At 43.5% G+C, this 57,671-nt stretch carries 52 protein-coding genes (1 of these 52 running past the window's edge); 27 read left to right on the top strand and 25 right to left on the bottom strand.

All coding sequences use genetic code 11. From position 1 onward, the window contains the following. Positions 1-214: 214 nt before the first annotated feature. Positions 215-934, bottom strand: coding sequence for a glutathione S-transferase family protein (locus F6K53_RS05480; protein ID WP_293071012.1), 720 nt, complete (start codon positions 932-934; stop codon positions 215-217). A 39-nt stretch (positions 935-973) separates the two neighbouring features. Next, entirely contained in the window at positions 974-1,591 is a 618-nt protein-coding gene (locus F6K53_RS05485; protein ID WP_293080056.1) for an NAD(P)H-dependent oxidoreductase, read from the bottom strand. A 116-nt stretch (positions 1,592-1,707) separates the two neighbouring features. Between F6K53_RS05485 and F6K53_RS05490 the strand changes: the two genes are divergently transcribed. Beyond that, positions 1,708-2,148 carry a helix-turn-helix domain-containing protein gene (locus tag F6K53_RS05490; protein ID WP_293071008.1) on the top strand — a complete coding sequence of 147 codons (441 nt, stop codon included), beginning with the start codon at positions 1,708-1,710 and terminating at the stop codon, positions 2,146-2,148. A gap of 465 nt (positions 2,149-2,613) precedes the next feature. Here the strand turns inward: F6K53_RS05490 and F6K53_RS05495 are convergent, their stop codons facing one another. After that, entirely contained in the window at positions 2,614-3,198 is a 585-nt protein-coding gene (locus tag F6K53_RS05495) for a thioredoxin family protein (RefSeq protein ID WP_293071006.1), read from the bottom strand. A 47-nt stretch (positions 3,199-3,245) separates the two neighbouring features. Between F6K53_RS05495 and F6K53_RS05500 the strand changes: the two genes are divergently transcribed. From F6K53_RS05500 to F6K53_RS05510, 3 genes are all read left to right on the top strand, one after another. Further along, positions 3,246-3,446: a hypothetical protein gene (locus F6K53_RS05500; RefSeq protein WP_293071004.1), complete on the top strand. Its 201-nt coding sequence runs from the start codon at positions 3,246-3,248 to the stop codon at positions 3,444-3,446. Between the two features lie 107 nt (positions 3,447-3,553). Next, positions 3,554-3,700, top strand: a complete 147-nt coding sequence (locus tag F6K53_RS05505) for a hypothetical protein (protein WP_293071002.1) — start codon at positions 3,554-3,556, stop codon at positions 3,698-3,700. Between the two features lie 36 nt (positions 3,701-3,736). Next, on the top strand, positions 3,737-8,734 hold the full coding sequence (locus F6K53_RS05510) for a tetratricopeptide repeat protein (protein WP_293071000.1): 4,998 nt from the start codon (positions 3,737-3,739) through the stop codon (positions 8,732-8,734). Here F6K53_RS05510 and F6K53_RS05515 read toward each other — a convergent pair. Together F6K53_RS05515 and thrS are read right to left on the bottom strand one after the other, a co-directional pair. Continuing rightward, positions 8,643-8,831 carry a hypothetical protein gene (locus tag F6K53_RS05515; RefSeq protein WP_293070998.1) on the bottom strand — a complete coding sequence of 63 codons (189 nt, stop codon included), beginning with the start codon at positions 8,829-8,831 and terminating at the stop codon, positions 8,643-8,645. The genes F6K53_RS05510 and F6K53_RS05515 overlap by 92 nt on opposite strands. Before the next feature lie 174 nt (positions 8,832-9,005). Beyond that, on the bottom strand, positions 9,006-10,823 hold the full coding sequence (thrS, locus tag F6K53_RS05520) for a threonine--tRNA ligase (RefSeq protein WP_293080059.1): 1,818 nt from the start codon (positions 10,821-10,823) through the stop codon (positions 9,006-9,008). A 968-nt stretch (positions 10,824-11,791) separates the two neighbouring features. Here thrS and F6K53_RS05525 point away from each other — a divergent pair. Both F6K53_RS05525 and F6K53_RS05530 read left to right on the top strand, forming a co-directional pair. After that, positions 11,792-12,139 (top strand): DUF2605 domain-containing protein, encoded by a 348-nt coding sequence (locus F6K53_RS05525; RefSeq protein ID WP_293019781.1) that lies wholly within the window; start codon positions 11,792-11,794, stop codon positions 12,137-12,139. A gap of 147 nt (positions 12,140-12,286) precedes the next feature. Then, a complete protein-coding gene (locus tag F6K53_RS05530; RefSeq protein ID WP_293044052.1) occupies positions 12,287-12,625 on the top strand; it encodes a DUF2973 domain-containing protein in 339 nt (112 codons plus the stop codon). 268 nt (positions 12,626-12,893) lie between these two features. On the opposite strand, the gene F6K53_RS05535 is transcribed toward F6K53_RS05530, so the two are convergent. Beyond that, entirely contained in the window at positions 12,894-13,802 is a 909-nt protein-coding gene (locus F6K53_RS05535) for an H-type lectin domain-containing protein (protein WP_293019785.1), read from the bottom strand. A gap of 178 nt (positions 13,803-13,980) precedes the next feature. Between F6K53_RS05535 and F6K53_RS05540 the strand changes: the two genes are divergently transcribed. Continuing rightward, positions 13,981-14,136: a hypothetical protein gene (locus F6K53_RS05540; protein ID WP_293080062.1), complete on the top strand. Its 156-nt coding sequence runs from the start codon at positions 13,981-13,983 to the stop codon at positions 14,134-14,136. 104 nt (positions 14,137-14,240) lie between these two features. Here the strand turns inward: F6K53_RS05540 and F6K53_RS05545 are convergent, their stop codons facing one another. Further along, the gene (locus F6K53_RS05545) at positions 14,241-14,822 is read right to left on the bottom strand and encodes a hypothetical protein (RefSeq protein WP_293019789.1); all 582 of its coding nucleotides are present in this window, start codon (positions 14,820-14,822) and stop codon (positions 14,241-14,243) included. 558 nt (positions 14,823-15,380) lie between these two features. Next, the gene (locus F6K53_RS05550) at positions 15,381-16,037 is read right to left on the bottom strand and encodes a GNAT family N-acetyltransferase (protein ID WP_293019791.1); all 657 of its coding nucleotides are present in this window, start codon (positions 16,035-16,037) and stop codon (positions 15,381-15,383) included. 351 nt (positions 16,038-16,388) lie between these two features. Between F6K53_RS05550 and glcD the strand changes: the two genes are divergently transcribed. Beyond that, a complete protein-coding gene (gene glcD / locus F6K53_RS05555; protein WP_293019793.1) occupies positions 16,389-17,852 on the top strand; it encodes a glycolate oxidase subunit GlcD in 1,464 nt (487 codons plus the stop codon). 85 nt (positions 17,853-17,937) lie between these two features. Here the strand turns inward: glcD and F6K53_RS05560 are convergent, their stop codons facing one another. From F6K53_RS05560 to F6K53_RS05570, 3 genes are all read right to left on the bottom strand, one after another. After that, positions 17,938-18,180, bottom strand: a complete 243-nt coding sequence (locus F6K53_RS05560) for a hypothetical protein (RefSeq protein WP_293019794.1) — start codon at positions 18,178-18,180, stop codon at positions 17,938-17,940. Between the two features lie 65 nt (positions 18,181-18,245). Beyond that, positions 18,246-18,491 (bottom strand): hypothetical protein, encoded by a 246-nt coding sequence (locus tag F6K53_RS05565; protein ID WP_293019795.1) that lies wholly within the window; start codon positions 18,489-18,491, stop codon positions 18,246-18,248. Positions 18,492-18,516: 25 nt separating this feature from the next. Further along, a complete protein-coding gene (locus F6K53_RS05570; RefSeq protein WP_293080065.1) occupies positions 18,517-18,702 on the bottom strand; it encodes a hypothetical protein in 186 nt (61 codons plus the stop codon). A gap of 165 nt (positions 18,703-18,867) precedes the next feature. On the opposite strand from F6K53_RS05570, the gene F6K53_RS05575 reads away from it, so the two are divergent. Next, on the top strand, positions 18,868-19,314 hold the full coding sequence (locus tag F6K53_RS05575; RefSeq protein WP_293019798.1) for a DUF4332 domain-containing protein: 447 nt from the start codon (positions 18,868-18,870) through the stop codon (positions 19,312-19,314). 59 nt (positions 19,315-19,373) lie between these two features. On the opposite strand, the gene F6K53_RS05580 is transcribed toward F6K53_RS05575, so the two are convergent. Beyond that, positions 19,374-19,988: a TetR/AcrR family transcriptional regulator gene (locus tag F6K53_RS05580; RefSeq protein ID WP_293036647.1), complete on the bottom strand. Its 615-nt coding sequence runs from the start codon at positions 19,986-19,988 to the stop codon at positions 19,374-19,376. Between the two features lie 845 nt (positions 19,989-20,833). Here F6K53_RS05580 and F6K53_RS05585 point away from each other — a divergent pair. Together F6K53_RS05585 and F6K53_RS05590 are read left to right on the top strand one after the other, a co-directional pair. Further along, complete coding sequence (locus F6K53_RS05585; RefSeq protein WP_293066383.1) at positions 20,834-22,456, top strand: pitrilysin family protein; 1,623 nt, start codon at positions 20,834-20,836, stop codon at positions 22,454-22,456. A gap of 389 nt (positions 22,457-22,845) precedes the next feature. Next, on the top strand, positions 22,846-24,333 hold the full coding sequence (locus tag F6K53_RS05590) for a pitrilysin family protein (RefSeq protein WP_293080068.1): 1,488 nt from the start codon (positions 22,846-22,848) through the stop codon (positions 24,331-24,333). 14 nt (positions 24,334-24,347) lie between these two features. Here F6K53_RS05590 and F6K53_RS05595 read toward each other — a convergent pair whose 3' ends face one another. Continuing rightward, a complete protein-coding gene (locus F6K53_RS05595) occupies positions 24,348-24,488 on the bottom strand; it encodes a hypothetical protein (protein ID WP_293071447.1) in 141 nt (46 codons plus the stop codon). Between the two features lie 183 nt (positions 24,489-24,671). On the opposite strand from F6K53_RS05595, the gene F6K53_RS05600 reads away from it, so the two are divergent. Then, entirely contained in the window at positions 24,672-24,806 is a 135-nt protein-coding gene (locus tag F6K53_RS05600) for a hypothetical protein (protein ID WP_293080071.1), read from the top strand. 66 nt (positions 24,807-24,872) lie between these two features. Next, positions 24,873-26,096, top strand: a complete 1,224-nt coding sequence (locus F6K53_RS05605; protein ID WP_293080074.1) for a glycosyltransferase family 4 protein — start codon at positions 24,873-24,875, stop codon at positions 26,094-26,096. Here F6K53_RS05605 and F6K53_RS05610 read toward each other — a convergent pair. Together F6K53_RS05610 and murJ are read right to left on the bottom strand one after the other, a co-directional pair. Beyond that, a complete protein-coding gene (locus tag F6K53_RS05610; RefSeq protein ID WP_293071448.1) occupies positions 26,043-26,300 on the bottom strand; it encodes a hypothetical protein in 258 nt (85 codons plus the stop codon). The two genes, F6K53_RS05605 and F6K53_RS05610, sit on opposite strands and share 54 nt — an antisense overlap. Then, positions 26,275-27,897 carry a murein biosynthesis integral membrane protein MurJ gene (gene murJ, locus F6K53_RS05615; RefSeq protein WP_293071449.1) on the bottom strand — a complete coding sequence of 541 codons (1,623 nt, stop codon included), beginning with the start codon at positions 27,895-27,897 and terminating at the stop codon, positions 26,275-26,277. Before murJ ends, F6K53_RS05610 begins: the two co-directional genes overlap by 26 nt. 170 nt (positions 27,898-28,067) lie before the next feature. On the opposite strand from murJ, the gene F6K53_RS05620 reads away from it, so the two are divergent. Continuing rightward, positions 28,068-29,291 carry a DUF3095 domain-containing protein gene (locus F6K53_RS05620; protein WP_293071450.1) on the top strand — a complete coding sequence of 408 codons (1,224 nt, stop codon included), beginning with the start codon at positions 28,068-28,070 and terminating at the stop codon, positions 29,289-29,291. A 156-nt stretch (positions 29,292-29,447) separates the two neighbouring features. Here F6K53_RS05620 and F6K53_RS05625 read toward each other — a convergent pair whose 3' ends face one another. Then, positions 29,448-29,756: a hypothetical protein gene (locus F6K53_RS05625; protein WP_293018725.1), complete on the bottom strand. Its 309-nt coding sequence runs from the start codon at positions 29,754-29,756 to the stop codon at positions 29,448-29,450. Between the two features lie 322 nt (positions 29,757-30,078). Here F6K53_RS05625 and F6K53_RS05630 point away from each other — a divergent pair, with 322 nt between their 5' ends. Next, the gene (locus F6K53_RS05630) at positions 30,079-30,786 is read left to right on the top strand and encodes a hypothetical protein (protein ID WP_293018723.1); all 708 of its coding nucleotides are present in this window, start codon (positions 30,079-30,081) and stop codon (positions 30,784-30,786) included. Between the two features lie 805 nt (positions 30,787-31,591). Here the strand turns inward: F6K53_RS05630 and F6K53_RS05635 are convergent. Beyond that, complete coding sequence (locus F6K53_RS05635) at positions 31,592-32,422, bottom strand: DUF4351 domain-containing protein (RefSeq protein WP_293018721.1); 831 nt, start codon at positions 32,420-32,422, stop codon at positions 31,592-31,594. A gap of 518 nt (positions 32,423-32,940) precedes the next feature. Next, positions 32,941-34,344 carry an aminopeptidase P family protein gene (locus F6K53_RS05640; RefSeq protein ID WP_293080078.1) on the bottom strand — a complete coding sequence of 468 codons (1,404 nt, stop codon included), beginning with the start codon at positions 34,342-34,344 and terminating at the stop codon, positions 32,941-32,943. Between the two features lie 522 nt (positions 34,345-34,866). On the opposite strand from F6K53_RS05640, the gene F6K53_RS05645 reads away from it, so the two are divergent. The 4 genes from F6K53_RS05645 to F6K53_RS05660 all read left to right on the top strand — a co-directional run bounded on the left by F6K53_RS05645 (position 34,867) and on the right by F6K53_RS05660 (position 41,659). Then, positions 34,867-35,331, top strand: a complete 465-nt coding sequence (locus F6K53_RS05645) for an ABA4-like family protein (protein ID WP_293080081.1) — start codon at positions 34,867-34,869, stop codon at positions 35,329-35,331. Positions 35,332-35,561: 230 nt separating this feature from the next. Next, positions 35,562-38,306, top strand: coding sequence for a dynamin family protein (locus tag F6K53_RS05650; protein ID WP_293080084.1), 2,745 nt, complete (start codon positions 35,562-35,564; stop codon positions 38,304-38,306). A 32-nt stretch (positions 38,307-38,338) separates the two neighbouring features. Then, a complete protein-coding gene (locus F6K53_RS05655; RefSeq protein WP_293080087.1) occupies positions 38,339-39,229 on the top strand; it encodes a hypothetical protein in 891 nt (296 codons plus the stop codon). A gap of 129 nt (positions 39,230-39,358) precedes the next feature. Further along, positions 39,359-41,659 carry a dynamin family protein gene (locus F6K53_RS05660; protein ID WP_293080090.1) on the top strand — a complete coding sequence of 767 codons (2,301 nt, stop codon included), beginning with the start codon at positions 39,359-39,361 and terminating at the stop codon, positions 41,657-41,659. 124 nt (positions 41,660-41,783) lie between these two features. On the opposite strand, the gene F6K53_RS05665 is transcribed toward F6K53_RS05660, so the two are convergent. Both F6K53_RS05665 and F6K53_RS05670 read right to left on the bottom strand, forming a co-directional pair. Beyond that, positions 41,784-43,103, bottom strand: a complete 1,320-nt coding sequence (locus F6K53_RS05665) for a 5-(carboxyamino)imidazole ribonucleotide synthase (RefSeq protein ID WP_293080093.1) — start codon at positions 43,101-43,103, stop codon at positions 41,784-41,786. Positions 43,104-43,328: 225 nt separating this feature from the next. Continuing rightward, positions 43,329-43,709: a pentapeptide repeat-containing protein gene (locus F6K53_RS05670; protein WP_293071454.1), complete on the bottom strand. Its 381-nt coding sequence runs from the start codon at positions 43,707-43,709 to the stop codon at positions 43,329-43,331. A gap of 496 nt (positions 43,710-44,205) precedes the next feature. Between F6K53_RS05670 and F6K53_RS05675 the strand changes: the two genes are divergently transcribed. Together F6K53_RS05675 and F6K53_RS05680 are read left to right on the top strand one after the other, a co-directional pair. Beyond that, positions 44,206-44,556, top strand: coding sequence for a phage holin family protein (locus F6K53_RS05675; RefSeq protein ID WP_293018709.1), 351 nt, complete (start codon positions 44,206-44,208; stop codon positions 44,554-44,556). Positions 44,557-45,246: 690 nt separating this feature from the next. Then, on the top strand, positions 45,247-48,195 hold the full coding sequence (locus F6K53_RS05680) for a zinc-dependent metalloprotease (RefSeq protein ID WP_293080096.1): 2,949 nt from the start codon (positions 45,247-45,249) through the stop codon (positions 48,193-48,195). A gap of 51 nt (positions 48,196-48,246) precedes the next feature. Here F6K53_RS05680 and F6K53_RS05685 read toward each other — a convergent pair whose 3' ends face one another. Further along, entirely contained in the window at positions 48,247-48,561 is a 315-nt protein-coding gene (locus tag F6K53_RS05685; RefSeq protein WP_293080099.1) for a hypothetical protein, read from the bottom strand. 131 nt (positions 48,562-48,692) lie between these two features. Here F6K53_RS05685 and F6K53_RS05690 point away from each other — a divergent pair, with 131 nt between their 5' ends. From F6K53_RS05690 to F6K53_RS05700, 3 genes are all read left to right on the top strand, one after another. Next, complete coding sequence (locus tag F6K53_RS05690; RefSeq protein ID WP_293018706.1) at positions 48,693-49,109, top strand: hypothetical protein; 417 nt, start codon at positions 48,693-48,695, stop codon at positions 49,107-49,109. A gap of 333 nt (positions 49,110-49,442) precedes the next feature. Then, complete coding sequence (locus tag F6K53_RS05695) at positions 49,443-50,201, top strand: thioredoxin domain-containing protein (protein WP_293080102.1); 759 nt, start codon at positions 49,443-49,445, stop codon at positions 50,199-50,201. A 110-nt stretch (positions 50,202-50,311) separates the two neighbouring features. Next, positions 50,312-50,446 (top strand): hypothetical protein, encoded by a 135-nt coding sequence (locus F6K53_RS05700; RefSeq protein ID WP_293018703.1) that lies wholly within the window; start codon positions 50,312-50,314, stop codon positions 50,444-50,446. Here the strand turns inward: F6K53_RS05700 and F6K53_RS05705 are convergent. Continuing rightward, entirely contained in the window at positions 50,436-51,485 is a 1,050-nt protein-coding gene (locus tag F6K53_RS05705; protein ID WP_293018701.1) for a glycosyltransferase family 1 protein, read from the bottom strand. The two genes, F6K53_RS05700 and F6K53_RS05705, sit on opposite strands and share 11 nt — an antisense overlap. Before the next feature lie 35 nt (positions 51,486-51,520). Continuing rightward, on the bottom strand, positions 51,521-51,658 hold the full coding sequence (locus F6K53_RS05710) for a hypothetical protein (protein WP_293018699.1): 138 nt from the start codon (positions 51,656-51,658) through the stop codon (positions 51,521-51,523). Between the two features lie 293 nt (positions 51,659-51,951). Between F6K53_RS05710 and F6K53_RS05715 the strand changes: the two genes are divergently transcribed. The 3 genes from F6K53_RS05715 (at position 51,952) to F6K53_RS05725 (ending at position 53,023) form a co-directional block, all read left to right on the top strand. Beyond that, positions 51,952-52,254, top strand: coding sequence for a hypothetical protein (locus F6K53_RS05715; RefSeq protein WP_293080107.1), 303 nt, complete (start codon positions 51,952-51,954; stop codon positions 52,252-52,254). 144 nt (positions 52,255-52,398) lie between these two features. Next, complete coding sequence (locus F6K53_RS05720) at positions 52,399-52,635, top strand: hypothetical protein (RefSeq protein WP_293073992.1); 237 nt, start codon at positions 52,399-52,401, stop codon at positions 52,633-52,635. A gap of 133 nt (positions 52,636-52,768) precedes the next feature. Then, complete coding sequence (locus F6K53_RS05725; RefSeq protein ID WP_293074004.1) at positions 52,769-53,023, top strand: PIN domain-containing protein; 255 nt, start codon at positions 52,769-52,771, stop codon at positions 53,021-53,023. A gap of 77 nt (positions 53,024-53,100) precedes the next feature. Here F6K53_RS05725 and F6K53_RS05730 read toward each other — a convergent pair whose 3' ends face one another. Both F6K53_RS05730 and F6K53_RS05735 read right to left on the bottom strand, forming a co-directional pair. After that, on the bottom strand, positions 53,101-57,630 hold the full coding sequence (locus tag F6K53_RS05730; protein WP_293080110.1) for an NB-ARC domain-containing protein: 4,530 nt from the start codon (positions 57,628-57,630) through the stop codon (positions 53,101-53,103). Next, positions 57,621-57,671: the 3' end of a hypothetical protein gene (locus tag F6K53_RS05735; protein ID WP_293018690.1), read on the bottom strand. 153 nt of this gene lie beyond the right edge of the window; only the last 51 of its 204 coding nucleotides appear in the window; its start codon lies beyond the right edge, outside the window; it ends in the stop codon at positions 57,621-57,623. The genes F6K53_RS05730 and F6K53_RS05735 overlap by 10 nt, the downstream gene beginning before the upstream one ends.

Here is a 57,671-nt window from a genome sequence, read left to right on the forward strand (position 1 = left end):
TAACGGTTAACAGTTAACTGTAAACAGTCAAAAAGGTATAGATAGCCTTTTATTGGATCAAATCAAGGGATGTGCTTATTTTTGACCAACATTTTTGGCAAACAAACACCTTGGACAAAAATTTTGCTTTGCCCAATCTTCCCTGATCAACGACTAGGATTTTATCACATTTTTATTTCCCCGAGTGTTAATTTTTGTTTCCATCATCCATGGCTTATGGTTTAATATCACTTTGAAAACGTGCGGAATTAGCAGCTTCTGCCGCAGCCACATCCCCTTTTCCAAAAAAGGCAGGAAAGGGTTTAGGGAGCTCTAGTGCCCGTTGAGTTGCAGGTCGGGCATCAATACGGTCAAACCAGCCTTGAAGGTTTTTCAGCCCATCCACCGATACTTTCGCCCAGTAATAAGCTCGTGCCCAAGGATAAGTGGCCATATCTACAATAGTGAACTCATTGCCAAGGATGTAAGTTTTCCCCTCAAGCTGCTGATCCAAGACTTCCAGTAGCCTTCGTGATTCTGACCCATAGCGCTTGATGGCAAATTCATCACGATGCCCTTGAGGTTCTGCAATCCGCTGAAAGTACATCGCCTGACCCATCATCGGTCCAATGCCACTCATCTGAAACATCAGCCACTGAAGCGCTTGGGATCGAGCTTTTTCCCCCTCGGGAAGGAACTTTTGATATTTCTCAGCTAGATACCAAAGAATCGCACCCGACTCAAAAACCACAAAATCGTCATTACCACGATCCACGATGGTCGGGATGCGCCCATTGGGATTAAGAGATCTGTACCAGTCTGATTTCTGTTCTTTTTTGGAAAAGTCAATATAGGTCATCTCATAGTCCACCTCTGCTTCTTCAAGAAAGATCAGCGGCTTCCATCCGTTCATAGTCGATGCAGTGTAAAGATGAATCTCAGCTTGTTTCGTCATGATTTTTCTTTGGATGAGATATTGACGCTTGAGTTAGTTTTAATGAGCTTTGGAGCACGGAGCAGACAGAGGCTTCGCCACTTCAACACCTAAATCATGGTCGGGGTCAAGAAACACCATCTTTAGGTGACTGATGTACCGTTCTCGGTCAGCGTCAAATTGTGGATTTTTGATGACGTTGTAGCACGCGAAATGGGGCAATTCCTCGAAGCCACAAAACTCATGGCTCTTACGCATGGGCAGCAGCACCTCTTGTAGTGAGAGTCCTTCAAAAAAACTATTGGGATTATTAAAGACGTCGGCGGGCGCATTCCATGTAGTAGACAGCATGAATTTCTTGCCATTCATCAGGCCACCCGATCCGTATGAGCCATTACTGTGCCCGAAAAACTCACCATAGGCGTAGACATCGTCTATGTAACGCTTCAAAGTTGACGGCATCATGAACCAGTACACGGGATACTGAAAAATCACCGTATCAGCTTGCTTGAATTTCGCAATCTCCTCTGGAATGTTGTAGCCGTCTTCCACAACAGTGGTCAGTAGCTCGTATTGATCTTTCAATATCTCCACCGCTATCTCGAAAAGACCTTGATTGTAGCGGCCTTTAGCGAACTCCTTAGTCTCTTTGCCCAAAATCAAAAGCAGGGTTTTCATCAGACTACTTCCTCCCATCAGATAATGTGTACAGTTATTGCTTCATGTATTGCTTCATGGTAAAAATTTAAGTTACGATAGTCAACTAGTCTACGTTTAGTAACCAGGTATAAAATATGAGTTCCTTCATGGACATGGAAATAGATAGCGATGGGCATAGGCCCACGCTACGCGAACACAGCATTGACATCGAAACTGATAGTGACATCGACATCAAAACCGATAGTGATGCCATCAAGAAGGCCATTGACCCCTGTCTCAGCCCCTGTCCAATCGAGCGTGGAATGCGGATTTTGGGTGGCAAATGGAAAGGATCGATTCTTTGGCATCTCAAGGATGGCCCGATGCGATTCAACGATCTAGCGCGCCAGATCGGCGGAGCTAGCAAAAAAATGGTGACCCAGCGACTTAGAGAAATGGAGGATACGGGCCTAGTCAACCGTAACGTAATCAGTACCAAGCCCATTGCTGTGGCCTATGAGATCACAGATTTTGGTCGCACAGCCCTGAGATTTCTGGAGGAGCTAAAGAAATGGGCAGAGGAGTATAATATCTAATCTTTTAACAGTTCTCAGTTCGGTGAGGATTATAATTAAGAATTGAGAATTAAGAATTAAGAATTGAGAATTGAGAATTGAGAATTGAGAATTGAGAATTGAGAATTAAGAATTAAGAATTAAGAATTGATAATTGATAATTGATAATTGATAATTGATAATTCGGCGTTGCTTAATAATGGAATGATTTTAAGAGTTTTGTGGAATGGGCATCTTGGTGGAACTGGCATCTTGCCAGTTTCATGCTTATTTTCGGGCGGGCAGTAGCCCACTCTACTTCTATTCATTCCTTGATTCAGCAACACCCTGCATTCTGCATTCTAAATTATTAATTCTACATTCTTCTACATTCTTCTACATTCTTAATTCTACATTCTTCTACATTCTTCATTCTACATTCTTAATTCTTCATTCTGCATTCTTCATTCTTCATTCTACATTCTTCATTCTCAATTCAACAACATATCAAACACCAAAATAAGCTGGTTCATTCCCCGGCTTCCACTTAATATTGCAACCAATACTAGGCTTTTGCTCAGAATTCACCGGTTGCGACCCTAGCACCGCATCAATAGCTGCTCGTAAATCCTTACCGGTAACTGGTATCCCATTACTAGGACGACTATCATCCAATTGACCTCGGTAAACTAGCTCTTGGTTAGCATCGAATAGAAAAAAATCTGGGGTACAAGCAGCTGTATAAGCCTGAGCCGTTTGCTGACTCTGATCATGACAGAAGGGAAAGGTAAATCCCAGCGCCTGAGCCATTTCCTTAAGTTGATCGGGAGCATCATCCGGGTAATTATCCGCATCATTAGCGCTAATTGCCACCATACCGAGATTAGCATCGGCATAGTCTTTCCCTAGCTTGGCCAATTCTCCCTGTACATGTTTAACAAAAGGACAATGACGGCAGATAAACATTACCAGTAACCCCTGCTTACCGGCAAAGGTCTCTAAGGAAATCGTCTCGCCAGACACTGCATCCGGTAACTGAAACTCTGGTGCTTTGGTACCTAAGGACAACATTGTCGAATTAACTAGTGCCATCGTTTTACTCCTAAACTATTGCGCTGAAAACTTATATTCTTATAACCTTGACTACGATATCAGATCCCAACAACCTTGACCTTTCGGCCACGCTATGGGAACAACCAACCTTCAACCAACCAACCTTCAACCAACCAACCTTCAACCAACCAACCTTCAACCAACCAACCTTCAACCAACCAACCTTCAACCAACCAATCTTGGCCAAAAGGCCACGCTACGCGAACAACAAAAAAAATGTGGTATAATAGATCAACTTCCTAGAGGTCGTTGCTTGGAAAAGGTAATCAGAAAGCAACGGAAGATTCAGGTGCCAGCGGTTACTGGTAAATAATGGGAATTACTGTTTCAGGTGTTGCAGCAAAGGCGAGTAAAGGGTGAAGATCCCTATCAAACCCTTGTCTGGCCTTTTGGCCTTTCGGCCACGCTACGCGAACGGCCACGCTACGCGAACGCACTACCCTTGGAAACCAAAACCGTTGCCCAACGGTGGAAACCCTAAGGGTTTGCAGTAGTCAATAATGGTAGAAACCCCCCCATGAACGCGCTCCATGGCTACCAAGATCAGCAGAGGGGATGGTCAGGGCGTAAATCAGATTCTGGCAGAAGCACAACCGTTGGAATAAATATGACGCTCCAACCCAAAGATTTCAATGGCAATAACAATGAATCATTAAGAATGCTAGCACGGGCGATCGCATTTTCTCAGGGACAATTTTCTCTGATTTTAGCCCGTTGTAATTATCAATCATTGCGGCAGCGCTTAACACAACAACTGACAGAACGCTACCAGATTAAGTTTCACTCCAGGGCTTTGGCCTCATCGGCTCTTAACCTCTATAGCAATGTTCAAGCGGAACTGACATCAATACTACCCGATGCCCTTATTGTTCACAATTTGGAATTAGTTAGGGATATTGATAGGTTATTGGTTTCTACCAATAATGCACGGGATGAATTTCGCAAAACCTTCCCCTTCCCCCTGGTGTTATGGGTAACCGATCAGGTCCAACACAAGCTGAGGCGAGTAGCACCAGATTTCACCAGTTGGGCTGCTACTCCCATAGGCTTTGAGATGGCAACGGATGAGTTAATTGATTTTATTGAGCAAACGGTCAATCAGGTCTATGGCAAAGTATTAAACTCTGGTGCTGGCAGATTTCTAGACAATGATGACCTGAATTTGGGCATTGGTTCGACTCGCCGCACGGAGTTAAAGTCAGCCCAGAATGAGCTAAACCATCGTAAGGTCAGATTAGACCCACGGTTAGAAGCCAGCTTAGAATTTGTTTTGGGTCGTGCCGCTGATGGGTCATCACAAGAGTCTCTAGAACATTATCAGCGTAGTTTAGCCCAATGGCAGCAGATTGAGCCAGAGGCCAGGGCAACCCAGGAAAAACCCCAAACATTCACTTCCTCATCAGAGCGGGTTGGATGCTTACTGTACTATTTAGGATTATGGTGGCGTACCTATGCTGAGAGACATCGGGCTGAGCATCAAGTCGCTTGTGGTCATGCCGCAGAGTATTATCAGCAATGTATTAAGGTCTTTGAACAGGCTGAGCGACCAGACTTAGTTGCCAAGTTTATTAATCCTTGGGCAGAGGTACTACAACGACTAGGGCAGTGGGATGAGTTGGAGGCGGTTGCTAACAAAGCCTTGACTCTCCATCAAACCTATGGTAATCCGTTTAGACTAGCGCGAGCCTATGGCTTTTTAGCAGAAGTCGCCTTATGGAAATCTGATTGGACTAAAGCGCAACAGTTAGCCCAACAGGCTCTGTTAATCTTAGAACAGGCATTGTCTGAATTGTGTACACCAACCTCATGCTCACTCGATACCGATTGTGATTGGGAGCGCTCATTTCACCAAGGTTGGTATTTATTGTCTCTAGCGCGATCGCATCGTGGGGCTGCGCGATCGCAACAGCAACAGCAGCAAGCTAAAATCCAAGACAGTCTGACAACTCTGGAAACGGCCAAAGCCAGAACCAAAGCCCAGTATGATCCAGAGCTTTACATTCGGATTTTAGAAGAATTGCGCCAGTGCTACTGCCAACAAGGTAACTATTTGACTGCTTTTCGGGTTAAACAAGAACGACGCTCCATTGAGCAGCAGTACAATTTTCGAGCCTTTATTGGTGCTGGTCGATTGCAGCCTAAACAACAGGTAACTAACCCAGCATTACCGAATCTAGACTACCACAATTCTGTGACCCCAGCCATTGCGGCCTCTGGTAGACAAGGGGATGTCAATCGCTTAATGCAACGTATGGGCCGTAGTGACCATAAACTAACGGTAATTTATGGTCAATCAGGAGTAGGTAAAAGTTCCCTTGTCCAAGCTGGGTTAATTCCCACCTTGAAACAAAAAACCATTGGCTCCCGTGAGGTATTAACGGTTTTCCAGCAAGTTTATACCGATTGGATTCCCGAATTTGGAAAAGCCTTAGCCAAGTCTCTGGCAGAAAAAAAACTGATTAAGTATCATGGTAATACTCTAGAAACAACAGCCGCAATTCTCAAGACATTCTGGGAAATAACAGAATACAATATCCTAGTGGTTTTAGTCTTTGACCAATTTGAAGAATTTTTCTTTGCGGCTAAAGACAGAAAGCAACGAATGGTTTTATATGAATTTATGAAGATCTGTTTGAATATTCCCTATGTTAAAATTATTTTATCCCTTAGAGAAGATGACCTTCATTACTTGTTAGAGTGTAACCGTCTAATTCAATTAGATGTCATTAACAACAATATTTTAGATAAAACGATTCTTTACTATCTCGGTAACTTTTCCCCAAAGCAAACTAAATCAGTTATTAAAAGCTTAACGGAACACACGGCATTTTCTCTAGAGCCAACCCTAACCGATGCTCTAGTCAAGGATTTAGCAGGAGATACCAATGAGGTGCTCCCCATTGAGTTGCAAGTGGTAGGAGCTCAGCTCCAAGCCGAAAAAATTACCACCTTAGCAGATTATCTAGCCAAAGGTCCGAAGGAAAAACTGGTTGAACGATACCTAGAAACAGCTATTAAAGACTGTGGTGAAGAGAACGAACGAATCACTAAACTTGTTTTATATTTACTGACCGATGAAAACGGGATGCGACCGCTAAAAACTCAGGCTGAATTAGCTGAAGATTTGGACTTAGAAGAGGAGCAACTGGATTTAGTAATGGAGGTGTTAGTGGGTTCTGGTTTAGTATTTGAAGTGCCAGAATATCCTGCTGATCGTTATCAGTTAGTTCATGATTATTTAGTATCATTTATTCGCCAAGGACAAGAGCCTCAAATCCTAGCGGAGTTAAAACTGACCAAAGAAGAACTAAAGCAAGCACTTCATCAAGAACAAAAGGAACGAAGACGAGCAGAAATTGCAGAAATTAAAGCCCTGAGTTCTCTATCTCAAGCTCTACTATCTTCCCACGACCAGTTAGGAGCATTGATCGCTAGTGTAAAAGCTGGTAAACGATTACTCACCACAGAGGTTGCTCCTGATATCAAACAGCAACAAGTGAATCAGCTTCAGGAAATTATCAATAACTTGCAAGAGTGCAATCGTTTGGAAGGACATGATGCGGGAGTATTTGGTGTTTGTTTAAGTCCTGATGGTAAACTAATTACCTCTGCTAGTGAAGATGGCACCATCAAGATTTGGGGAATTGATGGGAAAGCTTTGGCAAGCTGTCGGGGTCACAAGGAGCAAGTGTTTAGCATTAGCTTTAGTCCCAATGGTGAAATGTTTGCCTCTGCTAGTGCTGATAGCACCATCAAACTCTGGCAACGGGATGGCAAGTTACTGAAAACTCTCAGAGGTCATAAAAACCAAGTTTTCAACATTAGTTTTAGTCCCGATGGTAACACCATTGCTGCTGCTAGTAAAGATGGCACGATCCAGCTGTGGCATCCTAATGGTACTCGGATTAAAACCCTGACCAGGTTTGGTCCTGCTAACTTTGGGATTAGTTTTAGTCCTGATGGTAAATCCCTTGCGATCGCTAGTGAAGATGGCACTATCAAACTCTGGAATTTAGACAGTAGTTGGCCCAAAATTTTCAATCGTCATGCAAGGGGTGTCTGGAGTGTCTGCTTTAGTCCAGATGGTCGGATGCTGGCTTCCGGGAGTTCGGACGGTACCGTTAAACTCTGGAATATAGATGGCAAAGAACTCAACTCCATCGATAATTATGGCTTGCCAGTGTATCGGGTTAGATTTAGTCCCGATGGTCAAATGTTAGCACTAGCCAGTAAAGATAATCGAATTCGACTTTATAACCTTGATGGCATTAAGCTCAAGACCTTACGAGGACACAAAGGGTCTGTGTGTGGGGTAAGTTTCAGCCCCGATGGACGGCTACTGGCTTCTGCTAGTGTAGATAAAACTATCAGACTTTGGAGTCTCAAGGGCATTGGACTCAATACTCAGCAAAGCCATACTGGTAAACTTATCGGCTTTTGTTTTAATTCTACCGGTCAGCAGTATGCTTCAGCTAGTGAAGATAAAACAGTAAAACTATGGAGTCTAGACGGCACATTACTCAGAACATTTTCAGGACATGAAGCTAGTGTCAGGAGTGTCAGTTTTAGTCCTAAAGCAAAACTATTAGCCACTGCTAGTGTGGATGGTATTATTAAAATTTGGCATCTTAATGGAGCCTTACTGCAAACCTTTCCAGCCCATGGTCTGAGTATCAGGAGTCTAAGTTTTAGTCCTGATGGTAAAATCCTGGCTTCTGCGGGTAATGACAGAATCATCAAGTTGTGGGGGATTGATGATAAGTATGGACAGGATAACGGAGTACTGCTAAATACTCTCAACGGTCATCTTGCTAAAATCCTTACCATTAGATTCAGTCAGGATGGTCAGATGCTGGCTTCCGCAGGAGAAGATAAAACCATTAAACGTTGGCATCTCGATGGTAGCTTAATCGATACGATTCCAGCCCATAGTCTAAAAATTGTCTGTTTGAGATTCAGTGGGGATGGTGAAATTATGGCTTCCGCTAGTGCTGATAAAACGGTGAAACTGTGGAGTTTGGATGGTAAACTGATCACTACCTTACAAGGACATCAAGCAGGAGTTAGAGGTGTTGTTTTTAGTCCAGACAGTCAAATGATTGCTTCCGTTAGTTCTGATAGGACGGTAAAGCTTTGGACTCGTGATGGTAAGGAATTCAAAACCCTAAAAGGACATCTTGCTCCTGTGTGCAATGCCTGTTTCCTGGCTGACGGTCAAACTTTGGTATCGGTCAGTGAAGATGGTACTGCTAAAATCTGGAATATCGATGGTACAGAAATCAAAACCGTTGGCGGACCGATTAATGGCAGTACACTCCTAGGTGTAAAACCTGGACAGGGGATAGTTACCAGGGGGAGTCATACCACTAGCTGTGATTTAACCTCTGATTTAAAGAATTTATTGGTGAAGGGGTGCTATTGGATCAGGGACTATTTGAAGCATAATCCGACCTTGAGTGAAAGCGATCGCAAATTGTGTGATGGGATTTTGCCAGAACTGTTGAATGGGGAGTAGGGAGTAGGGAGTAGGGAGTAGGGAGTAGGGAGTAGGGAGTAGGGAGTAGGGAATCGGGAATTGGGAATCGGGAATTGGGAATTGGGAATTTGGTCACCTGGGTCCGCACCTTGTCAGCCCCGTGGAAACCAAGCCAGTTGCTGATCTAACTCCCCATCTCCCCATCTCCCTATCTCCCCATCTCCCCATCTTCCCATCTCCCCATCTCCCTATCTCCCCACACCTCCCACACCTCCGACACTCCCCTCTCTTTCCCTACTCCCTTTAGAGTCTAAAAATTCTCCCGATTCCGATTTGCCTGCTCCATCTTTTCTACAACCAGGTCTATGGGCATCATTCCCAATTCCCCAGCGGCACGGGTACGAATATTTAAACTGTTTGCTTCGACTTCCTTGGCACCAATCACACTCATCACCGGGATTTTAGCCTTTTCGGCATTACGAATTGCTTTACCAAGCCTTTCCCCACTGGTATCGACTTCTGCCCGTATCCCATGCGATCGCATTTTTGTTGCCATTTCCTGAGCAAAAGGCAATTGTGCGTCCCCGACTGGTAACAATCGTGCTTGTACTGGTGCTAACCAGAAGGGGAAGTCTCCCCCATACTGTTCAATCAATATCCCAGTTAGGCGCTCGATAGACCCAAAGGGGGCACGGTGAATCATAATCGGGCGTTGGCGAGTGCCATCTTCTGCCACATACTCCAAATCAAATCGTTCTGGCAAGTTGTAATCCACCTGTACCGTTCCTAACTGCCATTCCCTGTCCAGGAGATCCTGGAAGATAAAGTCCAGTTTCGGGCCATAAAATGCCGCTTCCCCTAGTGCTTCAGAGGATTCCATGCCCAAGGTATCCACAGCACGGCGAATTGCTCCTTGGGCTTTTTCCCAAGCCTGATCGGAACCAATATACTTATCCGAGGCCGGGTCACGGAAACTCAACCGTGCTTTAAAGTTCTTCATTTGCAGAGTTTTGAACACTGATAGGATTAAATCCACCACATTGATGAATTCCTGATCCAACTGATCTGGCATCACAAATAGGTGAGAATCATCCACCGTGAAACCACGCACCCTGGTCAACCCCCCCAGTTCCCCAGATTGCTCATAGCGATACACTGTACCAAATTCTGCCAAGCGCATGGGCAATTCCCGGTAGGAGCGCAATTCACTCTTATAAATTTGGATATGGAAGGGGCAATTCATCGGCTTTAGGACAAATCCTTGTTCTGCGGCTGCTGCTTCCTCATCCTCAGCCATCATCGGGAACATATCCTCTTTATAGTTCTGCCAGTGACCGGATACCTTAAACAAGTCCACTCGACCAATATGGGGTGTCTCCACTGGTAGATAACCTCGTTTAAGCTGTTCTTGCGTGAGGAAATCTTTCAAAAGGGTACGCAAAACCGTTCCTTTCGGGGTCCACAGGGGTAATCCTGGTCCCACCGGGTCAGAAAAAATAAACAGTCCCAGTTCCTTACCCAGCTTACGGTGATCCCGTTTCAGGGCTTCTTGCTTACGGCGCTTATATTCCTGTAGTTGCTCTGGGTTTTCCCAAGCTGTACCATAAATGCGCTGGAGTTGAGTATTACTCGCATCCCCTCGCCAGTAAGCCCCAGCCACACTTTCCAATTCAATAGCCTTCGGGTTGATTTCACTGGTATTTTCCAAATGGGGACCAGCACACAAATCCCACCACTCATCCCCCAGGTGGTAAATCGAGATCGGGTCTTCTAAATCTGCCAAAATTTCCAGTTTATAGGATTCACCCAGTTCCTTGATCCGCCGTTGAGCTTCTTCCCGTGGCACCTCTTCCCGAATTACCGGAAGCTTCCGCTTAATGATTTTGACCATTTCCTTTTGGATTTTCTTCAGGTCTTGCTCAGTAAACGGTTCTGGCTGATCAAAATCATAATAAAAACCATTTTCAATCCAAGGACCGATAGTCACCTGAGCCTTCGGAAATAGCTTCTGGACGGCCATCGCCATCACATGGGAGGTCGTATGACGGAGCCTTTTTAGGGTATCGGATTCGCTAGTACGGGGCAAATGAATTTTTTCAGGCTGTTCGGAGGGTTCTGAGTTAACCATCGGTGAATGTTCTATGGAATTGAGTAACGCGCTATGACCGTAACACCAATTTTGTGCTATCCCTCTATGATACAAAGCTTAGTTTTTCGCAAAGTACATGTTTCTGGTGTAGTACTCTCTCAATTTAGTTTTGAGGGTGAGGGCAAGGGGTTAGGGGTTACGGGTTGGCTTAATGGTTTTGGTACTTAATTGATAGCACAAATGCATAGTACAAGCGTGCCTAATTGGCCAAGGTCTATTTTAGATCATGTCAGGATAATTACCCTTAATCAAAATCTGCCCCATTTAACCATCTGGCCATCAATCGTCTTTATGATGGGTATTCAACCGGACTTGAGCTTACCCCTCAATGTAAGCATTCAGCTATCAGCTTTCAGGGATCAGCTATCAGCTATCAGCTAATGGGTCCGATGCGTCGAAGCCTGTGCCACGCTACAGATGGTGCTTTTGAATAAGCGATGCCTCAGGTGCGACCCGTGGCGAATTTAATTACGGGTCAAACGCACCATTACGGTCTTGGGGAGGCAGCCCGGTCTTGGGGAGGCAGCCCGGTCTTGGGGGTCTCCCCGGAGACGAAACCTTAGATAGTGGAGCCTTTATAGTTAGCAGGTTATGCAGAAAAGGGTTAAATATTTGTTAATAAGGCTCCACTATCTTACGGTAACTTCAAACCATGACCGCGCTGCCGTGGTTCCCCCCACTCGCTATTGCCGTGGTTTCCCCCATGAGCGCTTTGCATCAAGAAAACAGGTAACCATTCCAATAATGCTGAGTTACGTCTGCTAACGGCTGACCGCTGACGGCTGACCGCACCTCAAGTAGCATCTCAAGTAGCGCATATGCTTACCCCTCAATTGAATTTTGAGGGAGTAGTAGTGTTCTAAAAGTGTTAAGGGTTATGTCACAAATTGTAAAAAAATGTAAATATAATTAAGGTAGACTATGAAAAAATAAACCCTTTTAATATCATGGATCAACCCCAGCCATCAACACCGGAGTTACTGAAAACCATATTGGAACCGCTACTAGTAGATTTTGACTACTGGTTTGAGCGATCGCTTTCGTTGTTAGAAACTGAAGATATCACCTTTTTGACCACGGAGGAACAATCTGAGCTACTCAAGCGGGTAAAGCAAGCCCAGAAGGAGGTAAATACAGCTAAAATGCTTTTTGACGCCACTAATGGTCAAGTAGGAGTTGAACTTTCTACCATGATGCCATGGCACCAATTAGTGAGAGAATGTTGGGGAGTGGCAATCCGGTTGCGATCATTGGCATCCGGTGCATCCGAGTCAGCGGCCTCAGGGAATGACTAATCTTGACGCACCTAGATTCAGGAAATGATTGAGGAAATAGTGGACTACGTTTTGTTAAGGTTAACTAACCACCTATAAAAAGCCGTTTTTTATCCCTGAGCAAGACAAGGAGTTAAAGACCAACTATTTGGTCGGGAGGACAATACGATGTTACACCTAATTTATCTAATTGCCTTTACTGTTATAGCATTTTTAGCGATTGGGAATTTAATTCGTAACCTATTAAGTTTGAGTTTTGATTCCCAGCGTTCTTTCTCAGCATCGGGAAAATCACCCGCCCAATGGGGTCGGAATCAAGTGAATGCCAATCCATCTCCTGCTAAGTCAGTACCGCACCCGGAACTGCTTGATGATAGTGGCAACCCTATCAATGAACCGCTGTTAGTGATGCGGTCAATGACCGTTGAAGACGCTCGCCAACAGTTAGACGCTATATACAATTCTTCTCCCGGTAACAGCAAGGGGAAGACAGAAGAAAACCAGTAGACATCTCCAAAAATTAACCTCAAACCCTTGTAATGCCTGGGTCAAAACCGATTTTATGGAGATGTCTAGTAGTCTATTGATTTCACGTTAGGGCTAGACAAAGGGAAAGGGGATAACCAAAACTATTTCCCCTGACCGAATTCGTGGGTGGAAAAACTATAGCGCTGCGCCCAGGCAATAGGGAATAGGGAATAGCGATGCAGCGCTGAATCCATTTTCCTTGACGAACACCATTCAATGATAAGTATTAAACCGGACTAGATCTGATTTATTTGCCATAGGCAAACCAACTTGCATTAGCACTGTAAACCCGCGTGTCTCCCCAGGTTTCCAATACATACTGAAACCCCTCTCGGTTGACATCAGTGACATCAACTTTTAATCGGAGATTTTCATCATTATCACTATCGATGTCGTTTAAAGCAATATAAACCACAGGCTCGGAAGAAAAGTTGGTATTAAACTTTTGCTCACCTGATATTCTTCGTCTGCCATCACCCTTTGATAAATTCCCTTCCCTAACAGAAATCTCTCCACTCTCCAGTTTAATCTGTGAATTAGCCACTTCTTCGATACTGCGAGAGATAGTAATCAGCTGATTACTATCTTGAGTTAAGTTATTTATCCGTTCAACTATATCTCCCAAGGCTACTGGGTCTGATTCTAGAAGAGCATTAAGTTTTTTCTCTATAGTAGAAGCGTTGATATCTAAGCTTTGTACCTTACTATTTAGATAGTGAGCTTGTTTTTGATAGTCTTGAGTTTGGGCTTTGATAGTTTGAGTTTGTTGCTGAAGAACTTGCAGATCAACTCGGTTATCAAATAGAGAATTGTTTATACGTTTGTTGAGTTTCTTAAGTTGTTCTTCTTGATCTTTGATATGTCCTTTTACCGAACTATCAACAAGACTAGACATAACTACAAAACCACTGACGGTGGTCAATAGGGTAGTGAAAACCAACAAGGCAATCACGAGGTGAAATTGTGTTCTGAATTCCTTCCTGAGTTCCTCAGCTATTTTTGGGGAAAATAGTTGTAATTCTGTATAAATTAAAGCTCTGATATCTGTAGAGCGCTTATCCAGATAACTTCGGTAGGTATCTAGTTCTTTCTTGAGATCATCTCGTTCGCTTCTTAGGCGATCGATAGTTTTTTTAAGTATGTCAAAATCATTCATAGTAACCAACTGGCTAAACACCGACAATTCCTTAGATAGTTTAGATAATAATCAACTATCTCCATTATTTCGACAAGCCCGCCAAATACCCTATGGGCTGTTATAGCTGAAATTGCTCTATTCGCCAACTACAGAGCCTGATCGGATGGCAGCCAGGATAATCCATGGTGAACAGTAAATGGTGATAGGTAGGGGTTTGGCACAATTCTCTCTTACCCATTACCCATTACCCATTACCCATTACCCATTACCCATTACCCATTACCCATTACCCATTACCCATTACCCATTACCTACTATAGCGCTAGTTGCTCTAATCATTGAAGTTAAATAATGCTTCGGGAGACCGGTAGCTGGGGGGATTCCGCAGATCTAAATCTAAATTTAGAAATTTTATAATCAATTGAGACGATCAGCATCAGCCAAAGGATTCCAGACTTAATGCTCATGGTGAGGGGCGTTACGTACCTTCCTGATTGTATAGGGCAAAACCCCTACCAGCAGAGCAAAGGCTTCATCTGGCAGTTGGGCAATAGTGTTGGCATCAAAACCAAATCCCTCAAACTGTTCAAGAATCTGTTGGGTTCGTTGTATAGGACTTGGATATTCTGTAATTTGTTTAGTCAGTCGAATCCATTGCCGCCGAATCAAATAAGCACGCCGTCGCTCTTCAGCTGATTCTGGAGAAACCAATGATAGATTGCCCACTGGGACTACTCCCTGACAATCAAGATCAAATATTCCTCCTACAGCCGAACCTGGTCCTGCGAATTCTGCATGGTAGTGCTTATATATGATTAGGCCATTGCGACGCCTACTATTAACAATTAACAATTGTTTATCCCGAAATTGCGAGAGAATTTCTGATGGCTGTGAGTCTCTCATCTGATTCTTGCAGAGGTTCAGGCTTTCCTGGTTCATGCCACTTAGGGGTTGAGGATTGGCGAGACCCTGGTTGTGAGCAACCACCTCCTTTGGGTAAAGAGCTATCTGGTAATAGTGTTGGTATTCACTCTCCATCTGAAACTATATGGCGTAATATCTTAGAGCAGGTAAGCACCCAAGCTAAAAGCCCCGATCCGCTTTCCTTAAAATAGCTGTAAATTTTTGAAAATACACAAAACGGAGAGTCAAGTCTTGTTCAACTACCATTTCCAACTATAAACTTGGGTTTAACCTAAGTTACTAGTTATCAAAAAACACCTCAAAATGGCTTCAAGACACCAAAACTTTGTATGGCTAGATCCTAAATTCTAGATTATTGGTATCAATAGCTACAATTTATTGGTATAAAGCAACTTTTGTGGTTTACTAGGGTAGATCTCATGGGATTTACAAGTAGACCGTAGCACAAATAAACTAAATTTCGATCCGGGCAAGGTCTTCAAAAACCAATTTTCTTGAAAACTTTATCAATAACCCCATTTTTGTTCTGTTACAAAAAAGATACTCTGCTACAGATAGTCAGCAGCCAAAATGTTGTATTACATATTTTGTTTGTTTTGTCAATGTGATAAATCACCAAATGTATGTGTTATTGGTCAGCTTGATAACTCCATTATGACGAAATTCAGCCTACTAAGACAGACTCTGACCCGGTGAACTAAGACCAGCAGGATTAATCTGCTTGTGTAAGAGCAAGCGTTTGGGAAGCCTAAGCAATCCTCCGGTATAGCTTGGTTCTACCCGATGCAGTTCATATCCCCTCTTGAGATAAAGTTGCCTGGCCTGATAATTGTTTTCCAAAACATGCAAGTAGAGGTCTTGAAAGCCCCATTCTAGGGCAGTTTGCTCACAAGCCAAGAGCAAATTTTCTCCGACTCCTTGCCGCCGACAAGACTTTCTGACAGCCAGATTGGAGAGGTAAAGATGTTGGCAGTTGGGCTTTGGCCAGCAATAGCGAGAACGGAGTGTTAGCTCTACAGTACCAGCTAGCATCTCACTGGTACCAGCAGAACCGGAAACGGTAGTGACGGCGACTAAACACAGGTAATGGGGTAAACTAGATCGCAGTCTGTGGCGCAAATCTTCGTAAATACCCAGTCTTAATAGAGGGTGAACCCAGCTGATCAGCCCTTTTTGAGGGTGAAAGCTATCTGCAAGAATATCTGCTAGAGTGCTGATATCCTCAAATTGAGCATCACGTATAGTGACTTGAGATATACCACCAGCCAAGGTATCTTGACCAGTAGGGACAGATTTATGAAGGGTTAAGAAAGAAAAGCAGGAATCCACAACTACAAAATTATTTGGGAATGGTAAACTCTAACTAAAGTATGTAGACTATACGCCGAAGGGGTTCTAATTTACCCCTTAGCTTCCCGTAGATTGAAGGGAGCAGAAGGTATATGGCTAAGCACTTTGAATCAGGTATGAGCAATTGAGCTCGAAACTATTTACCCCATTTCAGGTCAGGTAAATAGTAAGGTAAATAGGAGACATTAAACGTTATACTTAATAATTAATACCTTTTTGACCAGTTTGAGCAAAATCGGCTGACGGGATTAGCTTAAGTCATTCCCGACCACCTTCAACTAGAAATTCTTCAACGTCAGGTAGTTCACATTATTCTATCGCTATTGAAACATGACGAATCATAAGACTGACTGGACCCCAATCATTAAGAAATTTGTGGCGATAGTAGGCAAAAATGGTGTGGTTCAACGTCGTGAAGAATTGTTGACCTATGAATGTGATGGTCTGGCCAGCTATCGCCAACGACCAGCGGTAGTAGTGCTACCACGAACTACCGAACAAGTCTCAGAGGTGCTTAAGATATGCGATCGCTATTCTATCCCTTGGGTGGCACGGGGGGCTGGCACAGGATTATCCGGTGGTGCTCTACCTATAGAAGATGGTGTGTTGATTGTCACTGCCCTCATGAAGGGTATCCTGGACATTGACCTGGAAAATCAGCGAATCGTAGTACAACCGGGCTTAATCAACAACTGGGTGACCCAAGCAGTCAGTGGTGCGGGTTTCTATTATGCCCCTGATCCCTCCAGTCAAATTATTTGTTCCATTGGTGGCAATGTGGCTGAGAACTCTGGTGGTGTCCATTGCCTCAAATATGGCGTGACCACTAATCACGTCATGGGATTAAAATTGGTTCTTCCTGACGGTTCAATCGTGGATGTAGGGGGATCAGTTCAAGAAATGCCTGGTTACGACCTAACTGGCTTATTTGTTGGTTCCGAAGGCACCTTGGGGATCGCTACAGAAATTACGCTGCGCATCCTCAAGAGACCAGAATCAATTTGTGTCCTCCTAGCGGACTTTACTAGCATTGAAGCTGCTGGTACTGCGGTTACTGACATTATTGGTGCTGGAATCATTCCTGCGGGTATGGAAATGATGGATAATCTCAGCATCAATGCGGTAGAGGACATAGTGGCAACAGGTTGTTATCCGAGGGATGCTGGAGCAATATTGCTCGTAGAACTGGATGGCTTAAAGGTAGAAGTGGACACTAATAAACAGCGGGTTGCCCAACTGTGTAAACAGAATGGGGCAAGAAATATCACTACGGCTAGTGACGAAGAAACCCGCCTGAAATTATGGAAAGGTCGCAAGGCTGCTTTTGCTGCGGCAGGGAAGATCAGTCCCAATTATTTCGTCCAAGATGGGGTGATTCCTCGCACTGAGTTAGCCGGGGTTTTGAGGGAGATTGAGGCATTAAGCGAGAAATCTGGGTACACAATAGCTAACGTATTCCATGCGGGTGATGGAAATCTACACCCCCTAATCTTGTACGATGAAAAGGTGCCTGGGGCATTAGAAGAGGTAGAAAATGTTGGTGGCGAAATCCTCAAACTCTGTGTGAAAGCAGGGGGTAGTATATCTGGGGAACATGGGATTGGTGCGGATAAGAACTGTTTTATGCCAGATATGTTCACTAAGGTGGACTTGGAAACGATGAAATGGGTTAATCAGGTATTCAATCCCAAGGGTTTAGCCAATCCAGGCAAGGTATTTCCGACACCCCGGACTTGTGGAGAGGCAGCAAATGCCAGAAAAATCAAGGAATTTGAGTCTATCGAGCGTTTTTAAACCAAGTTTTGTGAGTTCGACATGAGCCTTCGTTCCTTATCCAGGACTCAGGAGCTTCGAGTTAGGTTGAGATTAGGCAAAAAAATTACCTTTTGCCTTTTGCCTTTTGCCTTTTGCGGTTCCCAGTCAGTCGCTGATTTTCTTGCCAAGCCACAAAGGCAATTCCCCACAAAAAACTCAAACTGACGACTAATCCTGAAGGATTACCAAGACTGATTAACAGCAAGACGAAAAAAAAACTCCCAACTTGAGCTGTTTGCTGGAGTAGGGAATTCAATCCAGCTTTGGCTTCCTGCTCCAAAGTAATTTTGTTACGGCTTAACTTCATTCTAAAACCAAGAAGGAAAATACCTCAACCGATTTAAAAATGTTATAATTAAAAGTTTAATGAGATTAAAAATTATTGAAATGTGCCCACAAACGACCAATTATGCGACCAGCAATCAGGATCCAGAGCAAAAAATTAGCGGCACCGATGATTAAGCTGGCATAAAATTGGACACCAATGGTACTATCTAGACAAACACTAAAATCTAAGAAGGTGTTGGAGAGAATTAACTGCCCGATTAAACTAGGAATGTAGAGGATTACAAGCAGAGCGATCGCATCCTGAAAGCTCAGGTATACACTTCTCCACATATGCCCTAGTAAAGCTTTACCAAGCTTATCCACAGAAGTCCATATATTTTGCATCAGTTTCTTGGAAGCACAAATGTGATCTGGCAGGTTTTGACACTAAGCCAGTATTCATTTCCACCGAACCGAGATCCGGATACTGATGTATGGTGGTTTGTTGAAGGTTGAGCGTGGTTTCCACCCCAGTTGCTGATCTGAGTCCCCATCTCCCCATTTCCCCATCTCCCCACACTTCCCACACTCTCTCTGCCCTTTCCATACTCCCAACTCCAAGGGCGAGGTATCTCACCCAATAGAGAACTGCTATAAGGTATGAGTCCCCTGTTGCGGTTCGGTGTCGGCTGGATTAATCTAGAAGCATCATTTCCCGGTAGTCTAGATGTCTACTAAATCGAAAATTCATCCGAGATCTACCCAAGTCAGTGACTGGTCAATTGAGCAGTTGCCCGGATTAAGTATTCAAGATCAATCAAAACTCAAAGCATTGGGGATTACCACCACTAGGGAGTTGCTCGAAAAGGCAAGCACTGGCCAAGCTAAACAAGCGCTAGCTAACCAGTTAAAGGTTAAGACTCAGTACGTCAATAAATGGGTCGCCCTAGCAGATTTAGCCCGTATCCCTAGCATTGGCTGCCAATATTGTGGACTAGTGTTACATGCAGGAATATGCTCTTTAACCCAACTAGCTCAGACTCCCCCTCACCGCTTGCACCAAAATATTTTACGCCTACAGGTAGCAACCATGCAGCGCCGAGACCTTTGCCCTGGTGTTGATCAGGTGGCACGATGGACTAAACAAGCACGAGATTTAGTTCGTCATTGGTAATTTTTAATTTTTAATGGTCAATTGGCATTTTCAATTTGTGATTTTCAGGGATTCCTACTCTATTCCTTCACCAACACTCCATTGAGGAAAATATCAGCAATGCCTTCTGCCATTTCTTGAATCTCTTTGGGGGAGGCATCTGAATCGAGGATGGTATTGTGACTGAAACCAGCAACGGCAAACATGCCCAAGAACACCTGAGCCAAAATATTAGGGTTCATAGGGCGATAAATGCCTCGCTCAATGGCGGTTTCAAAAAAGGCTTCAGCCACATCCGTCATTTTAATAATTACTTCTGACTGAATGCGATCGCGCAATTCTGGGTGGAATTGGGCTTCCATAAAGCATACTCGCATCAGATCCGCATTCTCACCCATACGCATCATTCGCCGCCGCATCATCTGTGCTACTGCTTTATAGCTGCCCATTTCACTGAGTTCCGTGAGCAAATCGGTGAGAATGTCTACCCAACCCTGGGTGGCGACTTCTATCAGAATTGCCTTTTTGTTTTCAAAATGACGAAATAGGGTACCTTCAGCGACCCCAGCAGTACTGGCTAACTCCCTGGTGGTTGTCCCGTTATAACCTCGACTGGCAAACAAACGTCGTGCTGCTCTCAGGATACGTTGCCTGGTCTCTGTCTCTGACTGAGTTGGCTGATTAATTATTCCCATGGGTGTCAAAATGAAACTTGTAGCGCTATTATCCAAATTGTCCAACACTTCACCCCATAATTGTCAAATTTGAGACAGAGTTGGCTTGAGCTTCTAGTAGTAGGTGATGGTAATCATGCCTTGATTGTGACCAAAAATTTGGGTTTCAAGCTGGCCTTTGGCCACGCTACTTGAGGTGCCCATAAACGGGCGATTTTTCCGGAATTTGTCAAGGCAAAGGTTTATAATACAATAATTGTGTAGAAAGCGCACAGGTAGGATTCGTCGGTACTACCTGATTCAATAACGACAATTACGGGCAGGATGCCCGTTCCACGCAAAATGCTAGTACACGAGGCGCGAAAAACCTCGCCGGTGCGCTTTCCGTTCTCCGTAGGAGACGCTTCGCGAACGGCTAATTAAATTCGCCACGGGTCGCACCGCTAAAACGCATGGGTCTTAACGGATACCGAAAACCAGTAAAGTAGCAAATTCAAAATATATAACGTACCGTGGGGCACACGGGAACGAGGGAAGGGAGAAACAGTTATATTAGACACTCCTAGTACCTAGCGCTTAGGGAGATAAGCCCACTGGGATTAGTTAAGTTAGGCTTGATGCTTGGTTGCTGATTGAACGGGTATTTGGCTTGAATATTGCCTTTCAGGATAGCTAATTTTAAGGCGTGTCGTAGAACTAAGAATCCCCGTTCTTACTTCGGCGGGGAGTGTCAAACACTTGATGAAGAGACGCTAGCTTATTAGTTGTTAACCTCACGCCGCCTAAAGGCGGTACCACTAAATCCCACCCTAGAAAGCGGTGGGCGTTGTGGGAGAGTTCTGTAAGTTCGTTACTGCCACCCTTGTATGATTAAACAGAATGGATTGGTCGTGTTTCTCCAGCGTGTTGCTGATCACTTAAGACCACTTCGGTGCTTATTCAAGACAGGATCTATCAAGTCCCTATCGATTTTATCTTATCTGGGGGCAGCAATCCTAATCTGGGGAACATGCTCGACTATCGCATTAGCCCGTACTGAAACCCCAGCATCACCCTCAACCTCAATCCAACCCTATCTAGACCGGGTGATCGAACGGGTAACTGAGTTTACCCTGGATAATGGCATGAAGTTCATTGTCCTAGAAAACCACGAAGCACCAGTAGTTTCTCTTTTTACTTATGCCGATGTAGGGGGTGTGGATGAACCGGATGGCAAAACCGGTGTGGCTCACTTCTTAGAACATTTAGCGTTTAAAGGTACCACCCGGATTGGTACTACCAACTATGAGGCAGAAAAAATTCTGCTAGACAAGTTGGACGAGTTGAAGAAACAAATTAAAGAATATCAAGCCACTGGGAATGAGGCAGAGGTGGCTAAGTTAAAGGAAGAGTTTGCCGAAGTCGAAGCTGAGGCGGCTAAGTATGTCCAGCAAAATGAGTTGGGTCAGATTATTGAGCAATCAGGAGGCGTGGGCTTGAATGCCGCAACGTCTACGGATTATACGGTGTACTTCTACAGCTTGCCATCGAACAAATTAGAGCTGTGGATGTCCCTAGAGTCAGAACGCTTCCTTGAGCCGGTATTTCGAGAATTTTATAAGGAACAAGAGGTAATCCTCGAAGAGCGTCGTCTGCGCACTGATAACTCTCCGATCGGTCAAATGATTGAGGCGTTCTTGGATACTGCCTATACCAAGCACCCTTATCGGCGTCCGGTGATTGGCTACAACAAAGACATTCGCAATCTTACTCGCCAAGATGTTCAGGAGTTTTTTGACACTTACTATAGTCCGAATAACTTAACTGTAGCTATTGCGGGAGATGTGGATCCAAAGCAGGTGAAACGGCTAGCTAAAGTCTACTTTGGACGCTACAACCATCAAAAGGAAATTCCTAAAGTCACTACGGTAGAACCACCACAGTCCGAAACCAAGGAAGTTACCTTGAAATTACCCTCCCAACCCTGGTATTTGGAAGGATACCATCGACCAGGGATTACCCATCCTGACCATGTGGTTTATGAAATTATGGGCAATTTGCTGAGTGATGGTCGAACCTCTCGCCTATATAAGTCTTTGGTAGAAGGGAAACAAGTAGCCCTATCGGCGGCAGGGTTTAGTGGCTTTCCTGGTGATAAATATCCTAATTTAATGTTGTTCTATGCCCTCACTGCACCAGGACACACGGTAGAAGAGGTGGCAAGTGCATTGGCAGAAGACATTGAAAAGCTCAAAACTGAACTAGTTTCACCCCAAGAATTGGAACGGGTAAAAACTCAGGCAAGGGCTAGCCTATTGCGATCGCTTGATTCCAATATGGGTATGGCCAGAAATTTGGCAACCTATGAGGTCAAAACCGGTGATTGGCGTAACTTGTTCAAGGAAATAGAAGATATAGAGGCAGTGAGTGCAGCAGACATTCAGCGAGTGGCTCAGGCAACTTTTCGACCAGAAAACCGCACGATTGGACGGATTTTACCAATTGAGTAGCTAAACGCTTCAAGGTTGCTCTCAGTTGAAGGTTGAAGGTGAGAAGGTTGAAGGTGAGAAGGTTGAAGGTTGAATGTTGTTTCGTTGTTCATGCCCAGGGATCTGATGTAGGGTAGGTGGTTTGGTTGAAGGGTAAAGTGTATAATCGGCAACCGGCAACCGCTTAACCTTGGCCTATTGGCCACGCTACGCGAACAACTGGTTAACTTTCAACCTTCAACCTCCTAACCTTGGCCTATTGGCCACGCTACGCGAACAACCTTCAACCTCCTAACCTTGGCCTATTGGCCACGCTACGCGAACAACCTTCAACCTCCTAACCTTCAACCTCCTAACCTTAAACCTGGTAACCACCAACTATTGATCGCATTACCCATGACTAATGACCAATGACCAATCTAAAATCGAAAAGCCAAAATCCCAAATACCTGAAATGGATCGGGCTACTGGTAGTGACAATGCTAGTGGTAGTGCTTGTGTCTCGTCTACCAGCAATAGCTGATACCCCACGCCATTACGATGAATTAGAGTTTGACCCGTTACCACCAATTCAGCTACCGGACTACACTCGCTATCAGTTAGACAATGGGATGGTGGTCTATTTGATGGAAGACCATGAACTGCCTTTGGTGAGTGGTACCGCAATGATTCGCACCGGCGATCGCCTTGAGCCTGCTGACAAAATTGGCTTAGCGACTATGGCGGGAGTTGTGATGCGTACTGGGGGTACCACTGAACACTCAGGCAATGAGTTAAATGTGCTGTTAGAAGAAAAGGCAGCTTCGGTGGAAACTAGTATTGACACTAGTTCTGGCAGTGCGAGTTTTAGTGCTTTGAGCGAAGATTTGGACTTGGTCTTTGATTTGTTTGCTGAAGTTATTCAAAAGCCTGCCTTTGCTCGATCTAAGCTGGCTCTAGCTAAACAGCAACTAGCGGGACAAATTGCCCGCCGCAATGATGATCCCGGTGATATTGCTTCTCGTGAATTTACGAAACTGATCTACGGTGACACTAGCCCCTATGCCCGCACGATAGAGTATGAGCATCTAGACAATATCTCTCGTAATGATTTAATCACTTTCTCACAGAGGTATGTATATCCAGAAAATATGATACTGGGTATTGTGGGGGATTTTGACTCCGAAAAAATGCGATCGCTAATTGAGGAGAAATTTGGTAGCTGGAAATCTGCCTCTGCGCCAGCACAGCCAAACGTTCCACAAGCATCCCAGGCTCAGTTAGGGGGTATATTTTTTGTGGATCAACCTCAACTGACCCAAAGTAATATTCAAATGGGACATATCGGGGGCAAACTCAATAGCCCTGACTACGCCGCCCTTTCTGTGTTAAATGAGGTGATGAATGGATTTGGGGGCAGACTATTTAACGAAGTGCGATCGCGTCAAGGTCTAGCTTACTCGGTCTACGGGGTTTGGAGTGTTCGCTATGACTATCCGGGTTTGTTTATTGCTGGGGGACAAACTCGCTCTGAAACCACGGTACCCTTTATTAAATCTGTTCTAGATGAAATCCAGAAATTGCGCACTAGTCCGATTAGCTCAGAAGAATTGGCTAAGGCAAAAGAAAGCGTTCTCAACTCCTTTGTGTTTAATTTCCAGAAGCCAGAGCAAACCCTATCTCGGCTGATGCGCTATGAATACTACGGCTACCCAGAGGATTTCATCTTCCGTTATCAAAAGGGAGTCACAGCTACTACGATTGATGATATACAGCGGGTTGCTGAAAAGTATCTCAAACCTGATCAGATTGTTACCGTAGTTGTGGGCAATGCTTCCCAAATCGAACCAGCCCTGACTAGCCTTTCCCAGGACGTCACCGTGTTAGATATTACGATTCCAAAACCAAAAAACAGTTAGCTGTCCGGCAAAATTCATCCCACACCTATGCTACGCATAGGTGTGGGATGAATTTTGCACAGGGTATTAATAAAATTGCTATAATATATTTTACTGATAAACAAAGCCGTTCGCGTAGCGTGGCCTACGGCCTTAAATGCTGGTTTGTCAGCCACCTACGTTCCTAAAAAACAGAACTTATTGTATTGTTCCGGCGCGGAGGGGCATCCCGGAGACGAAACCTTAGAAGAGTGGAGCCTTAATCATAAAGTTTTAACCCTTTTATGCATAGCCGACTAACCATAAAGGCTCCACTCTTCTTGCGGTAACTTCTGACCGTGTCGTTAATAAAGTAACCCGTGTATCCTAAGCGATGGCTGGAGTTGGTAAGAAGCCCACACTGTAATCTTGGCCAAAGGCCACGCTACGCGAACGATGAGCGTGTGGGAGTATGTCACTTAATCAATGGCAAATTGTTAATGGTTAATGGTTAATTAAGAAAAAATCCGAAAAAATCGATTCACCATTTGCCACATACAATTTGCCCTTTGCTATTCTCAATGCGCATTCTATTCCTACATCCCAATTTCCCTGCCCAGTTTCGCCACATAGCAACTGCTTTAGCTAAAGATAACCGCAACCAGGTTGTCTTTGGAACCAGGCGCAAGGAAGGGCAACTGCCTGGAGTTGTCAAAGCTCTTTACAATAACTCTAGGGAAGTACGTCCAGAAACTCACCACTATGTTAGACCATTAGAAAATGCTGTACTTCAAGGTCAAGCTGTCTATCGCTTAGCCAATCAGCTCAAGGCTAAGGGATTTGTTCCTGATGTGGTCTATGGTCATTCGGGTTGGGGACCAACGTTATTTATCAAAGACGCTTTCCCCCAAGCTACATTACTGTGCTACTTCGAGTGGTTTTATCATGCCCATGGCACAGATGCTGATTTTGATCTATCCGAGCCCTTAAACGCTGATGATGAAGCCCGGATTCGGATGAAAAATGCCCCGATTTTGTTAGACCTAGCCAGTTGCGATCGCGGATTGTCTCCCACTTACTGGCAGCGCCAGCAATTTCCAGCGGACTTCCACAGCAGAATTACCGTGCGTCATGATGGGGTGGACACCGAGTTCTTTAAACCCAATCCAGGGGCAAAGTTAGTACTAAAACAGATAAACTTAGATTTGTCTGAGGTGGAAGAACTAGTCACTTATGTGGCACGGGGCATGGAACCTTATCGAGGTTTTCCCCAATTGATCGAAGCAATCGGTATCCTTCAGCAGCGACGTCCTAAGTGTCATGCTGTGATTGTCGGGGAAAATCGGGTGGCTTATGGTAAAACCCTACCTGATGGTAAAACTTACAAAGACTTGATGTTAGAAAAAGTACCCCTTGACCTAGACAGAGTCCACTTTACTGGTTTACTTCCTTACTCAGAATACTTACAAGTTCTTCAAGCTTCCTCTGTTCATATTTATCTTACCCGTCCTTTTGTTCTGTCTTGGTCGATGCTAGAATCCCTTTCTACAGGTTGTTTGGTAGTAGCGTCTGATACTCCCCCAGTGACAGAGGTGATTGAAGATGGGATTAATGGTTTGTTAGTAGACTTTTTCTCGCCAGAGGAAATTGCCGATCGGGTTGAGGAAGCTCTCGACCACCCAGAACAGATGGCTGCTATTCGCGCTAAGGCCAGGGAAACTATTCAACAGGGTTATGATTTAAATCAGTTATTATCCCAGCATTTGCAGTGGATACGAGAAAGTCAGTTTAAGGTTGAAGGTTGAAGGTTGAAGGTTAAAGGTTAGAAGGTTAGAAGGTTGAAGGTTGAAGGTTGAAGGTTGTTCGCGAAGCGTGGCCAATAGGCCAAGGTTAGAAGGTTTAAGGTTAGAAGGTTTAAGGTTAGAAGGTTTAAGGTTAGAAGGTTTAAGGTTAGAAGGTTTAAGGTTAGAAGGTTTAAGACTTTCAACGACCCAGCTTCTGGCGCACACGAGCTACAAACATATCGACCTCTGGTAACTTCAACTGAGTTGCTAACAAACCAAACACACCTAAGCCTACCAATCCAGCTAAACTCAATTGCAGCAACTGCACCCAAATAATACTGGTTTCTAATACTTGCTCACACCCCCAACTGACTCCCCAACTTACGGCACCAGCGATTACACTACTGACAGCTAAACCTAGAATTGGCAAGATCCACTCTTGCCAAGGTAAGCCATTTAGCCTGCGGTTTAATAGCCATAACAGCACGACCATGGAAAAGGCATTCACACCAATGGTGGCAAATACTATACCGGGTGTGCCAAAGGCATCGATTAGAAAATAATCTAGTACAGCATTGAGAATAATATTAATCACACTCAGACGAAAGGGTGTCTGTCCATCTCCTAAACCATAAAATACCCGCACTAGCACATCCCGTCCCAAGTAGACAAACATGCCCATCCCATAAGCCATGAGCACTGATGCTACTAACCGAGAGGCATTAGCATCAAAGGCTTGACGCTGATACACTACCTGCACGATGGGCATGGCTAAGGTCACCATCAATGCACTTAACGGTAACATTGTCAAGGCAGTGAGCAGAATTCCCTGGCGAATCCGTTGCTTGAGTTCTGGCCAATTTTCGGGAGCGGCTAGTCGGGAAAATACTGGCAGTAGGGGCACTAGAATGACATTGGAGATAATACCTAGGGGGGTATTCACTAAAAGATTGGCATAGTTTAAGCTAGCAGCAGCGGCATCGGCTTGGGGCAGAAAGGAGGCAAAGAATAAGTCGGTGTAGACATTAATATGTAGCATCCCAGAGGAAAAGGTGGCAGGAGCCATGACCTGCATCACGTCTTTGACTCCAGGGATACCCCAGTTAAATCGTAGGCGTATTTTACCTAGGCCACTGCGCCACTGAGCGATTTGCTGCACTATCCATTGAAGAGTTGCTCCAGCAAGGGTACCCCCAGCTAAGACAATCCCACCGATCATGGCAAATTCGGGATTACTAATTTCTTTGCCCAACTGTAGGGCTAATATTCCTAAGCCAACAATGACGGTGATGCTGGAAAATAAGGGACTGACGGCGGGTAGCCAGTATTGATCGCTAGCATTGAGGGTACCAAAGCCAATGCCAATTAATCCGGCTAGCACTGCCATGGGTGCCATAATCTGTAATTGCCGGATTGCGATCGCTCTTACTTCTAACCCTTCTGGGGTATCCTGAAACCCTGGTGCTAGAATATCAATTAAGAGCGGAGCAAATAGCACTAGAGCAATGGTTACCAGTAACAGGATGCACGCGACTAAGGTAGTTACTGTTTCCACCAGCCGTGGGGCTTCTGATTTATCTCGTTTAGCGAGAACACTAACTAAGGCGCTATGAAACGGTCCGTTAATGCCACCGAGGAGGATTAATAAAAACCCGGGGATCACGTAAGCATAGCTGTAGGCGTTGATAACCGGACCAACTCCAAAGGCTGCTGCCATGGCTTGTTGGCGGACTAAGCCAAATACTTTACTAATAATGGTGGCTACTGCGACAATCCCGGCAATGCCAGCTAGGGAACGAGTGGTTTTCTGGTTTTCAGACACAAATCGTTAATAAAATTAATAGTTAACGTGCTTATTTTAAGGGATCCCTTGTTGTTGACCCTTGACAGTTGACGGTTGGTAGGGTGTAGCAGCTAGCTTGGTTTTATCTAAGTGCCTTTCAGGGTGTTATCACCCTAGTAAAAAGGTTTGTTATTTCTTTAGATTAAACCATGACTACAGAATTTTTTTATGCTAATTTACCCCTTTTAGAAAACTTCATCGATATTACTGACTCTCGTAATTTTGAATCGGTTCCCAGGGATTGGTATGTTGTGATTAGCGATATTATTGGTTCGACTCAAGCTATCGAATCAGGACGCTACAAAGAGGTTAACCTATTAGGAGCCTGCTCCATTGTCGCTGTTTTAAATATAGCAGGTAATTTAGACATTCCTTTTGTGTTTGGGGGAGATGGAGCAACTCTGTTGATTCCTCCTTCTCTGTTTGCCCCTGCTCGGGAAGCCTTATTAGCCACTAGTCAGCTAGCCAGGGAAGAATTTGGGATGGAATTGCGGGTGGGTGCAGTACCTATGTCTGATGTCAGAGTAAATGATTATGATGTTAAATTAGCGAAGCTCAAGGTATCTGAAAATTATTATCAGGCTATATTTACTGGAGATGGTTTGAGTTATGCTACTGAATTGATTAAACATCCAAATACGAGTAACCTCTACCTTTACCAAAACCCTACTGATAATGCTAAAGCTGATTTTTCTAATTTAGAGTGTCGCTGGCAAGACATTCCAAGTAAATATGGTGAAACGATCAGCTTGATTGTTAAAGCAACGTCTAATCAAGGAGATTTAGCTAATTTAACTTATCGAAAAATTATTGAAAAAATTGACACTATATATGGAAGTGAAGAGCTTTTAAATCCAGTTGATAAAAACTATTTAAATCTAGGGTTTAGTTATCAAAAATTAAGTGCTGAAACTCGGCTGTGCGCCCAGTCGAGTAAGCTAAGCCATAGGATGCTCTATTTTTTAAAAATCTGGTTTGAGAATTTCTTGGGCTGGTTGTTGATGAGGTTGAAAGTGAAATTTCCAGATGGAGACTGGGGAGCCTATAAACGAAATGCGATCGCAGCAACAGATTACAGAAAGTTTGATGATATGTTACGCATGGTGATTGCTGGCAATGAAGCACAACGAAAACAATTAACAGACTATTTAGAAAAGAATTATAAACAAGGTAAATTAGTGTATGGTCTGCATATTTCAGACCGAGCACTGATGACCTGTCTGGTATTTGAGCGCCATGGACGCCAAGTACATTTTGTGGATGGTGCAGACGGAGGCTACGCCGTAGCGGCGAAAGATATGAAGGATAGACTTAAGGAGAATGCTACTGATAGCAAATCCGCTTTTAGAACACCCGTTAATCCAGATGACTAGCCATCAATACAAGTTAGGATAAATCAGATAAATCAGACTAGCATAAGGCAATAGCTATAGCGCTGCGCTAGTTCCCTACTCCCTACTCCCTACTCCCTACTCCCTGTTCCCTGTTCCCTGTTCCCTGTTCCCTGTTCCCTTTGCTATAGCGAATAATTACACTGGCTTAATAGTAATGTCTTGATAGTCGGGATGTCTAAGAATAAAGCATTTTGCGCCAATAGTGATTTGGGCAATCTGGGATGAAAGCTTACATAATCCATCCCTGACTTCTGAATTTGGACAGTGAATGATTAAGCTGTCAGTAGCAGTAACCCACTCTAGCTTACAGAGTTGAGTTAGAGGAATTTCTGTCTTAATTTGGCTTAGTCCTTGACTCAGTTGTTTAAATTTATGTAGCCATTGGGACTCTTGCAAGTTTTTCTCTAGCTTGCTTTTCAATGGGTCTTCTTCTTGATTAGGCATGATATCATGATAGGATTTGTTATTGTGTCAGGAGTCAGGAGTCAGGAGTCAGCAGTCAGCCTGGTTGACTTACAAAAGATCATAGCGTAGGTTGGGTTGAGGCAACGAAACCCAAAACCAGTCAGGCTTTTCTTGGGTTACGCTATCCCTAACCGCTCCCTACGGGATAATCAGCATTTCAAGGGTTTTGTCAGTCAATCAGCAAATTTACTCATCTCCAAAATTTGGTTTGAGTATATAATCACAAAAAAGGCTTACATATTTTTGTAATGTATTTAGTCTTGGGTAATTAGCGATTTTAAATAAAAAAAGGAGAACAAATATGCCAAGAAATGGATGGTATACAGGAGATAGTGATAACGTTACCGATGATGGTAACGTTAATGGCTGGGCAGATTTGTCAGGTCAAGCTTTTGGAAACAGTATTGCAGGTGGTTTGTCCTATAGATTTGGATCTGTTATCAACAACTATGGAACTTGGGGACAGCTTATCTATGCGACTAAAAATGACTTAGCAGCTGAGGACTTATCCAATCCTTCAGGACTTAATGGAAATATGCCAAGTAACCCAGGACCAGGCAATTCTAATTGGGTACAAGGACATTTGGTTAATGGTGAGTGCGGAGGTAGTGGAAATAAAGCCGCTTATCTGACTCCTATTACAGGCAATTTGAATAAGTTGCATGCGGGGTATGAAGCTGTCTTACAACGCCTTGTCAATCGTGGTTCAGCATCAGGATCGTCAACTATCAGTTTCAATCCCAACAAGATACCAAATTCGCGTTTGATTTATCGAACCCATGGGTTGACTCCTCCTGCGCCTGGTGGATTTACGACTGTACCTAAAGCAATATGTGTAAGTCTTGGAATAGTTATTAATGGATTAATGAAGTCTGAAGCTGATGTTCAAAATGAATTTAATAATCCTGGAACAACCAAATGGTTTGCTGACAGGTACTATAAATCTGAAGGAAAGAGTGATCGAGACAAGATAATACAAATGATCGGAGGAGTAGAATTGGGCTACTAGGACTTACGCATTGACAAAATAGAAAAAATGTGCAATCAAAAAGAGCCGCAGAGCGGTGTGCGTGCTTTTTTCTCTACAGTGTTTTACTAGGGGATAAGCTATATATAGCGTTTCTCATAGCTATGAGGCACAGAGATTTTTTTCATTATTACCTATTCCCTGTTCCCTAAAATTACCTGTTCCCTAAAACCCATAATTTTGTACCTCATGAGTTGGAGAATTGCTATATAATATAATGGTTCAAAAATAATCCCCCTAGTAAGTTCTTTGGATGTTGAGACATCAGGAGAGACGGATTGATCCGTTTTCTCCTGTTTTCATAATATGCAAATTAAGGGTAAAAACCTACGAGTATGCTTTTGAATAAGTTTTATCAGTCAACCAGGCAGTCAGCAGTCAGCAGTCAGCAATCAGCTTATTTTGTTCAAAAGGACTTCAGGTAGCGTGGCCATTCGCCAAGGCCAATGGCTGATACGCGACACGCTGATAGCTTACGTTATTGTGATCTCCTCAATTCCCCTGGAATAATTCAGCAACTTTCCCCCTTAAAGCCTCAACGCTCAGCGGTAAATTGCTTATAAGCTGTTTCGAGATTATCCTTGTATAATCCTTGGAATTTATAAGTCTTATAAGCAGCAGGGATTTGGGAATAGTTGGCCAGCACTTGTTCTTGAGTCAGAGACTTTTCTTTCCAAGTTAACGCTAATTGTTCCAGTTGCTCTAAGTAAGTATGTAAGGTGTCCCCAAGGAGTTTTAGATGGCATGATTGATAGTTAGCTTCCTAAATTCATCATTTGTTAACGCACTACTGCTCCTGATCCAACCAAACCGCTAAATCCGTTGCTGTCTCAAAATTCAACAACGCTTCACTCAATTCCTCCAATCGAGTAATGGATAATCCCTCAATCCGCTGTTGGAGCACAGGGTCAAGTAAACCTAACCTCAGGGTTAGCAAACGCATCACAATTAATACCGCTTCCTCCTGCTTGCCGCGCTGGCGTCCCTTTTGGATAATATCTTGATAGGTAACTGATTCTTCCATAACTTCCTCCCTCAACAATCGACGGACTAAATCTTTCTCAAACCGTAAACCAGCCAGCACATCCACACAGGCCGCTAGGGTTCGGAGTTGACCTTGTTCTTCAATTCTATCGACTTCAGCAACCACTTGCTCTAACAATAGATTAGGCCGATTACTCCTAGCTAAAGTGGCCAAGGGTAACAGAGCGCGATTGGCCAACAGTGGTTGAGGGTCTTGCTCCCAAAGACGAATTATTCTATAACGATGCCAGGTGTTAGTATCCCTAAACTCGTTATTGAATACCAGATCTGAGGTCGTAGACTTGAGAAAAATTACCACCTGCTCAATGGGACATCGGTACTTGCGGTGTAGTCTGACCCAATAGTCCAACATCCGAAATGGTAGTGGTGGCTCGGATGGGGGTAGGGTTTGAAATTCTAGGTGCAGAATTTGGTTAGTACTTTGGAGTACAGTCAGAGCATCAGCTTGAATTGGTTCACTACTCAATTCGGTTTTAAGTACCTGAATATCTCTAGGTTCTTCACCCAATAGCCACTGAAAAAACTCCGATGGGTATTCTTCGGCTAAGTATTTACAAATATTGTCGTACGCCAAGGCAAATTGTTCAAAGTTAACACTATCTCAGATACTGTAGTGAATCTGAGCTAAAAAATTGATCGCACCTGGATCTTGTTTATTGATTCAAGTTATGATAGCCGAGCACTTTTGATTTTGATATAGCAATTCGATCCCCCGTTGGTCCCCCTTATCAAGGGGGACTTTGAGGTTGAGAAGCCTACCTCATAAAAGCAATAAACGCACTTAAAATCTAGAGAAGACCTGATGAGATTAGGTCTTCTCAAAATTATTTCTGTCAACTTACGGCGGTTTGCATAACTATCAGGTGCGCTTTCTGTATTAAGAATTAAATTCGCCACGGGTCGCACCTCAGGTACACAGGATTGTTTTCCCACTTCTGACTTCCCCTCCTGGGAGGGGTTAGGGGTGGGTTCCTCTTCCCTACTCCCTGCTCCCTGCTCCCTGCTCCCTAAAAACCCAGAACTTTGTACCTAACTGAATTGCAAACCGCTGTAAGAGCACCATTAACCCGTTCACCCACACCCGAAAACTTATTATCCCGTAACCAAATCCTCAACTGCTTCTAGATCAGTCGGTAAGCCAGCGGTCAACACCTCTGCTCCTGTCTCGGTAATCAACACATCATCTTCAATTCGAATCCCCCGCACATCATCAAATTCTGCCAATCTATCCCAATCAACCACATCTTTGTAAGTTGACCGTCGCTCTGGGTCATTCAAAATCCCTGGAACTTGATAAAATCCTGGTTCAATTGTGACCAACATCCCTGCTTCCAACAGTCGGTCTAGTCGCAGGAAGCCCAAGCCAAAGCGATCGCTTCTTACCCGTCCTGGTGCATACCCTGCCAAATCCCCTAAATCTTCCATATCATGGACATCTAATCCCAGCAAATGACCAACACCATGGGGAAAGAATAAAGCATGGGCATCCATTGCTACTAAATCCGAGATGTCTCCTCGCAGAATCCCCAAATCTATCAATCCCTCAGCGATCACCCCTGCTGCTGTCATATGAATCTCTCGATATTCCACCCCAGGGTAAAGATTCTTGATACAGAAATCATGGGCTTCTTTGACCACATTATATATATCCCGCTGAGTAGGGGAAAATTTGCCACTCACCGGCCAAGTACGGGTAATATCCGCCGCCCAACCCATAGGGGTTTCTGCTCCTACATCCGCCAGTAGTAACTCTCCCGGTTGCAGGGAATGGTGATACTCACCATTGTGCAGCACTTCCCCATGAACGGTAACAATACTTGTGTAAGCACGGGTCATATTATGGGCAATAATTACCGATTCCATCGCCCCCCGCACTTCCGCTTCCCGTTTAGCCTTGGGAGTAGCTGCCATTCCCGCTTTATGAGCAGCCATCGAAACTTCAGCGGCTTGGCGCAACTCCGATAATGCCCCCTCGTCATGGTATAACCGTAGGGATATTATCGCTTTCGCTAAATCTAAGTCAATCCCTTCTGGAGCATCAGCGGGTCCGACAGCACGACCTAATAGTTCCTGTTGTTGGCTGTAAGTAGTGGGATTTTGAACAGCAATGGTTGCTGCTCCCTGAGAATGCGATTCGGCAAAGCCGACGCTATGCGAACGCAATTCTGAAAAGGGAAAAACCCGATCAGCCCCAATCATCTCAGCAATTTCCTCAGGTGAAGGCACTTCTCCGTGCCACAACGCACTACCAGGGGCTGGCTTATCCATGAATAAATCCAGTTTGCCATCATTGAGGCCAATTACCGCATTAGTTAGAGGTAAACCAGCAAAATACAAGAAGTGACTGCTAGCCCGAAACGGGAACGAATTGGCTCGAAAATTCCGAGGACTAGGATGTCCAGACCAGAGCATTACTGGAAAATCCACCAGCTGAGCCAGCTTTTGACGCCGTTGCTTTAGTGTAGTGGCTAAAGAGCCGTCATGGTTGTTAATCATCGGATTTATTATAATTTATTTGTTGAACCTTCACCGTTGAATAGTTATAGCGTAAATTCCACAGGTCTTGTGGAATTTGTTTAAAATTATCCCCAGGATCTACCTGAGACTAAGATGCTGCCAGTGATCGGGTTTGGGACTAGCAATGGCAAGGTTCTTGGTCTAACCAAGATCTAACTGTGGAAAATGAACCAGAACAGATTAACACAACAGATTAATGCGAAAGCATCATCTCCAATGCTCTGGCTAACACTTATAGAAGTTATATAGCAATTCTGTTTCCCATGAGGTACAAAGAGATCCCCCTAAATCCCCATTAAAAAGGGGGACTTTGAGCTTGATAATTGTACCTAATACATGCAATAAACGCTATAATACTCATTAGCGAAACAAGATTTTTTCCCAATCCCCATGCTCTTCACCCTGCTCCCTGCTCCCTATTCCCTGTTCCCTAAAAACAAAAAAAAACTCACCCAATTTATAAATGCTATAGTAAATACTTGAAATCTTAAACACAGAAATATGGTTATCGCTCAACTGTTTAATATTGCCAATATCTTCGTTTTGCCCTTTTGGCTCCTGATGGTTTTCTTGCCAAATTGGGGCATTACCAAGCGAGTAATGGAATCCTATATTCCCTTCGTCGCTTTAGCAGCTTTATATATTTACCTATTTATTAATAGTATTACACCAGAATCCGCCCAAGCCTTATCCAATCCTCAGTTAGCCGATATTGCCCACTTTTTTAGTGACGAAACCGTTGCTGCTACTGGCTGGATACATTACCTAGTCTTCGACTTATTTGTAGGGCGTTGGATTTATTGGCAAGGGCAACAGACTGGTACTTGGACTATTCACTCCCTAATTCTATGCTTATTTGCCGGACCAATCGGACTACTGTCTCATATTATTACAGCTTGGATTACCAAGAAATCCACTTCAGATACTCCCTTAGAGTCTAACACTACGAGTCCATCACAAACATAATCAGCGCTTTTTTATTTGATTTGTAAACACAGGTATTGCTTAAAAAGGCAATAGGCAAGAGGCAAAAGGCAATAGGGGAAAAAGCTCTGGAGTTTTATTGGACAGTCAAAAAAGACATTTTAGTTTACATCTCATTTATAAACCCTATACTCGATCATCACCAATAATCCACTGGCTAGTTCTTCATTGTCTTTGCCTAGATTAAGAAATATTTCAATTGGCCAGTTATCTTGACAGTTTTGTATTATTCATGCTATCTTTATATAAAGCTTGAAAAGCTAACTAAGAGGAGATATGAAAAGTTTTTTGATCCTGAATTTTGCCCCCCTAGCCCCCCAAGCGAGGGATTGCTCGCTTGGGGGAAGAATCAATTTGATGGCAAAAGTCCCTCAAGCGAGGCATTGCTCGCTTGGGAGACCAACGGGGGCTTGGATGTAGCAAATGAGACTTTTCAGACAACCTCTAAACTAAAACTAAAAAATGCGAATAGGTTGCTCTACCATCGTTACAACTCAACACTAAAGGCTTTGACAATAATGAGAAGCAACATCAAAAAGACGTTTGAAGCTGTTGAAGAATCAATCGGTAATGTTTACCAGGAATGGGGTACTTTTCAGCAAAAAATCCGTGAACAGCTACCGGCAGAATACTACAGTGAACTCGAAGATTTAAACAGCCAATTCCAGGTGGCGGTAAGTGAATTAGTGAAAGAACTTAGTGAACCGGTTCTTACCTTAGCGACAACAGGGACAACTAGCAGTGGTAAAAGTACCCTGGTCAACTTCTTGTGTGGCACAGAAATTCTCCCAGTTGCTGTACAAGAAATGAGTGCAGGGGTTGTGATTGTAGAATACAGTGAAACCAAATCTCTGAAAATTGATCAAACCCCAGGGGCACTTTGGGACTGTGGAGAATGGCGCAATCTTACCGACGAAGATATTTATGACCGTTTAGACCAAGCAATGAAGTCCTATCTTCAAGCTAATCGAGACGAAAAAACCAGTGTTGCTTGTCCACAAGCAACGATCTATTATCCTTTCCGGCTTGTAGCCGATCCTAACCTGCTTGATTTGCCTGAAAAAACAAGAGTGCGAATCATGGATCTTCCGGGTTTAGCTCATGTGGGTGATGAAGGAAATGCCTCTGTGATTAGAAAATGTAAAGAAGCATTATGTATAGTTACTTATGATAGTACAGAAACCGATAGACAAAAAGTTAGTAACTTACTCCAAGAAGTGGTTGATCAGGTCAAAGAGCTAGGAGGCTCACCAGCCCGCATGCTCTTTGTGCTGAATCGGATTGATGAGTTTCGTAAGGACCAAAATTGGCCGGATAGTGAAAGATATTTTTTTAAAAGAACTGTTTACGATATCAAACAGAAGTTAACCAAGGAGCTAGAAGAATATCAAGAAGATATTAGTGCTTTACAAGTAATAAAAATGAGTGCATTACCAGCTCTATTGTCCATTCAAATGAAGAGTTATAATCAGCAACAAAGTACTCAAGCATCTGATAAAATAGACGATTTCTTTAAATTCTTAATTCCCAAAGAGATTATAGAAGACTTACCCAGAAACGTAGAGCGATGGGAACACCATGAGCGCCACCGTGTTGCCGACACGGTTTGGGAAGCTTCTTACGCAGACGAATTTCACAAATATCTTAAACAGACTATCGATGAAAACTTTCCACAATTAGTTATTCCACAAATTGTAGACCGCTTTAAAGCTAAAGCAGCTAATGCAGTAGCAGAGTGGGCTATACAAACCACTTATGCCTTCATTAATAGTAAAGAAGAAGACTACCAAAAAGAATGTGAGACTATTGCTCGAATTCGGCAAGACATCAGTCAGTTTATTTCACAAAAATCTCAAGAACTAAGAGACCCTTTTGAAAAAATTGAAAATGCTCTAAAGGGTTTCATGGAAGAGAGCGATCAAAGTTTTTCAGAGGATAATAACTCTTTAGATACTACTTCAGATCCTAGGAATGAGTTGGAGCAAATTGTCGAAAGTATCATTGAAGAACTCAGGCAAGGAGACTACCAAGAGCGCGCAAACAGTTTAATACTGCTGTATCGATGGAGAAGAGGAGTAGAACAAGCAGTAGTAAAGGAAATATTGACGCCAACGGTTGAGTCTTTGGATACAGGAAAAATATGCTTAGATAGCAAATTGCTTCAAGCAGCTGATCCGGACAAGTTGAATCTTTTAGAAGGAGTAATTAGAGATTTAATTGATTTAGAATATCCTACTAAAAATGGGAATAAGATCGAAGCACGTACTGAGCAAGAGAAAAAAGATTTAAGGAAGCTTAATAATAAACTCAATCAATTGACTAGTGCATTGAAGGCTCTGATGAATGAAGCTGTCAAACAAATATTAGATCGAGAGATGAAAGGGGTAGTTGATGGCTTGAAGACTTTATTGGATTATTACCTGTCTCTTCTTGAGGAAGGAATGGGGAATATTGCCCCAAATTTAGCCATTAGCTTTTCGAGATCAGAACTTGAGATAATTGATAGTATACCTGATCCAAAATTCAAGTTTGAAGCTGGATTCGCAATTATAAAAGGCACATGGCTAGAAGACGTTGAAGTTACGGAACTCAAGCGAACTTTATTTTTATTTAAAAGAAAAGTAAAGACAATTAAACAAGAACCACGCTCTAGTGATAATGCTCAGTTACCAAAAATAGAAGACATCAATAGAAACTGGCTATGGCAAAAAAATCAGGCAGAAATAGAAATTTATAGTCAGGTGGCGGATTGGTTTATCTCTCAAATAAATAAGTTTATAAAAAAGGTTGAGTCTTCTCAAAAAGAAATTGTAGACCGTTATCAAGAGCGGCTAGATAAAGCCTATGATCAAGCTCAACTATCTTTACAAAAAGACTTATCGATCTGGAATCCGCTACACCAGGAAGCTAAACAACTTGAGGAAAATATTAAGAAAGCTGGAAAAGTGCTGAGGTAGTTTCCCTCTATTCTGTAAGCTAGGGGAGGAACTTGATCACTATTCCAATTTTCCTTAAAGAGTATGATAACCAAATGGATAAAGAATCTCAAAGTCGCTTCAAAGACGTTTATAGTGAAATTGAGAAATGCTACAAATCAAAAGCCAAGGGTTGTATGTATACAGCAATCAGCAAGCTGTCTCCAGACAACTACCAGGAAGTATGTGAGCATTTCAAGATAACTCAGGATTCGACTATCAAAGACGACTTGCAGTTTTTTAAAAAGTATTTTATTGACGATAATGACAATGATTGGAGTAATAATATGGATAGATTATTAGAAGATAGAGTCTTAAAAGATAGAGTATTAGAATTATTCTGTAAAGAAGTATTAGATAAGCCGTTGCCAGAAGAGGATCCGTTGACGCAGTGTTTACGAGTTACTCCTGAGCCTTGGTTGAAATTATACTTTATAATTTTCGTCTCTATTATAGTTATTGGCTGCTATGCTTTGCTAAAATCAGTGATTGTTCAACAAACAGAAACAAAACTAGATGCATCTCCAAAACCATCTCAAGCTCAACTAAAAGACTCTATTTTGTGCTTAGTTGTTCCTTCTGATAAATTAAGTGGCTTGAATCAAGGTAATCTGATTCCCTCAAATCGTGTTAAAGAACTTATCTCGTTTGCGTCTTATTTTTTATGTGATGGTTCAGTCGAAGCTATTGAACAAAAAGTAAACCTGAAGCTCAGTCCGGATAGTATTAATTATTCGAGTGATGAAGATGCCTACATCCAGCTGACAATTTATGGAGGTGAGAATATAATTGGGAAAAAAACAAAGTTTGAGCTTAGAAAGAATCTACCTGATGGTGATGCTAAAATCGATCAAATTGGTCGTATTCTCAAGAAATATGGTTTAGAAAATTTCATTTGTGCTTAAGTAATTATAGCAATTCTGTTTCCCATGAGGTACCAAGAGATCCCCCTAAATCCCCCTTAAAAAGGGGGACTTTGAGGTTGCTTACTGTACCTCATACATGCAATCAACGCTATAAAATAGATTGGAAAAATGGATTGGAAAACTGCTTCATCTTATTATGAAACTCGTTTGGGTGACGCCTTAACTGTGCTGCGCCACGCCGTTGATTTAGCCAGGCTTCCTCAAGCAGGAGTTCCTGCTCACCTCAAAGAGGTTCTTTTAGAAGAAGAAAAACCCGCTCGTCGTCAGCTTGAACGCTTGAAGAAGCGAGAATTTCGGATTGCTGTTGTGGGCTTGGAAAAGGCCGGAAAAAGTACCTTTGTCAATGCCTGGTTAGATTGTGATTTACTGCCAGCAAAAGCTGGACGTTGTACTTTTACAACGACACAAATTTATTCCGTTGAAGAAGATTCTCAGCAAAGGTTAGAAGTTGAGCCTAAAACCGAAGAACAATTTACCCGTCTGCTGCATGAACTGGAATCAGCTTCCAACAGTAATTCTAAACATAGTGATGGAGCCAAACAAGATTTAGAGACAATCCAAAAATATCAAGACACCTTAAGACAAGTTCGTAGCGAAGGTCGGAAAACTATCCCATTTACTCGCCTTGAAGACATTAACAAAGACCTTAACAAGTATGTTGCTGATGAGCAATACGCCCATGCAGTATTAGAAGCTAGACTGTATACGAATAAACTCGCCCAAGCTGAGGGGATTGTTTTCTATGATGTGCCTGGATTAGACTCAGGTTTAGCCAAGCATATAGAAGAATCTAGAGAAATGCTCTCAGATTGTGATGCTGTAATTTTGGTACAGCGAGATCCTAGTCCCAAGGGCTACGAACTTAAAATTGTTGAGTTTACTGAGCAGGGTGATAAGAATGTAAACGTTGCAGATAAATTTTTCGTTTTCTTGAGTCGGATTGATCAGTTGGCTAGTCCAGCAGCTCTTAAAGAACACCTTGATGAAGCATCAAATAGATGGCATGAAATAGCTAAATTATCTCCTGAGCAAATCGTCCACGGTTCAGCGGGAGCTTATTTAGTCTTAAATGGCTTTGCTAATCAACAAACTGTGGAATCCGTTGGCAGTACTGAATCAATTTTAAATGATCTTAAATCTGTGACAGGTATCGAAGATGAGGAAGCCTTAAAACAAGAAGCGACTGGTATTCAGGAAATCAAGGCTCGCATTACTGATTATATTAATAATGAACGGGTTACTGTTTTAGAGAAACGTTGTGACGCTTTAATCACCAACATACTAACAACATCAAAAGAAATTTTTGATATCGTTAGTAAGCGATATCCAGAGAATCCAGCGGAAGCCAAGCGATTACAAGAAAATCAACGTCGGATTGAGTTTTCCCAGTGGTGGGAAGAAAAGTGGAAAACGATTAAAGCAGACCTCAGCGACTATTATAATGATAATATCTGGAACTCTACGGCAGAAGGAGAAGAATCTCTCAATTCAGATATTGTAGAAAAATTTCGCTCTCGATACCTCCAGGATATTGAGACTAAAATTGAAGAAATTAGAACCAATACTGAGCAAAGAAAACAGCGAATTTTTAAAGAAAATAATTCCGGTGTATTTGATGCTAAATTAACTGACTATAACTGGCGTAAAGAACTTTCTGCTACCATTAGCACTTTCTTAGTAGATATTGCTCATCACCTTGCCCTAGAAATCAAGGAAGAAGCATTAAAGTTAGTTGACTATCTGACCACGTTACTCTGGAAAACTCAGGAATTAGAGCAGCGACTAATTGGTAATCCCGAGGAGTTTGTGGAAGTATTAAGTCGAAGTTTGACGGCGTTATTTCTTCGTTTTGCCCGTCCGGTTGCGGACTCCTTAATTCCTGGCCCTTTAGATAGTGAAACTCGTAAGCGTATTGTGAAACGACTGGGAGCGGATATAGAACTAGTCGATAATTACTACAGTGGTGAAGAAAAGGCTTTCAGTGTCCTAAGACGATATGTAAATCGTGGGCCAAATTTGCTCTATGATCCCAAGCTGCGCCATGAGCTATTAGGTATTCGTGACCTCTCTGGGGATGTGCCACCAAAACCTACCAATTCATCGGAGAAGGTGATATTGGAAGTTGAAACGGATATCAAAGCCTTTGAAACCTATTTGCGTTCGGCCATCTTTGAAGCGGCAGGGTTTGAGCAATTTTGCCTACAAGAACTGGATCAATTGCGCGATCGCTTTATTCGATACGAAGCGGTGTGGCGTGGAGTAGCACAAAATGAATGGTTAGAAGGAAATCACTTACTAATGCCTGAAATGCCCGATCATTTAAAGGCTCACGAAGTCAATTTAGAAGTTAGCGATCGCTTACGCCAGTTATCTACTGCTTTAGCAAAGGGAGTAGGGAGTAGGGAGTAGGGAGTAGGGAGCTTGTAGGGTGGGCAAAAACAGTTTGGTTATTTTGATAATTAATGATTAGATTACTTTGCCCACCCTACTCCATCTAACTTCAACCTTCAACCCCCTAACCTTCAACATCGTATCAACCATACCAAACCGATTCAACCTTCTCAATTACCTCTTGTACCGAATTACCATCACTCAAAACTGTGACATGACCTAACTTACGTCCTGGGCGGGATTGAGTCTTACCATACCAATGGACAAACGCTCCTGGTAAACTGGCTAAGGTCTGCCGTTTCTGTTGGTAATCATCCTGGGAAGACTCATAACCCAAAAGATTGACCATTACTGCACTGGCACAATGCATCTGTGGGCTACCTAAGGGTAAACCTACCACGGCTCGCAGTTGCTGCTCAAATTGAGAGGTTTCGCAAGCATCAATGGTGTAATGGCCAGAATTATGGGTACGAGGGGACACTTCATTAACCAAAACCTTGTGATTGCTAGTGAGGAATAACTCAATCCCAAAGACTCCCACTACGTCTAAACTAGTCAGGAGAGTTTTTGCGATCGCATTCACCTCCGCCACCGTATCTGGGCTAATCTGGGCTGGTGCAATAACTCGCCGACACACCTGTTCTTGCTGCTGAGTTTCCACCACCGGGTAAACCACCACCTCCCCATCTACAGAACGGGCAGCCATTACTGCCAACTCCCGTTCAAAGGGAATAAACTCTTCTAGCACCACAGGCTGATTGCCTAACTGCTTCCAAGTTTCCTGTAAGCTATGACTGTCTTTAATAATAAAGGTACCCTTGCCGTCATAACCTTGGCGTCGCGCTTTCAGCACCAGAGGAAACTCTAACTGACTCAGGTTGATTGGGGTCCGAGAAGGGCGTTGCTGATTCTGGGTATGATTTTGCCCCCCTAGCCCCCCAATTTTGGGGGGAACAAAACTCTGAAAGTCCCCCAAAGTTGGGGGATTTAGGGGGCTTGACCAAAACCAAACGATCGCGGATTCATACTTCAATTCAGCAACGCCCCGAGAAGAGGCTAGGGACTTTAATTCCTCCTTACCCACTTCCCCCTCCAGACTGATGAACTCTGGCTGGGGTAAACCAATGCGATCGAAATAGCAGCGTTGGTGATATTTATCCAACAGTGGCGCTAGAGCCTCTAGTCGGGGGTAAAAGCAAATTCCCCGCTTTGCCAGACATTTCAGGGCATCGAGGTTAATAAATTCATTCTCAAAGGTAATCACATCACAGCGAGATGCCATTTGCTCGGTAGCGATCCCATCATCAATAGCAGCAAAGATAGTTTCAGCAGCAACACGGACAGCTGGATCAGTAACATTAGGAGTTTGAACCACTAGCCGAATACCCAAAGACTTGGCAGCCATTGCCATCATCCAGGCCAGTTGTCCTCCACCAATTACACCTACTCGTTTAATCGACATCCCAAAGACTCACAAGCGCAACACCAGTTTTCAGATGCACCTTGCTTAGCAAACAGTTATCAAATTTGGACACCATCCAGCATACCATCGCTCAAGTCAGCCCCATCGATCGTGAATGTTAACCGTTGACCATCAAATAGTCAACATTCAACATTCAACAGTCAACAGTCAACATTCAACATTCAACATTCAACAGTCAACATTCAACAGTCAACATTCAACACCTTACCAACACCCTAAAGACTTACGAGTCATCACACCAGTGGTAGGGTTCACGCCAGTTGCTACATCGCAGAGTTTTAACCGTTCTCTGACCGGTTGGATCAGGGTGCTACTAAAATCAGCACCAGTGATGTTAGCCCCATCAAAACTGGCACGTTGCAGTAAGGAACGAGTAAAGATGGCATCAGTTAAATCTGCACCATTGAAGCTAATGTTGTAGGTGTCGCTGTTGGTCAAGTCTGCTCCATGGAGATTAGCATTATTCAGGGTAGTATGTTTGATAGATGCTTTGATCAATTTGGCATCGGCTAAGTTAGCCTGGTCCAAATTGCAATAGGTAATTTTGACTTCCTGTAAGTCTTGACCAGATAAGTCTGCTCCCACGAGTTGTTTCCCATCGCAGGCTATACTCTTGGCGTGAACGGGTAAGGGATAACAAAAAACAGAGCACGCAAATAAGAATGTAACCAGTAGCCGGAAAAACATAAAGATTTATTGCTGGAATCGTCCAACTCAATCATACTGTGCTGCATAATCACTTGAGTTACACCCAAGTAACTAGCACCAAATACTGCTCAGCCATCTTAGAGGTTAATAGATCATGGCGAGCACCTTGAACAAATGCGATCGCTCTTTAGGACAACAAGGCTAATGTAAGCATATGCGCTACGCCCACGCTACGCGAACAGCTATCAGCTATCAGCCGTCAGTGGTCAGTGGTCAGTGGTCAGTGGTCAGCGGTTAGCCGTTTGCCTTTGGCACCTCAAGTAGCACCATCTGTAGCCCATAAGCTGATAGCTGATAGCTGACGGCTGATAGCTTACAGGCTAATCTTGCCAGAATCGCTAAAATCATAGTAAGCGATATTTTTGTGAGATCGATGCTTAATATACTTTTGACTTGGCTGCTAAGTGCTATCTCACTAATGATTACTGCTTACCTGGTACCAGGAATTACCATTAGTGGTTTTGGTGCAGCTGCTGTAGCGGTAGTAGTCATTGGTTTAGTTAACGCCATCATTAGACCGATTCTAGTGATTCTGACCTTGCCCATCACAATTTTATCCATGGGACTATTTCTGTTGGTGATTAATGCTATCACCCTCTCCCTGGCATCCTATTTCACTCCTGATACGTTTGTAGTGAACGGTTTCTGGGCAGCTTTTTTCGGGGCTATCGTTCTGACTTTGGTGTCTAGTCTTATCAATAGCTTGGCTTCTAATCAAGTTTAATCGGATGGCCGGGACTTGTCAGCTTGGTTACGGGCGCGAGTTATTATATAGCTGGCACTACTTTAGCTGGCACTACTTTAGCTGGCACTACTTTTAGTAAACTATGCTTCTTAGCTTAAGTTTTCAGCTGCAAGGGCTGACTAGTAAATAGCTGATAAATAGCTGAAAGCTGACAGATCAAAGTATAGCTTTAGTTGAAGTTAGTGTACAGTTTTTTTTTAATTGCCAAGGCTCAAAGTACAGGAAACATAGATTTAGACTAACCCAAGCTGTGTAAATTTCGGGGTGCTTAAAGGGTTAGTATATAGATTCGTTTATGTCAAACAACTATAGTACAACCACACCATTTTACCTTGATAGTAATACTTATAAATCAGAAGCTAAAACGATTAAACTAATCAAAAACTAAGAACATAATCAAAAACTCATCAAGTTTAACAACTATAGCAGCAAGTTTCAATTGGTATACTTCTGATAACGTCCTAGGGAGTAGGGATTAGGGAGTAGTAATAAAAAAGGCAGGGACATTATCAGTATCATAAACGCTATAATCAAATTGTTTTTATTTAGGAATTGGTTAATTATAATATTAAGGTAAAATTTTCAAGCTTTCATAAGTTTTGATAAGTCATAATTATGATAATTCATAATTTCTCTTTCTTTTCAGAACACCAAACTAGTGATTAATCGATGAAAAGACTAAAGTTCTTGATATTCTGTCTGTGTGGATTCGTCTTGGTACTATCCCCTTTGTACCTCCAAACCATAGCTCTATCTACTCCAAGCGGCAATAGTTTGGGTCAACATTTGGATCAAAAGATTGTTTACTCGCCCCAGCTAACCTTAGCCCATAGCCAAGTTCAAACTACAGAAATTGCTGAAGACCCCTCAGAGGCACCCTCAGAGGAGTTATCCGATTCAGATAGTAGTGATTCCAAGTTAAAGCCATTTGATAAGGTCGTAGAAGATGCGGAAAAATTAGCAGGATTACTCACCCTCTACCGCAATAAAGAAAAAGAAAAAATTTATTTAGAAATTGAACCGGATCAACTAAATCAAAATTTCCTATGTGTTGTCACCCTTGCTTCGGGAATTGGGGAGTTGGGGCTCCAAACCGGTTGGCCAGTTAATGATTTTTTGTTCCAATTCCGCCGCCGACAGAAGACCATAGATTTAGTCATACCAAATATCTACTTCCGTACTCGACCCGGTGACCCCCAAGAGCGTTCTGTTAAGCGTTCCTTCAGTGATTCGGTGCTATATTCCCTGCCCATTACCAGTATTCATCCAGAACGAAAGACTCTGTTGGTGGATTTAACACCACTCCTCGTCAGCGATGGGTCTTTTTCTGGACTAGCATCGGCTTTTCCTTGGATATTAGGAGGTAGTTATGTAGTAGACCCTCAAAAATCCTATGTCAGTGACGCTCAAGCATTTCCGTTGAATGTAGAGATTGAGTCAGTTTATGGCTTTTCTGGTGGGGGAGATTTATTCTTTCCCTTAAGGAGTCTCCCAGATCAACGAGCATTTAATCTTAGTGTCCGCTATAGCTTTTCTCAACTACCGACTAACAATGGTTACCGTCATCGACTCGCGGATGAACGAGTAGGCTATTTCATCAGTGCTTATCAAAATTTATCCAATCAAAACCGCAAACAACCCTTTATCCGTTATATCAGGCGCTGGCATTTAGAAAAACAAGACCCTACTGCTACGGTATCCCCCCCAAAAGAACCGATTGTGTTTTGGATTGAAAATACTGTACCTCTAGAGTACCGAGATGCAATTCGGGAGGGGATTTTGATGTGGAATGAAGCGTTTCGGGAGGCAGGGTTTGATAATGCCATTGAAGTGCGGCAAATGCCAGATGATGCAACCTGGGACCCGGCTGATATTCGCTACAACACCATTCGCTGGTCGAATTCTTTTCCCTCATTCCCAGGCATTATCGCTATGGGGCCATCCCGAGTGAACCCCTTGACTGGGGAAATCTTGGATGCAGACGTGATTATTGATGCTAATGCGGTGCGCTGGATCAAAGCGGAATACCAGGCTATTGCTTCCCAGCCTCAATCCCAGGCATTATCTGGGTTATCCCAATTCGCGTTTAATAGTTCCCTGTGTAGTAATGGCATCAAAGTTCCTTACCTCAAATTGCAGGAAATCCTCAAGAGCAATCCTGGCAAAGCGGCTCAGTTGAGCCTACCAGCTGGGCAATTCCTGAGCGGACTAACCCAAGTCCCAGACCATGAGTTATGTTTTGCCATGGTATCAGCTCAGCAAGCTAAGTTTGGAGCATTGTCTCTATCGATGGTAAACCACCAGTTGCCCAGTGGTGAGGAAATGAAAACCTTCATCAATCAGTATTTGCGCTACCTGACGGCTCACGAAGTTGGTCATACTCTGGGATTGCGCCACAATTTCCGGGGCAGCACCATGTTGAGTCCAGAGGAATTGAATAATACTGAGATTACCCGCAATAAAGGGCTAGTCGGGTCAGTCATGGATTATGTCCCAGTTAATCTAGCGCCAGAGGGAATGGAACAGGGAGATTATTTCTCTACAGTGGTTGGTCCCTATGATAAGTGGGTGATTAAGTATGGCTACACTCCGATTGATGCTCTGACTCCTCAACAAGAATTACGCACACTGCGCAAAATTGCGGCTGAAGGCTCTGAAATGGGGCTATCTTATGCTACAGATGAGGATACTTTCGATTTTATTGACCCAGAAGCTAAGGTTTGGGACCTTAGTAGTGATCCATTGCGCTACTCTCAGTGGCAAATGGAGAATGCTAAGGGAATTTGGAAACGCTTGAACACCAGTTACCTGTTGCCTCAAGAAAGTGCTGGGGATTTACGCGATCGCTTTGATACGGTCTTCTCCTATTTCTTTGAAAACGCTATGTCCCTTACTGGTTATATTGGGGGACAAACTTTTAATCGAAACTACACTGGTGGCAAGACTGGCACACTCCCCTTTGAACCCATCCCTGTGGAAAAACAGCGTCAGGCTTTAGCCATGCTCGGGGAGTATATGTTTGCTGAAGATACCTTTAACTTCTCACCCCAACTCCTCAACCAGTTAGCCCCATCTCGCTGGACTCACTGGGGTGCTTTTACCACTATTTTCCCCCTAGATTATCCCATTCATGAGCGAGTGATGTTAGTTCAAACTATGGTGCTGGGGGATTTATTTTCATCAGAACGGTTGGCTCGTTTGCGGGATGCTCAACTCAAAACTAGTTCCGGGGAAGCCTTGACCATGGCAGAAGTGTTTGACACTGTTCAAGATAGCATCTGGAAACTAGATACTAAAGCTAAAATTGAGCCAATCTCTAGCTTGCGTCGGGGATTGCAACGGCAGTATATGAGTCTTTTAGTGAACATGGCACTGCGCAATTCCAATAGTCTAGAAAGTGCCCGCACCTTCCCTGAATTTATTATTGCTATCCAAACCTTTAATACTCCCGAGGATGCTCGGGTGTTAGCCCGGTATAAACTCCGTCAATTGCGGGATGCGATCGCAAACACCTTGAACAAACAAGGGAAAAACCTTGATACTGCTAGCTTAGCCCACTTAGAAGGGGCACGCGATCGCATTACTAAAGTGTTGGATGCACCGTTGCAATCGGAATGAATCATGACTTGAGCCGTAAGCTATCAGTTTTCAGCTATCAGCTATCAGCTATCAGCTGATAGCTATTAGCTTATGGGTTAGGTCACAGGCTGGAAGCCTGTGCCACAGTGCTTGAGGTGCTTTTGAATTAAATAAGCTGAGCGCTGACCACTGACCACTGACCACTGACGGCTGTTCGCGGTGGAACAGGCATCTTGCCTGTTTCGCTGGAAGCCTGTGCCACAGTGCTTGAGGTGCTTTTGAATTAAATAAGCTGAGCGCTGACCACTGACCACTGACCACTGACGGCTGTTCGCGGTGGAACAGGCATCTTGCCTGTTTCATTTCCCGGCTGTGGTCTTCCCAGGAATTTTTCTGTCCTGGCAATAGTACCCTTAAGGGTACTGCCGACCTAGGAATACTTTTTAGATATTAGAAAAGGGTTGAAGGTCAGTGAGATTGATTCACCTGATTTCCAGCCCTAAGTACCTAATTGAATTAAAAAGTAAACCAGAGTCATGAGTAATCTAAAAAAGAGTATCTTGATCGTTTTAAGTTCTTTGATTGTTGCAGCAATAACGATGTTGCCAGCCCAGTCTGCCTTTGCCGCTAATGGGTGTGGTGGAAGTGACTGCATCCAACATGAACTTCGCACTCAAGCTGCTTGTACATTGCAAGGATCTGACCAGTCTGGTCTACCTCCAACTGGAAAAACTCCTGGATGGTATAAAGGACTAAATACAGAGATCGACCATCAGATTTTAGGGGGTGATGTTGTTGCCTATAAAATTCGTTGGTTCAATGGTTCATGGTCTGGCTGGTATGTCACAGGAGTTAATGATATCGATTGGAAGTTTAACACTAGTCCTAATGATATGCGTCGTGTTTGGAGCTATTTTACTGACCACCAACATCAATACATTTTGTGTAAATAACTGGTGCAAATAACCCTGATGTCTAATAGATTTATTGATAGACAATAAGACTATCAAGACGTTTATAGATGTCTTCCTCTATGGAAGACATCTTCCTCTTTTATGGGATGCCAGGATTACCTCTGGAGGGTGAATCGCAATGCATGCTGTTTGACCCGGTGGGTGTAACGGGCATCTTGCGCGGTGGAACAGGCATCTTGCCTGTTTCATTTTCCCACGCAACTTTTGCCTATTGCTAGCATGCCTATTGCCTTGCGCGTAGCGCTATACCAATCCGTTGCCCATGTTGCCTGATCTGAGATACCCTATGCCTTGGTTCCATTTAAGAAAATCATGGTCACTAAGCTCCTTACCATTCTCCAGAAAGCCCTATCACTCACAGGATTAGTACTACTCCTGTGCTTCTCAGCCTGGTCACTGCCAGCCACAGCAGCCGCCAAGATTACTCCTGAACTAGAACAACAAATACTCGAAGTAATCCGCAACCACCCAGAAGTAATCCTAGAATCAGTCCAGAGATACCAGCAGCAACTGGAACGGGAAAGCCAGCAGCGACAGCAAGCCATCTTGCAGGGCTTCAAAACCAATCCCCAAGCCTTCATTGGTTCCTCTCCCGCGACTGGCTCCATTGAAGATAAAATTGTGCTAGTAGAATTCTCAGACTTTCAGTGTCCCTTCTGTGCCAGAGCTCACGACACCGTCAACCAGTTTATAGCAAACCATGGGGATGAAGTTACCTTAGTTTACAAACACTTCCCCCTCACCGGAATTCATCCCCAAGCCCTGCCAGCGGCTCAAGCAGCTTGGGCGGCCACTCAACAAGGCAAATTCTGGCAGTACCATGATGCTCTCTTCGCTAATCAAAAGCAATTAGGAGAAGATTTATATCTTGCCATTGCCGAAGCCCTAGATTTAGACCTAGAACAGTTTAACCGAGACCGGAACGTAGCTGATAGTGCCATTGCAGAAGACATGCAGCTAGCACAACTATTGGGACTGAGCGGCACACCTTTCTTTGTTATGAATGGTGAAGCCTTCTCTGGTGCCGTGCCCCTAGAACAGATAGAAGCGATATTGGCACGAGTGCGCTAAATAAAGTAGGGTGGGCAAATTAATCTAATCTCGAATAGTCACAAGAACCAAATTGTTTTTGCCCACCCTACTCCCTACTCCCTACTCCCTATTCCCTATTCCCTTAGGTGGTGCGTTACGGGGCGGACTATCGCAACGCTGGCTACGAAGCGGAAAATGAGTGCAAGTCCGCCCCTAACGCACCCTACGCACTGTTTTTGCCCACCCTACTCCCTACTCCCTACTCCCTACTCCCTATTCCCTAATCCCTTTGCTAAAAACAGTTGCTATTTCCTCCGCTGTTCTTTTTTCTCGCCAAAGCCACTGGTTATCCTGACCATGCTCCCGAATATAATAGATAGCTTCATCAAGTAATGATGGGATTTCATCAAAGGTTTTAAAGGTTGAACCCACAGAGACTGGCCAATTAACTTGATGCCGGAGTACTGGATAATCAGAAGTAATTACATAGCAACCACAGCAAGCGGCATCACTCAATACACCACTGGTACGGTAGTAATAGCGATGTTTTTCGTAATGGGCTACTAAAATATCTACCTCATTTAACAAATCAAGATATTGTTTTTCAGTAGTTGTATCATACATTTTGACTCCCAAGTTATCTAAATCCTTAGGCTTCTGCCAAAATGGTACCCCAAGCACTAGCTCAGATTTATGGTCAGATAATTTAGTATAGTCTTTCAAGATTTCAATTATCTTAGCGATTGGCTTATCCTTACGAATCATGCCAACCACACCGATTTTAATTTTTTTATCGGTAGGCAGCCTTTCTCCTGGCTTTAAATTGGGGTAAGCATCGCTCCTGATTGGCATCGGTATTTTTACTTTGGCAGACGCTGGTAATCTAAACCGTTTGGGTAAAACCTCATCATCCATTTCAAATAAAACTGCCTTAAGGTTAAAATACTTGAGGAAAAACTTGAGGTACATTAAGCCCAAAAACTTTAAAGTACTGTGCATAGCTAATTGTTGATTCCAGTGAAGACAAATCCAAACGGGTTTGCGATGCCATGCCAGTAATGGGAGAAGTAAATAGATATTTTGGAGATAAATTTCAAAGAGAAAAAGTCCATCATAGTCTTGACGCTCTTCACTCGTCAAAGACCTTATGCCCATAGCAATATGACGATATTCCCGACGTAAGTGTAATCCTATCCTATAGGGAAACAGGTTAGTAAAATTTTTGATGGAATCAGGGATAGGAATTTCAATGGACAAAAAATCGAGCTTAATTTCCTGAGAGTAAAAATTAATCAGGAGTAGGTCTTGGAGACCATTGTGCATTATTTTCATAGCAGCTTATATTGGTAAGATTAGATTTATTTCAGGGAACAGGGAACAGGGAACAGTGGACAGTAATTGACAAAAAAGTAGAGGTTTATTTGAGAGTAGGTAACTGTTACCAGAGATAAGTAGGTAAAAAAAATAAACCCAGCCATCAGAACTTTTTCCAGCAAAGATTGACTGTGGTTTATATGTCACAGCGGTAATAATTATGCCTACCTACTTAGAGAGATTTGCTTGGCTTGATTAAGGAATCTAGATTAAGCAATCTCTAAGTGATACTTAGATAGTTCCCTAAAATTTTGTGGAAGTAACAGTAAGGCAGAATGGAGAATGAAGAATGTAGAATTAAGAATGCAGAATGTAGAATGCAGAAGTTGCGTAGGGTGCTTTAGGGACGGGCTCGCCCTCATTTTCTCGGTAGCCAATTTTGGGACAGTCCGCTCCGAAAATTGAAACGGGCAAGATGCCCATTCCACAACAAGATGCCCATTCCACAACAAGATGCCCATTCCACAACAAGATGCCCATTCCACAACAAGATGCCCATTCCACAACAAGATGCCCATTCCACAACAAGATGCCCATTCCACAACAAGATGCCCATTCCACAACAAGATGCCCATTCCACAACAAGATGCCCATTCCACAACAAGATGCCCATTCCACCCACCAGGTCAAACAGCTTTTAGGAGATGCACCCAAAGCACAAGGCAGTTGTCAATGGGGTTTTGTACCTCAACCAATTGACAACTGCTATCGGGTTTAGCGGCAGGGGCGAGGAAACAAGCGGCATCGCTACTCCCAGATCTGCTGTTCTTTTATTCGCTGTTCCCTAAAACCAAGTACCTCAGCCCATTGATAAATACTGTAAAATTAGAGTAGTTAACTGACTACGCCCGAACCAAGACTTATGCGTGACCTAGAACAACTAACAAAAGATATTCAAGAACTACCAGAAGATGCTCAAAAAATTATTGCCGATATCATTGAAGTGTTCAAAAAACTGTATTTAACGAAAAAAACGCCATCTCTTCACCCTCTGGAATTAGACAATCAACCTTTTATTGGTATGGGTCGTGATCGACAAGATACTCAAAATAGTAGCGAATGGGTGAGAAGAATTCGACAACAGCATTGGCAGGGCTAAAATGGAAGCAATTCTAATCGACACTGATATTTTGATTGATCTTGCCAATAACGACTCAATTGCTAAATAACGCCTGGTAAGAGAATCTAAAACATCTCTATTGAAAATCAGTATTATTACTAAACTATAATTAATTGTTGGTTGTCGAAATAAACAAGAATTAGACTCTTTGGATAAATTCCTCAGGCAGTTTTATATCATTCAACTCAATCCTCAGATATCCCTCAAAGCCGAACAGTTGATGGGTAGTTACTATCTCAGTCATGGACTCCTAATCCCAGACGCTCTAATTGCTGCTACCGCTATTGAAAATCAAATTCCTCTACTCAGTAAAAATCAACGAGATTATCGCTTTATATCAGCACTCAGTCTATTGAAATATCCATAACATTGATGGAAAACTATTGCTAGCATGCCTATTGCCTACTCCCTACTCCCTACTCCCTACTCCCTACTCCCTACTCCCTACTTCCACCATCGGCTAACATCATCAACCGCTGCCACCGTTTCTCTTAGGGCTTCAACACTCCCAAGCTCGATGATTAAAGGAGCTAATTGAGGAAGATGGTTAAGAAAATCGGGACGGCTTAGACTAGCTAAACAATCAAGAATTTGTTGCCAACCAGAAAAATCAATCAACGAAGGATTTAATTTCTTAAGCAAGTTTTCTAAGAAAGAGGTTTGGGAAAATCCATTCAGGGTTCTGACGACACTTAAGGCTTCTGGTAACAACACTTCCGGTAAGTAGGGTTCTAAGCCCCCCAAGGCATTGCCTTGCTGATAATCAGAGCGAATGGCTCTGGCGCAATCTAAGGCTTGGCCTAAAAACACTGGCGGTAAGTGGGGGGCTAAGTCAGTTAAGAGATCGACTCGTTCGTAGTCATTCTCGGCTCTGACACAATCTAAGACTTCTGGTAACACTTCTGGAAAATGGGGGGCTAAGCGGATTAAGGCATAGGCTTGGGAGGATGGACTCCGAATGGCTCTGATGCTATCTAAGGCTTCTGGTAATAGTTCGGGTAAGTGGGGAGCTAAACGGATTAAGGCATGGTCTCGGTGGAATTGATTCCGAATCGCTCTGGCGCAATCTAAGGCTTTTGGTAACAGTTCAGGTAAGTGAGGGACTAAGGCTCCCAAGGCTAAAGCTCGGCAGTATTCATCCCGAAGGGCTCTAGCACAATCTAAGGCTTGCTGTAACAACACATCGGATACGTGGGGGGCTAAGGCGATTAAGGTATTGGTTAGGTAGTATTCATGCCCAATCCCTTTGGCTTCATGTAAAACTTGCCGTAACAACACATCGGGTAAGTGAGGAGCTAAGCCGATTAAGACATCGACTCGCAGGGATTGATAATCAAAGGTTCTGGTGTAATCTAAAACTTGCTGTAACAACACATTTGGTAAGTGGGGAGCTAACCTGATTAAGGTCTTGACTTGGAAGGATTTATCCGGAATGGCTTTGGTAGCATCTAAGGCTTCTGGTAACACTTCGGGGAAGCGGGAGGCTAAGGCAATTAAGACATTGACTGGTGGGTCGTATCTGGGAAGAGCTCTAGTAATTTCTAAGGCTTGGGGTAACAACACTTGAGGTAAGTGGGGCGCTAAGGCTCTTAAGGTCTGGACTCGGTGGTATTCATTCCGAATAGCTCTGGTAATTTCTAAGGCTTGGGGTAACAACACTTGAGGTAAGTGGGGGGCTAAGGCTCTTAAGGTCTGGGCTCGTTGCTTTTCATCCCGAATGGTTCTGGTAACCTCTATGGCCTGGGTTCGGAAAGATTTAGACATTTCCGGTAAGTGGGGAGCTAAGGTGATTGAGGCATGGGCTCGCTGGTCTTGATCCGGAATGTTTCTGGCGAAATCTAAGGCTTCTGGTAACAATTCGGGGAAGTGGAGGGCTAAGCCGATTAAGGCATAGCGTTGCAAGTATTCATCGCCAATCCCTGGGACGTAACGTAAGACTTCTTGGTCTAAGAACACTTCCGGTAAGTCAAAGACAAAGAGGATTAAAGCCTCGGCTCGGTCTTCTTCATCCCCAAGGCCTCTGGCGTAATCTAAGGCTTGGTGTAACAACACTTCCGGTAAATGAGAGGCTAACTCCTTTAAGGCCTCCTCTCGGTCTCCTTTATCCTGAATAGCTTTGGCAGCATCTAAGGCTTCTGGTAACACTTCCGGGAAGTTGACAGTTAAGGCAATTAAGGCATCGGCTCGCCAGTATTCATCCCGAACCCCACTGGCAACCTCTAAGGCTTGGGGTAAGAATACTTCCGGTAAGTAGGGGGCTAAGTTTTTTAAGACTTTTGCTCGTCGCTCGTGTCGCTCCTCATTAATATAGAAGCTATATTTTAATTTAAAGAGATAGATTCGCTTGTCTGTACCCTCTAAGGTATCGGCGTGGTCATATTCATGCCCAAGGGCTCTCGCACCATCTAAGGCTTCTGGTAACACTTCCGGAAAGTGAACAGCTAAGGCTCCTAAGGCATCGACTCGGTCTGCTTCATCGCGAATTGCTCTGGCGAAATCTAAGGCTTCGGGTAACACTTCCGGGAAGTTGGCAACTAAGGCTCTTAAGGCATCGACTCGGTATGTTTCATCCCAAAAGGACTTGACTCGGTATGTTTCATTCCAAAGGGCTCTGAGGGAATCTAAGGCTTCTGGTAACACTTCCGGGAAGTGGGCGGCTAAGTCAATTAAGGCTCTTGTTCGCTGGTTTCCATCAGGAATGGCTTTGGCACAATCTAAGGCTTCTGGTAATACTTCCGGGAAGTGTGGGGCTAAGTCGATTAAGACATGAGCTCGGTAGGATTCATGCTTAATCTCTCTAGCACAATCTAAGGCTTCGGGTAACACTTGAGGTAAGTAGGGGGCGAAGCCGATTAAGGCTTGTGCTCGGTCCTCTTCATCCCCAATCTCTCTGGCACAATCTAAGGCTTGAGGTAACAACCCTTGAGGTAAGTGGGGCGCTAACCCGATTAAGAAATTGACTCGGTTGAATTCATCCCCAATCTCTCTGGCACAATCTAAGGCTTGAGGTAACAACCCTTGAGGTAAGTGGGGGACTAAGGCGATTAAAACATCGACTCGGTTGAATTCAGCCTTAGTCTCTCTGGCACAATCTAAGGCTTGGGGTAACAACCCTTGAGGTAAGTGGGGAGCTAAACCGATTAAGGCGTTAGCTCGGGGATTAGGTCGCTCGCCTTTACTCGCAATGGCTCTAGCACAATCTAAGGCTTGAGGTAACAACCCTTGAGGTAAGTGGGGAGCTAACCCGATTAAAGCATTAGCTCGATGGTATCTATTCCGAATGGCTCTAGCAATGTCTAAGGCTTCTGGTAATAAAGAAGGGGGAAGATACTCACTAATTGCCTTCAAACCTTCTGCTTTATTTTCAGAATCTTTGCTCTGTCGCACATAAGCTAGTGCTTGAGCTGGGGTCCAGATTTCTTTTTCAACTAATGCTCCCATTAACTCTGGACCAATATTTCCAGCCAAGCTGTTGAGGGATGTAGTAATCAGAGCATACCGACACTGTAGACTAATCGATTCTGTAGGATTTTCTGTAAAATTAGCTGCTGCTATTGCCCAAGCTCTCGATACATCCTTGATAAAATTAGCAGTTTTTCCCTGTCTCTCACACTGCCAATACCAACCGTTATCTCCTGCTGGCGTTTCTTCTTTCAGGAGTTGATGAATGTCATTAATTTTTTTTGCTTTCTCTAGATGCCAGATTAAGTGATTATAGATGTAACCATCATCGGGTAAGGTATGCCATAATCCCTTTTCAGTCTTAGTTTGATAACGTTCTAATAATTGTTGATGGGCTTCGGTAATTGATAATCCTAGCTCTGATTGTACCAGACTACGGGCTAAATCATGTAACAAGTCATGGAGGCGATAGTTAGTGTCTGGTGTAGTAGAGACCCCTGGTAGTAATAAGGCTTTTTGTCGTAAGTATCTTAACGTATCTTTGGCTTCAACTAAATTACAATCCCATAAGGTAGTCGCCATAGACTCAGTAATGGTGACATCCTCCGGCAGTATCCCTAACCAAGCAAAGTTTTTAAATCTATCGTCGTCGAATAATCCCTTTAAACTGAGATTAAAGGAAGCCACTAGACTATAGTTTTTGCGCTTAGCGTCACTTGGCTCTTCCTCTGCTTTCAATCGATCCAAAGCTTCTACACCAATAATTAAATCTTGTAACTCATCCAGTAAATCCTGCCAAGAGATGCCATCCCTAACTTGGGCAGCAGCTAATTCTAATGCTAGGGGTAAGTAGCCGACAGTTTTGGCTAAGGTTTCAGCATATTCGAGTTCTTGATTAGTTAATTTTTTATTAGTTATCTCGTTGGTTAAACAAGACGCTAATAACTCCAAGGATTCATTGGGAGTCATCACGTCCAAATCATAGGGAATCGCATCTTTAACCTGGGCTTCTCTGGTAGTTACTAAAAGCCGACAGCCATCCCCAGCCACTCGAAAGGGTTCAACATGGTCAGGATGCCAAACATCATCGACAACTAGCAAGGCTTTTTTATCGGATAATAATGTTTTTAGTTGTAAAGAAGCTGCCTCAGTGTTAATTGGTTTAAAATCATAATCTCCTAATTGCTGTATCCAGCTACTTAGAAAAGATAAAATATCAGGTTGCTGACCTAAGGTTGCCCAAAAAATCCCATCGGTAAAATGGGATTGAACCTCTTTGTCATGGGCTAATGCTGCAGCTAAGGTGGATTTTCCAATTCCTCCTAAACCATAGATAGCACTAACAACTAACGTGCCAGCTTTAGCGGTTTCTTGGGATAAAAGGATTTGTTTTAGTCGTTGGCTTACTTCCGGGCGTTCCACATAATAAGGAGGTAGTGGGGGAGCTTGATTGAATCGAGTTTGGTTATTCATATTATCAATGTTGTAATTTTCACTAGTAGTCACTAAATGCTCGATACTTTGGACAACTTCCGGATTTTGTTTCGCTGCTGCTTCTACTTCTAATACCACTTCGGCATAATCAAGAGATTGTCTGGAGCTTTTGCGATCGC

This window comes from Moorena sp. SIO4A1 (assembly GCF_010672065.1).
In the GTDB taxonomy this organism is placed as follows: domain Bacteria; phylum Cyanobacteriota; class Cyanobacteriia; order Cyanobacteriales; family Coleofasciculaceae; genus Moorena.

Excerpts from the sequence above, each read along its gene's own strand:
- F6K53_RS05480 (WP_293071012.1), bottom strand. The coding sequence starts at position 934 with ATGACGAAACAAGCTGAGATTCATCTTTACACTGCATCGACTATGAAC.
- F6K53_RS05485 (WP_293080056.1), bottom strand. The coding sequence starts at position 1,591 with ATGAAAACCCTGCTTTTGATTTTGGGCAAAGAGACTAAGGAGTTCGCT.
- F6K53_RS05490 (WP_293071008.1), top strand. The coding sequence starts at position 1,708 with ATGAGTTCCTTCATGGACATGGAAATAGATAGCGATGGGCATAGGCCC.
- F6K53_RS05495 (WP_293071006.1), bottom strand. The coding sequence starts at position 3,198 with ATGGCACTAGTTAATTCGACAATGTTGTCCTTAGGTACCAAAGCACCA.
- F6K53_RS05510 (WP_293071000.1), top strand. The coding sequence starts at position 3,737 with ATGAACGCGCTCCATGGCTACCAAGATCAGCAGAGGGGATGGTCAGGG.
- thrS (WP_293080059.1), bottom strand. The coding sequence starts at position 10,823 with ATGGTTAACTCAGAACCCTCCGAACAGCCTGAAAAAATTCATTTGCCC.
- F6K53_RS05525 (WP_293019781.1), top strand. The coding sequence starts at position 11,792 with ATGGATCAACCCCAGCCATCAACACCGGAGTTACTGAAAACCATATTG.
- F6K53_RS05530 (WP_293044052.1), top strand. The coding sequence starts at position 12,287 with ATGTTACACCTAATTTATCTAATTGCCTTTACTGTTATAGCATTTTTA.
- F6K53_RS05535 (WP_293019785.1), bottom strand. The coding sequence starts at position 13,802 with ATGAATGATTTTGACATACTTAAAAAAACTATCGATCGCCTAAGAAGC.
- F6K53_RS05540 (WP_293080062.1), top strand. The coding sequence starts at position 13,981 with ATGGTGATAGGTAGGGGTTTGGCACAATTCTCTCTTACCCATTACCCA.
- F6K53_RS05545 (WP_293019789.1), bottom strand. The coding sequence starts at position 14,822 with ATGGAGAGTGAATACCAACACTATTACCAGATAGCTCTTTACCCAAAG.
- glcD (WP_293019793.1), top strand. The coding sequence starts at position 16,389 with ATGACGAATCATAAGACTGACTGGACCCCAATCATTAAGAAATTTGTG.
- F6K53_RS05560 (WP_293019794.1), bottom strand. The coding sequence starts at position 18,180 with ATGAAGTTAAGCCGTAACAAAATTACTTTGGAGCAGGAAGCCAAAGCT.
- F6K53_RS05565 (WP_293019795.1), bottom strand. The coding sequence starts at position 18,491 with ATGTGGAGAAGTGTATACCTGAGCTTTCAGGATGCGATCGCTCTGCTT.
- F6K53_RS05570 (WP_293080065.1), bottom strand. The coding sequence starts at position 18,702 with ATGGGGAGATGGGGACTCAGATCAGCAACTGGGGTGGAAACCACGCTC.
- F6K53_RS05575 (WP_293019798.1), top strand. The coding sequence starts at position 18,868 with ATGTCTACTAAATCGAAAATTCATCCGAGATCTACCCAAGTCAGTGAC.
- F6K53_RS05580 (WP_293036647.1), bottom strand. The coding sequence starts at position 19,988 with ATGGGAATAATTAATCAGCCAACTCAGTCAGAGACAGAGACCAGGCAA.
- F6K53_RS05585 (WP_293066383.1), top strand. The coding sequence starts at position 20,834 with ATGATTAAACAGAATGGATTGGTCGTGTTTCTCCAGCGTGTTGCTGAT.
- F6K53_RS05590 (WP_293080068.1), top strand. The coding sequence starts at position 22,846 with ATGACCAATCTAAAATCGAAAAGCCAAAATCCCAAATACCTGAAATGG.
- F6K53_RS05605 (WP_293080074.1), top strand. The coding sequence starts at position 24,873 with ATGCGCATTCTATTCCTACATCCCAATTTCCCTGCCCAGTTTCGCCAC.
- F6K53_RS05620 (WP_293071450.1), top strand. The coding sequence starts at position 28,068 with ATGACTACAGAATTTTTTTATGCTAATTTACCCCTTTTAGAAAACTTC.
- F6K53_RS05625 (WP_293018725.1), bottom strand. The coding sequence starts at position 29,756 with ATGCCTAATCAAGAAGAAGACCCATTGAAAAGCAAGCTAGAGAAAAAC.
- F6K53_RS05630 (WP_293018723.1), top strand. The coding sequence starts at position 30,079 with ATGCCAAGAAATGGATGGTATACAGGAGATAGTGATAACGTTACCGAT.
- F6K53_RS05640 (WP_293080078.1), bottom strand. The coding sequence starts at position 34,344 with ATGATTAACAACCATGACGGCTCTTTAGCCACTACACTAAAGCAACGG.
- F6K53_RS05645 (WP_293080081.1), top strand. The coding sequence starts at position 34,867 with ATGGTTATCGCTCAACTGTTTAATATTGCCAATATCTTCGTTTTGCCC.
- F6K53_RS05660 (WP_293080090.1), top strand. The coding sequence starts at position 39,359 with ATGGATTGGAAAACTGCTTCATCTTATTATGAAACTCGTTTGGGTGAC.
- F6K53_RS05665 (WP_293080093.1), bottom strand. The coding sequence starts at position 43,103 with ATGTCGATTAAACGAGTAGGTGTAATTGGTGGAGGACAACTGGCCTGG.
- F6K53_RS05675 (WP_293018709.1), top strand. The coding sequence starts at position 44,206 with ATGCTTAATATACTTTTGACTTGGCTGCTAAGTGCTATCTCACTAATG.
- F6K53_RS05680 (WP_293080096.1), top strand. The coding sequence starts at position 45,247 with ATGAAAAGACTAAAGTTCTTGATATTCTGTCTGTGTGGATTCGTCTTG.
- F6K53_RS05690 (WP_293018706.1), top strand. The coding sequence starts at position 48,693 with ATGAGTAATCTAAAAAAGAGTATCTTGATCGTTTTAAGTTCTTTGATT.
- F6K53_RS05695 (WP_293080102.1), top strand. The coding sequence starts at position 49,443 with ATGGTCACTAAGCTCCTTACCATTCTCCAGAAAGCCCTATCACTCACA.
- F6K53_RS05705 (WP_293018701.1), bottom strand. The coding sequence starts at position 51,485 with ATGCACAATGGTCTCCAAGACCTACTCCTGATTAATTTTTACTCTCAG.
- F6K53_RS05715 (WP_293080107.1), top strand. The coding sequence starts at position 51,952 with ATGCCCATTCCACAACAAGATGCCCATTCCACAACAAGATGCCCATTC.
- F6K53_RS05720 (WP_293073992.1), top strand. The coding sequence starts at position 52,399 with ATGCGTGACCTAGAACAACTAACAAAAGATATTCAAGAACTACCAGAA.